Raw genomic sequence first — 57671 nt, 5'->3', positions numbered from 1 at the left:
AAACTGCAGTCCGCCGCCGAGCATTGGGAAATCATCGCCGCTTTTGAAAAAAACGATCCGAAATTGGCGGCTGAAGTGATGAAAAAGAATTGGCTCCGTCCGATGGAAGATATTCATAAGATTTTAAAAAACAAGGAACAATAAAACGTCAAGCACGATTTTCGACCGAGGTGTCCAGCTGCGATATACTGTTCATTAGATGTTTTTTCATCTTAACTCTTAAAACAAGGATTGATGGCATATGGATTTACAGCTAAAAGACAAACTCGTCCTCGTGACAGGTTCTACTGCAGGTATTGGAAAAGCAACGGCGGAAGCCTTTTTGGCGGAAGGGGCCGAAGTCATCGTGAACGGACGGACAGAAGAAAAAGTCCAGTCAGTCGTTGAGGAACTTTCCCGGCACGGAAACGTTCACGGCATTGCCGCTGATTTATCCGCTCCTGAAGAAAGCATGGCATTGGTCGAAAAAACCGCTAAAATCGGGGAGCTTGATGTCCTCGTCAATAATATGGGCTTCTTTGAAGTGAAGGATTTCACAGAGGTGACAGACGAAGAGTGGCTCAAATATTTTGAAGTAAACGTTTTAAGCGCAGTCAGGCTTTGCCGCGCGTTTCTGCCGGCCATGCTGAAGCGTAATAAGGGAAGGATTCTCAATTTGGCAAGCGAAGCCGGCATCAAACCGCTTCCGCAGATGATCCCTTATTCAATGACGAAAACCGCTCTGATCAGTTTATCAAGAGGTTTGGCCGAAATGACGAAAGGGACAAATGTGACGGTCAACTCCGTCCTTCCGGGACCTACCTGGACGGAAGGCGTCGCCAATTATATGGAGGGTGCAGCAGCTCAGGAGAAAACCGATTTAGACACTTTTGTCAAAGACTATTTCAAAGTGAATGAGCCGACTTCTTTGATTCAGCGCTATGCAAAACCGGAAGAAGTGGCGAGTACGATCGTCTATCTCGCTTCCGAAAAAGCTGCGGCCATCAACGGTTCCGCTCAAAGAGTGGAAGGCGGAATTATCCGCTCCATTTAACAGAAATCCTCTGCCGATCGGCAGAGGATTTTTTCCTTTTGGGTTAAGATCTCTTCTCCAGACCTCCCGTCAGCCTTTCGCGGTCATCCGGCTCAAAACCGTTAAGCCGCTTTAAACATGATGCCCGCCAATTTGCCGACAGTTCCTCCACCTCGAGAAGTTTTTTGATGCCCTCAATATTGTTCTTTTCATGATGCTTGATGCGATTTGCGTAAGAAATCGTGATGCCTTTAGGGTGGCGTGAGATTCGTTTCAGACCACGATCCTTACAGACGAACCCTTCTTTCAGCACGCGAAAGTAAAAACCCGTAAATCCGGTGTCCTGTACCTTCAGTATCATATCGGGCATACCGTACCTTACGGTTAGTTTATAGCAAGGCTGCCTTGGCTGGCTCACCTGTACAACAGCTTCACCCAGCTGAAAGATATCGCCGATATGAACGTCATCCTCCAGCAGACCCTTGATCGTTAAATTTTCGCCAAATGCTCCGTATTCCAGCTTTCTTTGCAGTTCCTTTTCCCAAAAGAGATAATGTTCATACGGATAGACACACACTGCTTTTTCCGCGCCACCATGATGAACGAGATCCCCCTGCCCGTCCCCCGCAAAATTAGTAGATGACAGGAAGATAGGGCCGCTTGCCGGCTTCTTGTATATTCCGGTAGACACAGCTTTATTTTGAAACTGAATTGCCTCTGGCTTCCCTACATTGATCGAAAGGATATCGGCATATTCCATTCATATCACCTCTTACATTCAAATGTCCTGCAGACGGCAGCGGCCGAACAGCAACGCTGCACATCTCTTTTGAGATTTAAGTATAATCGACCTCTTATCATAAAACCATTCAATCGTTATTATAAAAACAATAGGTTAAACCTATCGTTGAGTTTCGTCTGTTTTTTATAATGGAGAGGAGGAAAAAGCATTGGAGCTAAAGCAATTGGAATATTTCATGGCATTGTGCCGGGAGCTTCATTTTACCCGTGCCGCCGAAAAACTGAATATCGCTCAGCCCTCGCTGAGCCAGCAAATCCGTTTGCTTGAACATGAAATCGGAACGCCTTTGTTTAACCGTTCAGGCAAACGCACCGTAATGACGGAAGCGGGAAAGATTCTGCTTCAGCACTGTTACAATATCTTTCATGAACTGTCACAGGCGCAAGACGCAATCAGCGAGCTCCAAGGTTTAAAGAGGGGAACGCTAAAAATCGGGGCGCTGTTGACCGTGGTTAATTATTTGCTTCCCCGGACCGTGATCGAATTTCACCGCAGCTACCCCAATATTGAATTGTCTGTTTTAGGGCTGAGAACCGGAGATATTTACGAGCGGCTGCTGCAAAATGAGCTCGACTTGGGCATTGTAGCCCAGCGGGTGGAACACAGTGATCTGGAAACCGTTCCATTCCTTACCCAGCAGCTCGCCCTCGCAGTGCCTATTGACAATCCGGTTGCAAAACGGCAGTTTGTCACACTTGACGTGTTAAGGGAGATTCCATCTATCTTGCTGCCTGAGACGTATTTTTTGCGGCAGCTGATCAACGAAAAGTGCCGCACGTTTGGATTCGAACCTCGGCCAGTCATGGAAATGACAACGATGGAATCGATCATGAACATGGTTGGTAAAGGCATTGGCGCCACCATTTTGCCGAAAGGCTATCTCGATGATATTGGAAATAAATCCATTCAGACGATTCCGATTCAAATGCCGGATTTGACGACGGAAATCAGCATCGTTTACCGTAAAAACAAGCATATATGCGCTGCAAGCCGGGTGTTTATGGAACTGCTGATTTCCTCGGTCAAAAACGAAACCGCTGATGCGCCGCCGCGTTAAAAGAAAGATCCTCTGCATGTCTGCAGAGGATCTCTGTTTAGACTTCGTGTGAATCATAGCGTTTTCCGTTAATATACAGATTCGAAAAAACAGGGTCTTTCACATGTTTCAGTTCCATCGGAATATCGACGCCGTCGATCTCGGAATCAGTCACTTTCAGACCGGTGACTGGAGAATGATCGTACGCCAGCACCCTGATCCCGTATTGTCCGCCCATGCTTTCCAGCTGCTCAACATCAATGTTGCGGACGACGGGCTTGAAATCTCCGGCGTCCCCTTCTTCATATTCCATATCGATGGCGATCACTTCGCGCTTCAAGCTTTTGACCGTATTTTTGTGAAAGTAGATGTTTTCAAGAACACCGCCGCGCACCGAATTCGTTTTAATGCGGAGGGCTCTGTCCAAGTTCGGGCTGTCCATGAGGTTTCCCTCGGCGATGACATTCTTCACGCCGCCGGAAATTTCGCTTCCGATCGTGACCCCTCCATGCCCGTCTTTCATTTCGTTATGTTCAATGACAATGTTCTCCGATGGCATGTTGATCCTTCGGCCGTCGGCGTTTCTTCCCGATTTGACGGCGATGCAGTCATCTCCATTATCAAAATGGCAGCCCTTGATCACCACGTTTTTGCACGATTCCGGGTTGACTCCGTCGGTATTCGGACCGTGTCCGATGACCTTGATTCCGTCCACTGTCACATTCTCGCAAAGCACGGGATGAACTTGCCACATCGGCGAATTCAAAACGGTGACACCTTGAATCAAAATATCTTTGCAGCGATACGGCTGAATGAAGTTCGGCCGCAAATAATGCCCTTTTCCAAACTGCCGCTCAGTGACCGGGACACCGCGCTCAGCCATTTCAAACAAAGCATTTCGGTCTTTTTCCTGTGAAGACTGGCCGTTCGTTCCCCTTTTCCACGGCCACCAATGTTCGTCATCACCTTGGCCGTCAAGCGTGCCCTTTCCGGTTATTGCAATATTTTCGGCTTCGTAAGCATAGATGAGCGGTGAATAATTATAGAGCTCGACGCCTTCGAACCTCGTCAGCACAACGGGGAGATAATCTTCCGGGTTCTGACTGAATTTGATCACCGCTCCTTGTGCAAGATGAAGCTCCACATTGCTTTTCAGTCTGAGTGCACCGGAAAGAAACACGCCTTCAGGAACTGCTACTCTTCCACCGCCTGCTTTGTGGGCTTGATCAATCGCCTTTTGTATCGCTCCCGTCGCATCCTTTTTTCCGCTTCCGTCAGCCCCAAACGCTGTAACATCAAATGATCGATCAGGAAATACCGGAACCTTCAGCGTCTTTAGAATCTCGTCTTTTATTTTCTGCAGACTCACGTTACCGCCCCCTTTACAATGTAACGCCTGTTTTAAATATCGCAAGCTCCCTGAAATCGTTTATCTCATTGTTCAGCTGCCTGCCGCCCGCGACTTCGATCAAATATGCTGTCAACTCTTTCAAAACGTCATCTTCTGACCGGTTTTCGAGCACCCTTCCCGCATTAAAATCGATCCAGTGGCGCTTCGCCTCATAAATCGCTGTATTTGTCGAAATTTTCATCGTCGGCACAAAGGTGCCAAAAGGCGTGCCCCGCCCTGTCGTAAATAAAACGATTTGACACCCTGCAGCGGCCAGTGCGGATGAAGCAACAAGGTCATTTCCCGGAGCGCTCAGCAGGTTCAACCCGTTCTTTTTCAAAACGTCCCCGTATTCCAGAACATCCGTCACCTTTGAAGTGCCGGCTTTTTGCGTACAGCCGAGCGACTTATCCTCCAATGTCGTAATGCCGCCTGCTTTGTTGCCCGGAGACGGGTTTTCATAGACGGGCTGCCTGTGATCGATAAAGTACTGTTTAAAATCGTTGATTAAGCGGACGATTTTATGAAACACTTCCTCATTTTCAGCCCGCTCCATCAAAAGCGTTTCCGCTCCAAACATTTCAGGCACTTCTGTCAAAACCGCCGTTCCCCCTTGGGCGATCAGAAAATCGGAGAGCCGGCCGAGCAGCGGATTCGCGGTAATGCCGGAAAATCCATCAGATCCGCCGCACTTCAAACCGATCTTCAGTTCAGAAATCGGAACATCTTCACGCCGGTCACCTTTTGCATGCTCATAAATTTCTTTTAACAGTTTGACGCCTTCCGTGACTTCGTCTGATACTTCTTGAGAAAGCAGGAACTTGACCCGGCTGTGATCATAATCGCCGAGCGCTTCGCGGAATTCATGGATGCTGTTGTTTTCACAGCCAAGTCCCAGCACAAGGACACCGCCTGCATTCGGGTGTTTGACGGCATTCGCCAACATCGTTCTCGTGTTGATATGATCATCGCCAAGCTGTGAACAGCCGTACTGATGCTTTAATACGTGAACGCTTTCAAAAGGGACGATAGAGCCGACCTCAGCTTTAAATTCCTTGATGATCAGCTCTGCAATGCCATTTACACAGCCGACAGTCGGTACGATCCATAGCTCGTTTCTGATTCCCGTTTTTCCGTCTTTTCGTTTAAAGCCTTTAAATGTGAGCGGTTCTTTTTGATAGCGGTTTTCCGTAAATTTCGGCTTGTAGCTGTATTCTTCGACACCGCCCAAATTCGTTTTCACATTTTTTGTATGCACCCACTCCCCCGTCTGAATCATGTCAGTGGCGTGCCCGATCGGAAAGCCGTATTTGATGACGTCTTCATTTTCAGCGATGTCTTTTAAAGCAAACTTATGGCCTTTCAAAATCGTTTCCTTGATCACGATGGCCCGTTCTCCTGCAGTGACCGTTTCACCGGTTTGCAATTCTCTTAACGCAATGCCGACATTATCTTGAGAATTGATCATCAAGCAGTCTTTCATCACATGTCCCCCAGCTCAGCCATTTGGCTGTTCATCATTTTTTTCAGCGCCTTCCTCATTCCCGTTTGTTTCATGTCCCTTAAATATTCAGCCGTCTTGTCCGTCAACCCGGAAATGTCGTTCAGGTTTTGCCCCCATACTTTTTCAAACCCGAGAACATGGAACGCGATGTTTGAAACGTCTGTCTCTTCTGTCCAGAGCCGTTTGAAAAAAGCCAGCACCTCATCGTCGTCAGACAGCGGAATGGCCTCATCTTCCCGTTTTCCTTGGTAAAAATAAATTAAAGCGCTTAAAGCAAATACGGTTCGAGCAGGAAGTTTGCCAGTTCGTTCCGCATATTCCATTAAGACGGGCAAATTTCTGACTTTGAATTTTGCAAAGGAATTTAAGGAAATATCGATCAGCTTGTGACGGATAAACGGGTTTTTAAAGCGGTCGAGAATCTCTTCCACATAGGCGTCAAGCTCACTGCCGGGCATATCGATCGTCTCGAGCACTTCACGCTGAATCAGCTCTTTCACAAATGATCCGATAAGTTCGTCTTCAGCCGCTTCACGAACCGTCTCAAGGCCTGCCAAATAAGCGATCGGCGTCATCGCGGTATGGGCGCCGTTTAAGATTCTCACTTTTCTCAGCCGGTACGGCGTCACATCTTTGACAAACTCGACATTCAGACCGGCCTCATGAAGCGGAAGCTCGTCTGGAAGCCATTTCGGCCCTTCAATCACGAACAAATGATACGGCTCCGCCGTCACCATCAGAGAATCGCGATAGCCGGCCGCGTCTTCAAGCCGGTGTGCATTTTCTTGCGGGAATCCCGGTACGATCCTGTCTACAAGCGTATTGCAAAACACATTTGACTCCTCAAGCCAATCGATGAACCCCTGTTCAAGCGCCCATTCGTTCGTATAGCGCAGCACAATCTCTTTCAGTTTTTTCCCGTTATCTTCAAGCAGCTCACACGGGAGGATCACCAGGCCTTTTTCCCTGCTTCCCTGAAAAGTCAGGTAGCGTCTGTATAACAGCGCAGTCAGCTTCCCCGGATAGCTCTTCTGCGGACGGTCGGACAGCCGGTCTTCCTCGATATATATGATGCCGGCCTCTGTCGTATTTGAAAAGACAAAGCGCAAATCCGGCAGATCGGCCAGCTTCATAAATTCATCATAGTGTTCATAGCTGCTGACGACTCTGCTGATTGTTGTAATGACAGCAGAATCGCGAACCTCCCGTCCTTCCCTGAAGCCTTCAAGATAAAGCGTGTAAAGCCCATCCTGTTCTTGAAAGGCCGTTACTGAGCCGCGGCGCGGAGGCACAACGACGGCGCTGCCGTTAAAATCGGTTTCTTCATTCAATCTATGAATCTGCCAGTCAATAAACCCCCTCATAAAGTTACCTTCCCCGATTTGCAAAATCCGTTCGGGACGGCTCGGCTTAGACCTTATCCGTTTGGACAGCCTCTCCATTTCAATTCCCTCCTCATTTTTGCACACGTTCACATTTTACAGCGCATCAAAAATGATGCTATAGATGCTTAACTGAATTGCGAATGATCAGCTCCGTGCCGATGAGCGTCTGCCTGCCTTCTGCCTGCGGATTTTCGATCAGTGACAACAGGCTTTCCGCACCAAGCATGCTGATTTTTTCCGTCGGTTTTTTTACCGTCGTCAATGACGGTGTCGTATACGCCGAAAATCCGCTATCGTCAAAGCCGATGATCGACATATCGTCAGGACAGCGTTTCCCGTTTGCATAAAGGGCGTTCATCGCGCCGATCGCCATATCATCATTGGCGCAAAACAGGGCAGTCGGAGGGTTCTTCAGCTTCAGCAGCGTTTCAGCCGCACGAAAGCCGCTTTGCATCGTATAATCACCTTGAACGAGGTATTCGCCGGGCATGTCAAGATTTGAGTCGCGAAGCGCTCGAAGAAAGCCTCCTTTTCTTTCTTGAGACGATTTAAAACTTTCTTTCCCCTGCACCATGGCGATCCGTCTGTGGCCGTTTTTGATCAAGTATGAAGCAGCGAGGAAAGCGCCCTCGTGTTCATTCGCCAAAATATTGACGACGGAGTGCCCTTCGATTTTTCTGTTCAGCACGACGACCGGAATATTCTGTTTGAGGACGTGCTCAATAAAAGCCTGATCCTGTTCGCTTTGGCTGATTAAAATCATGCCGTCATAGCGGTTGCGGTGAATGGATGACAAATCATGATAATCGTCAATCCCCCTGACAACCATATTATAGTTTTCATCGATCACCTTGTTGACGCCGCGCAGGATGTCTGCAAAGAAACTTGAAGACGTCCCGTCTGTCAGGCTTGTTAAAAACAGACCGATCGTAAAAGACTTTTGCGTAACAAGGCTTTTCGCATTAAAATTCGGTTTATAATTCATTTCGGCTGCGATGTCGAGTATTTTCTTTTTCGTGTTCTCTTTTATCAGCGGACTATTGTTCAGCGCTCTGGATACTGTGGTGTGCGATACATTCGCCAGCCTGGCGATATCTTTAATCGTTACTGACATTGTTTTTTTACCCGCCTTTTCTTGCTGTTGTTACCATCAGTTTACCATATCAAAAGCGCTTTTTAGAAAATGAAATTCCGCTATGGTCTCGCTTCGATTTCCGCGATCATTTCGGCATGCTTCTGATCTGTCAGACGGTACAGGTAGCCGAGAACGAGAATGGCCGCCGTCAGCGCCGCTGCAGGATACAAAAGGAGTATCGCTTTAATGCCGAGCAGCGTCCCCGCTTTTTGGGTCGCATTCGGCACATAGCCGATAATGCTGAGACCGATCCCCGACAGGAAGCCGGAGAGCGACTGAGCCAGCTTTCTCGAAAAGTTAAACAGCGAGTATACCGTTCCTTCTTTCCGTTCCCCTGTTCTCCACTCGCCATAATCGATTGCGTCTGATACAAATGCCCAGGTGATACCGTTCGGAATGCTGATGCCGATAAAGGCGATGCTGGCGAGAATCGTAAAAACAAAGACATTGCCCGGTACGAAAAAATTGATCAGATCCGCACAGACGGAAACCGCGAGCCCCAAAATAGCGGTATGCTTTTTCCCGAACAGCTTCACGAGCTTCGGCAGCATGATGACGCCGATAAAGGATGAGCCGATGATGATAAAGTTCATGTAGGCCATCAGTTCGGCGTTGCCGAGGTTATACTGTGCGAAATAAATCAGCATCGCAGATTTAAGGTTATAGGCTGAAATCGTAAAAATGGTCATGAATATAAGCGTAAGGAGCGGTTTATTCGTAAAAAACGTCTTTGATATTGCTTTGAATGTCACTTTTTCCTGTTTGTACTTCTCATCTTTTACGACAATCCGTTCCTGGCAGTTTCTATAGCAAATGTAGAAAAACAACACACCGAGAAAAGACATCAGCCCCATGACGACCGGATAGGCAACCGCAGGGTTGTCAAACCTGACGATCATCGGAATGACAACAATGCTCGTCACAAACAGGGCGCCCAGCGAGCCGGCCTGTCGAAAGGAAGCAAGCGAAGTCCGCTCCACCGAATTTTGCGTCATGGCCGCCCCGAGCGAGCCGTAAGGGATGTTGACAAAGGAATAGCCGAGGCCCCAAAGCATGTATGACGCATAAGCGTATATGAGTTTGCCCGTCGGTGACAGATTCGGCGAGATGAAGGTCAATATCGTCAAAATCGCGAGCACAAAGCTTCCGTATAGCAAATACGGCCTGAATTTGCCTTTCGGCCCGATATTCTTCCTGTAGTCGATCGATGTTCCCACAATCGGATCGACAAAAGCGGCAAAAAGTTTGCTCACAAGAAAAATGCCGCCGGCCGCTGCCGCCGGAATACCGGCAACATCCGTAAAAAACTTCAAAAGATAGAGCTGTCCAAGGTCAAACATAAATCCGTTCCCAAAATCTCCAAAACCGTAAGAAACCTTTTCTTTTAAACTTAATTTCTCTTGAGTGACGGTGACTGTTTCGGTTTGTTTGTTCGTCGATATTTCCATGAAAAAGCAGCTCCTCTGCTAGCCATTTTGTGACTCTATGCTTTCAAACGATCTTTCACTTCAAACTGGAAATAGTGTTTTGCATTTTCGTAGCAGATCCCTTTGACGATCCGTCCCAGAAGCTCGATATCATCCGGCGCTTCTCCTTTTTCAACCCATGTGCCGATGACATCGCAGAGCAGGCGCCTGAAATATTCATGTCTTGTGTAGGAAAGAAAGCTGCGCGAATCAGTCAGCATACCGATAAAACGGCTCAATAGTCCGATGTTGGCGAGCGATTTCATTTGTTCGAGCATGCCGTCTTTCGTATCGTTGAACCACCAGGCGGTGCCATGCTGGATTTTCCCCGGTATCCGGCCGTCCTGGAAGCTTCCGCAAAGGCTTGAAATCACGACGTTGTCTCGCGGATTTAAAGAATACAAGATCGTTTTTGGCAGCGCGTCTTTTCGGTCAAGAGAATCGAGAAAGCTGCACAAAGGCTTTGCGATGTCCTGATCATTAATCGCATCATATCCCGTATCAGGCCCGAGCTTCCGGTACATTTTGCTGCTGTTGTTTCGGAGGGCGTTAATATGAAGCTGCATCGCCCAGCCCTTCTCCGCATAGCATGTTCCCAAATAGTGCAGGGTAAAGGATTTAAATTTGCACTCTTCCTCAGGCGAGGCGGCTTCTCCGTTCATCACCTTTGCAAAAATCGGACGCACTTCGCTTTCATCTGTTTCCGTGTACATCATTTGATTGATGGCATGATCCGATATCCGTCCGCCTAGTTCATGGAAAAAGTCAATTCTGTTTTTAAGCGCTTTCAAAAAATCGTCATAATTTCCTATCTTCATAGCGCTTGCTGCTTCAAGCTTGCTCACCCAGGCGGCAAAGCCTTCTTGATTGATTTCCAGCGCCTTGTCTGGCCTAAATCCGGGTAAAACGCTTACATTAAAGTCTTCATCTTTCAGCTTCATATGATATTCAAGACTGTCTGCCGGATCATCCGTCGTGACAACCGTTTCAACGTTTGATTTTTCAATCAAGTCTCTGGCGCCGAACCCTTCTCCGGTCAGCTGTTTGTTCACCCGCTCCCAAATATGCGGCGCGCTCTTTTCATCAAGCCGTTCATCGATGCCGAAAAACCTTCTCAGTTCCAAATGGGTCCAATGATAAAGCGGGTTTCCGATCGTCATCGGAACCGTTCTTGCCCAGGCGCTGAATTTCTCTTCGTCTGACGCATCTCCTGTAATAAACTCTTCGGATATTCCATTGGCCCGCATTGCTCTCCACTTGTAATGATCCCCGTACAGCCATACTTCGGTCAGGTTTTTAAACGTTTTGTTTTCGTAAATTTCCTTTGGGTTCAAGTGGCAGTGGTAGTCGATGATCGGCATCCCTTTAGCATACTGGTGGTACAACACTTTCGACGTTTCATTCGTTAAAAGAAAATCGTCATTCAAAAACGGCTTCATAAAATCCCCACCTTTCCTTATTTAATGTTAACGTGAACATTTCTTTTTGCAATACAATGTGAACGTTAACATTTAATCTTATTTTATACGAACCTCGCCTTCTTTTCCATTATTTTCTCAACATAAAAGAAGCCTAAAGGCAATAACCTTTGGCTTCTTCTTTTTCATACCGCTTATTTGGCGGTTTTAGGGTTTTTCTTAAATTCCATCGTAATTTCCGTCCCGCGGCCTGTCCGGCTGTCAACGGCGATGCAGCCGTCGTGAAGGTGGACAAGTTCCAAAGAAATCGCAAGGCCGAGACCGCTTCCTTCTGTCGCATCTTTTGTATGCGTTCCTCTGTAGTAGCGGTTAAATAAATTTGAGACGGTTTCCGAGTCCATGCCTCTTCCGTTGTCTTGAATTTTAAGAATAATATATTGCTTGGTTTCTTCAAGGATCACCTTGATGTCAGTGCCTTTTTTGTTATGCTTGACGGCGTTGGCAAGGAGGTTTTCCAGGACTCTTCTGAACCAGCCTCTGTCTATCGCAAACTCGGTATCTTCTTGCGTATATTCAAAAGAAACGTTGTACCCTTCCGAAAACGAATGGCGCTTAAACTCTTCAACGAAGCTTTTTAAAAACGGCACAAGCCTCACTGTCTGGCGTTTAATCGGCAAGGCGTCGTTTTTCAGCCTGTACGTCAAGTTCAGGTCTTCGATGAGCTGTGACATGTAGTCCGATTTTTCTTTCATTGCCTGGCCGATTTCACGGATTTCTTCTTTTGACCACTCATAGTTTGGAGACTCCAGCATCATGCTGTAGCCGTAAATCGTGCTGAGCGGCGTTTTTAAATCATGGGAGAGCCCCGCGATCCATTCCTCCCGAGTCGTTTGGATTTTCTTGCGGCTTTGTTCGTCTTTTTTCAGCGTTTCCGTCAGCTGCTCCATCGATTCAAACACTTCTGTGAACAACCGGTACGGCTGTTTTCGCTTCCCTTTTTTGTTCCGGCTTTGCGGGCGGCCTTTCCGATTTCTCGGCTCTTCAAATCGCCCTTTTGAAAGGTTGACGATCCATTTAATCGTATGGATGATCGGCATGCCGAATCTGAAAGAATACCAAATCGTCATGGAAGACATCAATACGATCAGAACGCCGATCACGAGCAGAACGATTTTTAAAGCGAGCCCGATCATCGTCCTGTTGAACTCATGATCCGGATTATAAATCGGGTTCGGGGTAGCGGCAATCAGCCATTCTGTCGCGCTTAAACGCCTGTATGAAAACTCGTGCTCGTAGTTCCATGGCTTCGATCCGTATTTTAAAAGTTCCAGCTCAGTGATGCCCTGGCTGTAATCTATGTCCTGATAGAGCGAGTTCAACATTTTCCCTTTTTCGCTGAACAGATAAACCGATCCTTTGTTTTTCTTAATGAAATCAAGCGTGCTTTTTTTATAGGAAGAAAGGTCCGCCATATCCTTCTCTTCCTTTTCCAAATAGGACAGGATCGTATCGCTTTTCGACTCCCATCCGAATAGAATCACGTAGTCTTCACCATTGAAATTGGCAGACCAGAAGTTGACTTGATATTTTTTGATTCTTTTTTTGTCAAAGACTGATACGAGGTCTTCCCTGTGGTACTCCCTCTGAATTTCCGAAGGAAGGCGGTAGGAATAAACGGTTTTCTCCTTACCGTCTAATATTTGAAGCCAGCCTCCCTGTTTGTCGATAGCCGATTTCAAGATATCTTCAATCTGCCAATTATTATTGTCATCCACACTGACCCAGCTTTCAAAAGTGTCTGATGTGGCTTTTGCCAAGCCTGTATCCGCTTCGCTCTCGCTTAACCGGAGAGCGAAAAAGATGAAGGATAACAGCAGAGTGGCGAGGACAAGACCGAGAATCAGGAAAATCTGGCTGACAAAATGGAGAACGAGCTTTCCTCTCAGCTTCATCCTTCGCTCTCTTTTCTTGCAGGATTGGGAACGAACTTATAGCCAAGACCGCGAATCGTGACGATATATTCGGGGCTGCTCGGGTCTTTTTCGATTTTCTCCCTCAGTTTTCTGATATGTACCATAACGGTGTTGCTGTCTCCGTAAGATGGAACGCCCCACACTTTTTCATAAATTTGGTCCTTGGAAAGCACTCTGTTCGGATGATCGCAAAAATATTGCAGAAGCTGGAGAAGCTGTGCGGAGCAGCTGACCGTTTCTCCGTCCACGATCAGCTCCGCAAAATCGGGATGAAATGTAAACCGTTCATATTCGTAGGCTGAAGATACCGAAGCAGCTGCGACTTCTTTATGTATATACGTTCTTTTTAAATGCGCTTTAATCCTGGCAATTAACTCCAGAGGATTAAAAGGTTTTGTAATATAATCATCGGCTCCGTAGGCAAAACCTGACAGTTTATCGAGGTCCGATGTCTTCGCCGTTAAAAAGAAGATCGGGGCGTTGGTGTGCCGTCTGATTTCAGGGGATACATCAAATCCTGTCTGTCCCGGCATCATGACATCGAGAAGTATTAAGTGCACGGTATCCTTTTTCACGATGTCGAGCGCTTCTTCTGCGCTGCTCGCGGTCAGCACTTCTGAAAATCCTTCCTTCGTGAGGACGCGCTTGACCATTTGAACAATGGCGTCTTCGTCATCCACAATCAAAATTGTCGCATTTTCCAAAATCCTTCTTTCCTTTCTGTCTATATCATGTTTTGATATCCTCATCTTACCATCTATTATATCTTTATCGGCACCCGTTTTCTGATTTTAAAGTAAAAATAAACTTTTTTAGAAATGATTTTTTACTTTACGAAATCATGGAATAAAAAAACAGACATCGTCTGATGTCTGTCAGCCGGTTGCCAGCCTCTGATCCTCTTCTTTTTTCAATAGATCATAAGTCAGGCACACCGGTTTTCCTGTGCGCGGGTCTAAAATAATTTCCGCATCAATCTGAAACACTTTTTTCAATACCTCTGATGTCATGACTTCATGTGGAGCGCCCTCTTTGACAATTGCACCGGAGTTCAGCGCCACCATGTGATGGGCAAAGCGGGCGGCATGGTTGAGGTCGTGAATGACCATCAAAATCGTTCGGCCTTCTTCTTTGTTGAGCTTTTCCAGCAGTTGCAGAATTTCAAGCTGGTGCGCCAAGTCCAAATAGGTTGTCGGTTCGTCGAGCAGCAAGAGCTCCGTTTCCTGGGCAAGAGCCATCGCAATCCAGACGCGCTGGCGCTGTCCCCCGGAAAGGGCTTCGATCGGCCGGTCATAAAAAGGCAGCATTCCTGTCACTTCGAGAGACCATTCAACCATGCGGCGGTCATCGGCCGAGAGCCTGCCCATTCCCTTTTGATGAGGAAAACGGCCGTAAGAAACGAGCTCATATACGGTCAGACCGCCTGGCGCCTCAGGGGTCTGCGGAAGAATCGCCATCTGTTTGGCTATATCTTTCGTCGACATTTGGTGGATCGCTTTGCCGTTTAAATAAACGGCGCCCGTTCTAGAACGCTGTATGCGTGCCATCGTTTTTAATATGGTTGACTTGCCGCACCCGTTCGGACCGATCATGGTCGTTACTTTTCCTTTTGGTATGTGGAGGTTTAAGCTTTCGACTATCATCTGTTCTCCGTAGCCGATCCCCAGGTTGTTTGTTGAAAGAGACACCTTGCACCCTTCCCTTCTTTAATTTGTTTTCATGAGCAAATAGATAAAGTACGGCGCGCCTAAAGCGGCAATGACTAACCCTACGGGAATTTCCGAAGGCGCCAGTATCATCCTTCCGATTAAATCCGCCAGCAAAAAGAGCAATGCTCCGGTCAACGCGGAAGCCGGGATTAAAAGCTGATGCTTCGGCCCGACAAGCCTTCTGGCAATATGCGGAGCCACAAGACCGAGAAACGTAATATTCCCTCCAGCCGCTACACACGCGCCGCTCAGCGCGGCTGCCGACAGAAGCAGTATGCGCCGCTCCTTTTCAACTGCCGTTCCAAGCCCTGTTGCGAGCTGATCACCGAGATTCAGCACGTTTAAATAGCGCGCTTTGTAGAGAATAAAAGGAAGCAGCACGACAATCCAGGGCAGCACGGCCGAGACAAAGCTCCAGTTTGAACTCCATATATTTCCTGACAGCCAAACAGCCGCCTGCATAAAGTCATTCGGGTCCATTTTCAGCTGCAGCATTAAGATGGCCGCCGAAAACGCCGCATTCACTCCGATGCTGACCAGAACGAGGCGAATGGGATTCAAGCCTTTTTTCCACGCCAGCAAATAGATGGAAACGACTGCAAAGCAGGCTCCCAAAAATGCAAAAATCGGCAGGGAAAAAACGAATCCTTTTTGCAGATTTCCAACATTCCCCTGAAAATAAAAGATGAACAGCACAACGGCAAAACCTGCTCCCGTATTGATGCCCAATATCCCCGGATCGGCCAGGTCATTCCGCGATATCCCCTGCCAGACGGCTCCGGAGACAGCAACTCCCGCACCGATCAGCATGGCGAGGACCATGCGCGGCAAACGGAATTCAAATAATACAAGTTCATCCTGCGGCGTTCCGAAACCGAACAGTGTTTTCAATGTATCAAGCGGGGCGATGCGGATTTCTCCCATGTTCATGCTTAGTAAAAACACGGCGACCGTCAGCACGGCCATGACGAGCATCACCGCAGCCGCCCGTCTGCTGTTTTTCTTGAGCATTACAGTCCACTCCTTTCCCTGCGGGCCAGATAGAGAAAGAATGGTACGCCGACAAGCGCCGTGACTGCTCCGACAGGTGTTTCGAACGGCGGATTGACCAGCCTTGCCGCAATATCCGCATAGATCAGCAGGACGGCGCCAAGCACCGCTGAGCATGGAATGATCCAGCGGTAATCAACCCCGACCAGAAAGCGGGTAATATGCGGAATGATCAATCCGATAAAACCGATTGCCCCGGCAACGGACACAGCGGCACCCGTCAGCAGAACAACCGACACGATTCCGATCGCTTTCACCGTCTTCGTATATTGCCCGAGCCCTTTCGCCAGCTCCTCTCCCAAGCTTAGAACCGTAATGGAACGGGCGATGACAAAAACGACGGCCAAACCGAGAGCTGCCGCCGGAACCAACAACTGAATGCTGAGCCATTTCGTGCCAGCGACACCTCCGGCATACCAAAAACTGACGTCGCGCGCCACATCAAAATGGATCGCAATGCTCGTAGAAAGAGCGCTCAGAAATGTGCCGACAGCCGTACCGGCCAAAGCCAGCTTTACAGGCGTAAGACCGCCTTTTGAAAACATTCCGATCGCAAAAACGAGTCCCGCTCCAAGACCCGCGCCGGCAAACGACCAGATCATCAGCCCGACCGATGAGGTTCCCGGAAAAAAAGCAAACGCGACAGCAATTGCGAAAGCTGACCCGTGCGTGACGCTCATAATTTCCGGCGATGCGAGAGGGTTTCTCGTCATCCCCTGCATCACGGCTCCGGAAACCGCCAAGCAGGCGCCCACAAGAGCCGCACTTACCGTCCTTGGCAGTCTGAGTTCCTGAATAATTTGATGGGCCGTATTTTTCGCATCAAAATGAAAAATGGCGTCCCAAACCGTTCCAAGCTTTATATCAGCCGCACCGAGCGCAATCGATAATGCGGCGCCAAACAGCAGTAGCATGATTCCGCCGGCCAGGACAAAAACAGCTCCAAGCGGACGGCTGATCGGTTTCTGTTCTTCATCAGGGCCATCCGCGCTGTTGATACGATGTATGTTTTTGCAAGAGCTCACTCGATGCCATTCCTTTCGATCTTTTTAACCGATAACGATTATCATTTTCATTTTATAGTATAACAGGCCTAAGCGGAAATTTTAATCAAAAATTTCGGCGGGAATCAAAAAGCCAGCCGATCTTCTGCTAAAAGACCCGGCTGGCAAAGAACTTTATCACACTTGATTATTTTTGAACTTTTTGTAGACGAACGGGTAGATCGCAAGACCGACGAAAAACAGCCCGATTCCCAAGATAAAGGTGGTTAAGTCAGACGTACCTGAAACGATGACCCATAAAGAATACACCAGAGCAGCCAAAGCGATGATGCCGTCCCCTGTTCTTGAACCTTTCAGTTCACCGTATGTCTCCCCTTTGAGGATGAGCTTCAAGCTGAAAACAGCCGCTACAAGATAAGGCACAAGGTAAGCGAGCGTCGCCGACGTTGTTAAAAACGTAAAGGCCTCGCTGATCGTTCCCGAAACCGTTGAGAAAATAAAGATCTGCGACATCACGTTTGTGACGATCAATGAATTAACCGGGCTTCCCTTTTTGTTCGTTTTCGCAAAGAAAGCAGGAAAATCACCGGCCTTTGCCGCCTGATACGGAACCTCTGCGCCGATTAAAATCCAGCCGAGCATCGATCCAAACAAAGAAACGATTGCCAAGACCGCCATAATTACGCTGCCAAAGCTGCCGATGATCACGTGCAGCACATCAACGAACGGTTTATCCGAGGCCTGGAGCTGATCGTGCGGGATGACGCCCATCGTTATTAAAGTGATGACCATATAAATGCCGAGCGCAATTAACAATCCGGTAATCGTCGCGCGTTTGACATCGCGCTGGGATGATGCGCGCCCTGATAAGATTACCGCAGACTCGATGCCGACAAACGCCCACAGCGTTGAAATCGCCGCATTGTGAACCTGTCCGCCCAGCCCAATACTTTTGCCTTCTGATTCGATTGGAAAATAAAATGATTCGAATAAAGCCGTCTGAAAAACGAACAAACCTGCAACAATAAACAGGACAAACCCAAGCACTTTTGAAAAAGTTGCTAAAAAGTTCAGTTTGCCCGCTCCATTTATGCTGGAGACTAAGATGAAATGCGTCCCCCATAACAAGATTGTACATACGATAAATGTCAAGAGCTGGCCGAGTGTAACGGGGTGGCCGCCGAGTTCAATCAGCTCGCGTCCGTCAGTTAAGATCGGCAGGAAAGTCGTCAAATAGCCTGCAAGGCTTGTAATGATGGCCACGTTGCTGATCCAGCTTGCCACCCAATACCCCCATACCATTGTAAAACCTGCCGCATTCCCTTTTTTAGGGTCTGAGAATAAAGCTCTTGCATAGCTTTGCGGACCTGCTTTAAGATCCGGGCGGCGAATGGATAAATGACCGAATACAAGGGCGATCATCAGCACCCCCGCACCCGTCACCAGCCATGCCGCCGTTACGCCGAACGGGCTTGCCGTCTGGGCGAGTGTGCTGGGGAGCATAAAAATCCCTGAGCCGACCATATTGCCGACAACAAAAGCGGTAAGAAGCCAGAAGCCCCATTTTTTTGTCTGTTCCATAAGATATAACCTCCGAGCATTTTATAAAAAATATGCCGGACCAGACCGTGAGATCATTCAAAATAAAAAAAGCATGAACAAAAGTCCATGCTTTGGTTAAACATACACTCTTGATCTCCGGATAGCCCTCCGCGGGAAAACCCGCGGCAGTCCTGCACTTATTCAATGCAGACCCAGCATAAAGAATGAATGGCTTCCTTATGCTTCGGCGCTGATGCCTTTTGCATATGATCATCGGCCCCATCAGCCTCACACATGCGACTCATCATCCGCGCAACCTCTACCTCACTAAGAGTTAAGAGTGAGGATTTATCACATATTCTGAAAAGAGGTTACCAGAGAAATTTTAATCTGTCAAAGGGAAGTGATGGAAAAACGGACAGCCGCGCCAAAAGGCCGCCTGTTTCGGCAGCCTTCTGCAGAATGGAAGACGGCGCTTCCATCTGTCATTTATCGGTTGTTTTTCTTTTTGTTGACCGCCTCTTGCAAAGGGTCTCCTTTCAGCGCTTGTCCTGCATCTTCAAGCGCCCCCCGAACGGCGTTTTGGTCCTTTTCCTTATTTCCTCTATCTTTATTGAAGAAAATACCCAAATGAATCACCTCTTTAAAAATGTGGTACAATTTTAATTTGGCTTATCACTTTAAAATTATGCAGAACCTTGAATGTGTTTTTTAACTGAAAACACCATATTCTAGATGTAAACATGCTGATTGCCTCAGGAAAATGCGTTTTTTGCCTGACAAGTTGCCACCATCTGTCTTGAAGGCCGCCAGAACTCTTGATATAGTTTTCATTAGGAAATTGTTATAGGTCTTAAAGGAGAAGCGATATGACAGGAAAAACACACATCATGGGAGGGGTCGCTTCTTGCACGGCTGCTGCTTATTTTTACGGATATGATCCAGTGTTCATGACAGCTTCGGGCGTTATCGGAGCATTGATTCCGGATATTTGCCATACAAAGAGCAAGATCGGCAGAAGGCTACCGATTTTATCAGCAGTGGTCAGTTCTGTCTTCGGGCACAGGACGTTTACACACAGCCTGCTCTTTTTGCTCATCACGGCATTTGCGGCACATTTATATTTTACAGATCAGAGCATTTTTGTCGGATTGATGGCCGGAATGGCGAGCCATCTGCTCCTTGATGCCGGGACTGTAAACGGCATCAAACTTTTCTTTCCGTCCGCCATTAAGGTTCGGCTGCCCCTTTATATTAAAACCGGCGGGAAGGCGGAACAAGGCGTTCTGACTGTGCTCACCGTTGTTTCGTGCTATTTTATTGCGAACTTGATCGCCTGACGAAAGGGACGGTTTGACCGATTGCTGTATTATGCTTTGTTCAGTCGTTTTATCTTGGTGTTGTTTACCTGCGGGGATTATATGTGAGGAGCTATTTATATGAAAGAACAATTTTTTAAAAAGCAGTGGTTTTTATGCCTATCCATATTTTTTATGTGGATGAAAACGTACTTCATCTACAAGCTGGGCTTTAATTTACAAATCGACAACGCACTTCAGGAATTGATCCTGTTTATCAACCCGCTTAGCTTTCTCATCCCTGTACTCGGCATCAGCCTCTTTTTTCGCGAAAAAACGCAGCGCCTCTATTTAATCGGGGCTAATGTCGTCCTGACGGGCATCTTGATTGCAAACAGTATTTTCTATGGTTTCTACATCGATTTCATCACTGTTCCCGTCCTGTTCCAGGCAAAAAACCTCGGGGGGCTTGGGAGCAGTTTTCAGGAGCTGTTCAATCCGGTTTTCATCGCGCTTTTTCTGGATTTGGTTCTTTTGGTCTGGCTGGCAAAAACGCGCACTAGAACCGGCAAAAAGCTTTCCGCTAAAGCCGTTAAGATCTACTACGCGGCAGCCGCCGGCACGGTACTGTTTAATCTCGCCCTGTCGGAGCTGGATCAGCCGAAGTTTTTAAGCTACTCCTACGACAGGGAAGTGCTTGTAAAAAACATCGGCTTATATCAGTTTCATCTGTTGGACGGCATTTCACAGACCTTTAATTTGACACAAAAAGCTGTCGCTGATGAAAACAGCCTGGCAACGATCGAGAACTACACAAACGCTGACTACAGCAAACCGAACCAAGATATGTTCGGGATTGCCGAAGGACGAAACGTCATCTTTGTAACGCTTGAATCCACTCAGACATTTGTCATTAATGAAAAGGTGAACGGGCAGGAAATCACACCGTTCTTAAACAAATTCATTCAAAAAAGCTATTATTTCGACCATTTTTATCAGCAGACCGAACAGGGAAAAACGTCCGATTCGGAATTCATTGTCGCCAATTCGCTCTATCCGTCTCTGAGCGGCTCGGTGTTTTTTACGAAGAGCGAAAATGCGTACAATTCGATGTATAAAACACTGGCAAACCACGATTACAGAACATCGGTTTTCCACGCCAACCATAAAAAATTCTGGAACAGGGACGTCATGTACAAAGCCCTTGGCATCGACAGCTTTTATGACGTCTCCCATTTTCATGTGACACCTGAAAATTCAACGGGCTGGGGGCTGAAGGATAAGGAGTTTTTAACGCAATCGGCCGACTTGATGAAAGACTTGCCGCAGCCCTTTTACAGCAACCTGATCACATTGACGAACCACTTTCCGTTTCAAATTGATGATAAGGATAAGCTGATCGATGAATACGACTCGGACAGTGAGATTTTAAACCGGTATGTCACGACGGTACGCTATGAAGACGAATCATTGAAGCATTTCATTGCAAAATTGAAGAAAAACGGCCTTTACGACAATTCCGTGATCGTCTTCATGGGAGATCACTACGGCATATCAGAAGCGCACAACGATGCGCTGGCTCAATTTTTGGGCAAAGACGAAATCACCCCTTACGATACCGTTCAGCTGCAGCGTGTGCCGCTGATTATCCACATTCCGGGGGTAACGGATCAAGACCCGAAAACGATATCTGAAACAGGCGGCCAAATTGATGTCAAACCGACATTGCTCCATTTGCTCGGAATTGATACAAAAGGCATGATTCAATTCGGTAATGACCTGTTTTCGAACGAAAGAATGCCTTTCGCTGTGTTAAGAAACGGCAGCTTTATAACAGATGATTATATCTACACGAAAAATACGTGCTACAGCAAAAAAACCGGGGACATGATCAACGACAGTGAGGACAAATGCGGTCCGCTCATAGAGAAGGCGAATCAAGAGCTTTCCCTTTCCGATAAGATTATTAACGGTGATTTGCTGAGATTTTATAAAAAATAATCCGTCCCCTTTAAGCCGGATTCCCCCGGCTTAAAGGGGCTGTTTAAATTGAGGGACAGCTGGGTATTATATACCGAATGTTAAAAATGAACTTGCGGTTTTGCAGTTCCTTCGTTACCCTAAATAAAAAGAGAAGTTATTTCGAGTACCGATTATTTCATAAAGTGTTATAAAAAATGATAAATAAGAAGGTTTTAATATGAGTGAAACACAGCATAAGACAAATCAATTGCCGATTGTTGCCGTCTTGATTATGGGGACTTTTATCGCCATTTTGAATCAGACGCTATTGACGACGGCTTTGCCTCCGATCATGAGGGACTTAAACATTACGCCGGGGCTTGCCCAATGGCTGACGACCGTTTTTATGCTCGTGAATGGGATCATGATTCCAGTTACGGCTTTTTTAATTGAAAAATTCACGACGAGAAAGCTGTTCATGGCGGCAATGTCTTTATTTACGGCTGGGACTCTGATCTGCGCCTTGTCATTCAGCTTTCCGGCACTGATTGCAGGACGCGTCGTCCAGGCGGCCGGCGCGGGCATTATGATGCCATTGATGCAGACGGTGCTTTTATTGATTTTCCCAAAAGAAAAGCGCGGATCAGCGATGGGAATGGTCGGGCTTGTAATTGCCTTCGCTCCCGCTGTCGGACCGACCCTGTCAGGCTGGATCGTCGACCGCTACCCTTGGGAAGTATTGTTTTATCTGTTGCTTCCGTTTGCCGTTATCGACATGATTGCCGCACACTTTATTTTAAAAAATGTCACCGAACAGACGTCACCTAAGATGGATGTTACTTCCATCATCTTGTCTTCACTTGGCTTCGGCGGCATTTTGTACGCCTTCAGCAGCGCCGGTGTTGCGGGCTGGACGGGTGCGGACGTGCTGGCTGGCTTCGCGGTCGGCAGCGTTACGCTGTTTTGGTTCATTTGGAGGCAGCTCCATTTGGAAGAACCGATTTTGGAATTCAGGGTATTTAAATATCCGATGTTTACACTTGCGACGATTATCGGGATGGTCGTCTTTATGTCGATGATCGGAGCGGCGACGATCGTGCCGATGTATATGCAGGATATGCGCCATTTCACGGCGATGGAATCGGGAATGATGCTGTTTCCGGGAGCTGTCGTGATGGGGCTGATGTCTCCGATTACCGGAAGAATTTTTGACAAAATCGGCGCGCGGATCTTGAGCATCACCGGTTTGACGGCGATCTTCGTGACCACATTGCTCTTGACCCATCTGACAAAGACGACGCCTTTTGCGTATTTGTCTGTCGTCTATGCGATTCGGATGGTCGGCATGGGGATGGTGCTCATGCCTGTTACAACAGCCGGCTTGAACCAGCTCCCGCGCCATTTGATTCCTCACGGAACGGCCATGAACAATACGATGAGACAGATGTCCGGATCGATCGGGACGGCTGTTCTCATCACCATCATGGCACAGCGTGCGCTGGCCGATCCTGCCGGTCCGTCTTCGGATACAGCGATGATTCACGGCGTCAATCTGGCGTTTATGACCGCGGCCGCATTGTCGGGAATCGGATTGGTTCTCTCATTCTTTATTAAGCAGCACCGCCGCGGACGGCTCGACGGCAGCAGAAGGAAACAAGCGAAAGGCCGCTTGGCCATTCATGAAAAATAATAAATCCCGGGTTTTTATGAACCCGGGATTTTCTTATGCTTATTCGAATCCGTGAACCATTGTGTCAGGATCGGGACCGACGCGCTCATCTTTGTTAAGAGCGTTGATTTTTTCGATATCTTCCGCTGTTAATTCAAAGTCAAATATGTCGGCATTTTCAATAATGCGGTGTTCTTTGATTGACTTCGGAATGGTAATGACTTCATTTTGCAAATCCCAGCGCAGGATGACTTGAGCGACGGATTTGTTGTATTTTTTAGCGATGTCAGTCAGCACTTGATCATCGAGGAGTTTTCCCTGCATGAGCGGGGACCATGCTTCCACCTGAATGCCCTGCTTTTTGCAGTAGTCCCTGAGCTCAGCCTGAGTCAGCCGCGGATGGAACTCAACCTGATTGACCATAGGTTTAATTTCCGCATCTTCCAATAAGCTTTCCAAATGGTGCACATTGAAGTTGCTGACGCCGATCGCTTTTACTCTGCCGTCTTTGTACAGCTTTTCAAGCGCGCGCCACGTATCTTTATATTTGTCTTTTCCAGGCCAATGAATCAAATATAAATCAAGGTAGTCAAGACCGAGTTTTCGAAGGGTTTCATCAAAAGCCGCCAATGTTTTTTCATATCCCTGATCGCTGTTCCAAACCTTTGACGTGATGAAAAGCTCTTCGCGGGGAACGCCTGCTTCTTTAATCCCTTTGCCGACGCCTTCTTCGTTTTGATAGATAGCGGCTGTGTCAATGCTCCGGTATCCGTTTTTAATGGCTGCTTTCACAGATTCTACAACTTGGCTGCCTTCTTCCACTTTGAAAACTCCAAGTCCGAACCATGGCATTTTCACACCGTTATGTAATGTCACAGTATCCTTTAAACTGCTTACCATTTTGAACGACCACCTTTCTTTTTTTCATGCTTTTAAACGCACCGCTGTTATTATCTCACACTGGGTGGATTTTACAAAACAACTTGCTCAACCGGCTTCATAAGCCAAAGCGAGCGCACCGGTGATTCCCTGATCGTCGCCGAGACCCGGCGGTACGATGTATCCTTCAAGATCAGGCAGGTCAACATATCCGTTCATATATTCGGCAAGCTTTTTGCGAATCAGCGGGAACAGCTGCTGCTGCTTCATGACACCGCCGCCCATGATGATTTTTTCAGGGCACAGGATCAAGATATATTGCATGAGAGCCTGCGCTAAGTAGTCGGCTTCAATCTCCCAAACTTCCTCGTTTTCAGCCAAATCATTGCCCTTTTTCCCCCAGCGCTTTTCAAGCGCCGGACCCGATGCCATTCCTTCAAGGCAGTCCTTGTGATACGGACAGATTCCTTCAAACGTATCGTGCGGATGCCGTCTAATGAGAAGGTGACCCATTTCAGGATGGAGCGTGCTCTGCACAAGCCGGCCGCCGACAATCGCTCCTGCTCCGATTCCTGTACCGACTGTAATATACAAGCAGCTTTCCAATCCTTGCGCCGCTCCTTTTGTCAGTTCGCCAAGCGCGGCAGCGTTTACATCAGTCGTAAACGAAACCGGTATGCCGAGCCTTTTTTTCAACTCGGGAATAAACGGGTACCCCTTCCAGGCTAATTTCGGCGTATTGGTTATGTATCCGTAATCCTCTTTATCTTTTGCAACGGATATAGGTCCAAAAGAGCCCACTCCCATTGATGTGAGCTGATACTTGCTGAAGAAATCAGTCAGTTTTCCAATAGTCTCTTCAGGAGTCTCCGTCGGGATCGTCAGCCTGTCAATGATTTCTCCTTTTTCTGTTCCAACTGCACAAACAAACTTTGTGCCTCCTGCTTCTATTGCACCGTAATGTTTCATCCTCTCGGCTCCTTTTCATCTGTTTGAATTGCTTTAATTGAATCATAAATCAGACGATGAAAGAAAGCAATCGCACTGAACAATGATTCACCAGAGCATGGGAGCTTTTGATGCTGACGGAAGAAAGCTTCCCGAAAATGTGACAGTTTTCAAACAGCTGCAGCAGTTGTTCTTTCGCTTAAAGAGGCTTCTGCCCGCTTAATTTCAACTGTGAAAAAGAGGATTTTTTCAGGCCCGCTCGAAGCTTTAATGAGGAGGGATATCATGAAGCATCCATTCCACACTTACCGTTCTTTATTTCCGATATTGTCTGGTCATGTTCACCTTGCCGCATGCTCCGGCAGCGCGTTGGCTCTGCCTGTTGCCAAAGCGGTTGATGAGTATCAGAACGGCCTTTTAACAGCCGGTGCAGACTGGAAAGCGCATCTCGACAAGATGGATGAAGCCAAGGAAAAATTCGCCCGGCTGATCGGTGCCGAAAAAGAAGAGATAGCCGTTTTGCCGTCAGTATCTGACGCAGTGGCGGCTGTCGCTGCTTCATTGCCGCAGCCACCACACCGAAGGCAGATCGCCTTCACGGATATCGATTTTCCTGCCGTCGGCCAAATTTGGCTTGCGCAAGACCGCTTCAAAGATCACCTCATCATCATTCAGAGCGAAGACGGGATGATTGACTTGGAACAATACGAAAAAGACGTTACCGATCAGACGCTCTTGACTTGTGTACCCCATGCCGGCTATCAGAACGGGTTTAAACAAGATGTAAAACAGATTGCCGAGATTGTTCATCAAAAAGGATCGCTTTTATTTGTCGACGCCTATCAAACCGCCGGACACATTCCGATTCATGTCAAAGACATGGATATCGACATCCTTGCGGCGGGGACGCGCAAGTACATGCTCGGCATTCCCGGAACGGCTTTTTTGTATATGAAACGCGAACTTTGCGGACAATTTGAGCCGAAGACGGCCGGCTGGTTCGGCAGGAACAAACCATTTGCCTTAGATTCATGCTTTGCGGAAGGTGCGAAACGCTTCGAGTCGGGGACACCGTCATTTATCAGCATTTACGCGGCAGACGCGGCACTGAGGCTGCTGCTTGAAGCAGAGCCCGACAGGATCGAGCACTACCTGCGGGAGCTCGCGGCATTCTCTTTGCAATACGGGGCGGAAAAAGGCCTGAAGATCATAGGCCCCGAGACCGTACATAACAGAACAAGCCTGATCTCGGTGTATGCCGAAGAGGCTGGCCGTATGGAAGCTCTCTTGCGTGAAAAGCATATCATCGTCTCAGCGCGAAACAACGTCATCAGAATAGCCCCGCATTTTTACAATACAAAGGAGGAAATCGGGTTTGTGATGGATGAGATGGCGGCGCTCTTTGGTTAACCCTGCTTCAAAATAGACAGAATACGATTTTTTCCTTAAACTATAAAAAACAATTTTCACCAAGGAATGAGAAAAATTGGAGCTTTATATTGACGGAGAAATAGAAGAGCAGAGGAAGCCACCGTGCCGAAGCGTCTTGTTTGCTATTTTGGCTGTTTTGCTTGTGTCAGGCATTCCCATCGGATATATCGTGTATACGCATTTTTACTCGATGAATCATCTGCCGAAAGGAAATTGGATTCAGTCTTCCGCTTCGCCGAATCAAGCATACAACCTGAATTTGTATAGCGTGAATAAAGGCGGGGGAACGAACTCCCCTTCCGTCAGAGGGGAATTGACAACGGTTGCCACCGGTGAACGAAAAAACATCTATTGGGGATACGAAGAAGAACATGTCAAAATCGAATGGCAGGACAAATACCATGTGTCCATCAACAACAACGTGCTGGATGTCAGAACTGATATATATGATGGAAGAAGAGAGTGACAGCGTCACTCTCAGCCTTTGAAAAAAGTTTGTATGACCGCTCGTATAAGCCGCTGCATCTCCATGAAATGGACAACAAAACTGTGGTTTATTTACTGAAAAAACGTAATATACGTTCATTTACGTATTGAGGCTTTTCCATTGATAAAACGTGACCTGCCTGTTTTATGATTTCCGCTTTAATACCTGGAACTAATGTTGAGGCGCGATGTAAGGCTGATTGCGGGTCATAGATGACTTCATGTTCACCCAGCAATAATAGAATAGGGACTTTTACTGATTTTAATTCGTCGTCAGTGAAAACATACGGAAATCCGTCAGCGTTAGGCCTTGGCTGTCTTAATCCATCCTGCCACATTACGCCTGCATGAAACTGCTCTGCAAAAACCGGGTGTAACACATTACGATCTGTCATCATCCAATTTAAGAAATTCTCTACTCCATCAGGCTCTGTGAGGCTAAGAGCGTATTGATAAAAATCGTGATGAAACGGCAAAAATGTTTCCGCGGGACTAAGGATCGCTGCGCTCTCTACTCTCTCTGGCGCACGTAAAGCGAAATTCATCGTATGAAGCCCGCCAAGCGAAAGACCAACCATGTGCGACTTCTCTATCCCCAAAGCGTCGAACACTTCGAGAAGCCAATCAGCGTAACCCGCCCTCGTACCGCATAAATCTGCAGGGATGCTTTTGTTCTTATCACCTATGATATCAATTGCGTATGTTCGGTATTTGCTGCTCCAATCCTCGATATTGGGGTACCACATAGTGGAACTGAATAATGCGCCGTGAAGCAATACAAGCGGCGGGGCATCTTCAGGTCCGCTTGCAATAATATGCGTTTGGCCGAAACGGGTAGATACGTAGAAAGTTTTGTAATGAACTGGCCAAAGACCAAGGCTTTCCTTATAAGCCCGAAAATAGCGAATGCCGCTGTCACTTAAATCAGGGGTAATCGGTGAATGGTTTGACATGAAATATTTCCCTCCCAATAAATCCTCTTCAAATGAATATGCCGTTTCGTGCAGGGGAGTTTGTCATTATATATAACAGACTCTATATATAATATATTACAGAATAAATTAATCATCAAATTCCAATTTTAAAAAGCTTTATATTATGATACAGAACTATAAAATTTAATATAACAGATTTTAATTAACGATTTCGATTTCGTAATCTCCTGCATGTAAAATGAAAATAGAAAATATGTTATATATCCTCAAGAAAAAGAGAAGCGATTTGATGAATAAAAGCTTTTATATTATTTAGCCAGACCACTTTCCTCTATATACGCTGGAAATCATTTCATTTTTGTTTAAGATGACAAACTCTTTAACCTGCCAGAATATGAAGAAGATTGCCACAGACTCAGCCTAGTGTAGAAAAGTTTGTAAATAAAAAAACTTATGGAAACAATGGTTTCTCCAAAAAAGAGAGTGACACCGTCACTCTCTTTTCGTATACATATCATTTGAAACACCGTTTAAAAAATGCGTTTCCTTTCCAAGGGAAAAGAGATGGAGCTCATGCATCGCCCTCGTGCACGCCGTATAAAACAGAGTCCGCTCTCTCTCTTTTTTGTATTGTTTTTCAGAAGCGTCATAAATGACGACGGCATCAAATTCGATCCCTTTCGCCAAATAGACGGGAATGACGATCACGCCTTTTTGAAACGTTCTCGTTTCTTTATCGATCAGTTTAAGCTCTGTATGCTGCTGAAGATGCCGGAACGCATCCCTGCATTCCCGGACTGTTTTACAGATGACTGCAATCGTCTCAAGTCCTTCTTTTTGAAGGGCGGTTATAAGGGAAGCCATCTGTTTATGGTGTGCATGAAGGTCGGCCAATATTGTCAAAGTCGGTTTTTTGCCGTTCCTGTTAAAGGCTTCGATCTCTTCGCCTCCCTCGATGATGCGCTTTGTCAATTCAACAATTTCTTTCGTCGACCTGTAGCTGCGCTTCAAGGTGATGATCTCCGTTTTTTCGCCTTCAAACACGCCTCCCGACAGGAGCGTCTTATCGTGATACGCATGGGCAAGAATCGCCTGGTTTAAGTCTCCCAGCATTGTGATGCTGCACGCGGGAAACAGGCTCTTCAAAAAAGCAAGCTGAAAAGGCGTGTAATCCTGGGCTTCATCAATGAATAAATGGCGGATTGCCCTGTTTTTTCTCCCGCCTGTTAGCTGGTTTTTCATATATAAAAAAGGGACGGCATCTTCATAAGGCAGCTTCTCAAAACGAAAGCTTTTCCGGGTGAATGTGCAAGTGCTTTGCCAGTCATCAGGACGGGTTTGCGGGGTATAGCGCCCGGAAAAAAGCTGAAGGTACGTTCCTTTAAAATCAATAAAGCCGAACGCTTTTACCGCTTGCTTGAGCGGTTTGAACTCCCTTTCGGCAATGATAGCGGCAAGGAGGTTTTGTTCCCTTTCATAATCGTCAAACGTATTCTCCGTAAATCGCTGTTCTTCCTGAAGACGTTTATAGGCCTTTAAATATTCCTCTTTATCCAGCAGCTCGCTTTCCTCGATGACCCAGTCTTTTTTTCTTTCTTGGCGTTCGTATTTGTTCAGCAGCTGTAACAGCCATTTCCCCGTTTTTTCAATCCGGTTGGACAGCGTATCTGCATGATCAAGGGCCGCGAAAAATTCCCGCACCTGATCGCTTGTAATGATCCTTTTTCCGCGAAAGGCGATATGTTTAAACACCAGATCCAGACGCCCTTTTGCCAAACATTTGACATAATCATCGATAATGCCTTTGAAGGCCAGACCTGATTTCAATTCGATTGATTTCATCCGGATGCGCTGCTCCTCATCGTCTGAAGCCGTTAAACAATATTCGAGCTGATCGAACGGAGTCTCGCACGAAACCTGCTTTCCAAGGCGGCGCGCCACAAATTCCTGGAATGTCGTCTGCTGGATGTTTTCCTCTCCGAGCTCAGGCAGAACATTGGCGACATAGCTGTTAAAAAGCAGGTTTGGAGAGAATAGCAGCATCTGGCTCGACTCGATCTGCCCGCGACCGCGGTACAGCAAATACGCAGCCCGCTGCAATGCCGCCGACGTTTTTCCGCTGCCAGCCGCTCCCCGAACAATTAAAAAGCGGCTTCTTTCGTTCCGAATAATCTGATTCTGCTCTTTTTGAATTGTGGCGACGATGCTTTTCATCTGAATATCTGCCTGCTGCCCCAGGACTTCCTGAAGAACTTCATCTCCAATCGCCATATCCGTATTAAACATCGCTTTCAGCCGGCCGTTTTTGAAGAGAAATTGCCTTTTCAGCTCAATCGTTCCCCTGGCCGTCTCGTCCGGAACTTCGTATTGAGCCGCACCGGGACCATAGTTGTAAAACAGACTGGAAATCGGTGCTCTCCAATCATAAATCAAGAACCGCTCTTCTTTTTCGTCCATTAAAGAGGCGAGTCCGATGTAGACGGATTCAGCGTTTTCTTCGCCGTCCTCCAAAAAATCTACACGGCCGAAATAAGGCGATTCTTTCACTTTTAACAAGTTTTTCAACTCGTTGTAAAACTGCTTATGACTCCTTTCCCTTTCAGCCAAAAACTCAGCCTGCTGTTTAATGCTAAAAAATGTTTCAACCGCTTCGTTTTCATCGGCCAAGTTTACGGTGACATCGCTCCAGAAATGTTTCCGTAAATCGATGATATCCTCCTTCAATCCGCCGGTCTTTCCCTTTAGAGAATGAAGCTTCTGATCCAATTCCTTTAAAACAAGCCGGATTCGTTTTTCCTCTTCCAGCCATTCCTGACCGTTTTCCTGCACGCTGACCACTCCCTAAAAAGATTTGACATCAAAAAAGATTCATGATAAAATAAAGATGGATAATACTATAATATTTGAAATTTTATGTTAAAATACACTTCATCTTATCATATAACCTTTGGTCAAATCAATATAAAAAGCCGATTTTTCAATCAACGAAAAATCGGCTTTTTTCTATTCAGCTGTGGGACCGCAGCGAACGATTCGGCAGCTTCCAGTTAAACATGTACGAACATACGCGGCATGCGACCAGCAAAGCAAACAGGATATACAGCGTGAGCGGCTTCTCCGCCCAGCCCATGCCGATAATGAATCCGCCCAAAGCGGCCCAAACGGCGTAGATCTCGGTTTTCAGCACGAGCGGCTTTCTTCCGGCCAAAAGATCCCGGATCATTCCGCCGCCGCTTCCTGTTAAGACCGCCGCAACGATCACCGCGCTGACCGGATGGTTCATGTGAACGGCATAAAGCGCTCCTTGTATCGCAAATGCGGCAAGACCGATCGCGTCTGAAAAGCTCCCCCAGATGCTCCAGTGCTTTAACAGGAGCTTCGGAAACAAAAAAACGATCGTGATCGAAACAAGAGCGATTAGAAACAGGCTCCCCTGCTCCCACAAGGCGGACACCGGAACTCCGATGAGCAGGTTTCTGATCGCCCCTCCGCCGAACGCCGTCACAATCCCCAATATATAAACTCCTAAAATATCATATTCTTCTTCCATTGCAACGATCGCTCCGCTGATCGCAAAAGCGACGGTGCCGATGATGCTCAACACTTCCCAAGCCATCTAAGGTGTCCTCCATACTAAACTTCAATCTTTTTGATTTTATAACTTCTCCAACCTTTAAATCAACCCTCTCTGAATCAAAATATCTTATAATATAAAAAGACGTTTTTAAAGGGGTGGAAACATGGAACAGGAGATCATCATCGAAAAAGCGAAAGCCGGGTGGGCTCAGGAATTTGCAGCTGAAAAACAGCGGCTCACGGATGTCCTCGGAAAAAAAGTTCTCGCTATCGAACATATCGGCAGCACCTCTGTTCCCGGTCTTGCGGCAAAACCGGTGCTCGATCTGATGGCCGGCGTCAACAGTCTCAGCGAAGCTTCAGCCTGGATCGAACCGCTTGAGCAGCTCGGTTATGAGCACGTATTTCACGAAGCCTTCCCTGCCAGGCGCTTTTTTCGAAAGGGAATGTGGAGGGCGGGCACACACCATCTGCACGTATATGTTTTTCAAAGCGAAGAATGGAAAAACCAGCTGAGATTCCGAAATTATTTAAGAAAGCACTCCGCCGAGCGGCAAGAATATGAAACATTGAAAAAAACCTTGGCGCGGCGCTTTCCATATGACCGCACCTCGTACACAGAAGGAAAAGAATCATTCATTAAAGACGTGATTGAGAAAGCAAAACATTTGGAAAGGAGTGGCCCGGTATGCTGAAAAAGACAAAACATAAATTGCTTACAATAGCCATCGCCTTCATTATGGCGGTCTTGTTATACTACTATGTCCAAGTCACGAAGTGAAAGCGGGCATTATACGCGCAAGGCCATTCGGACCGTTTTGAGGATATGCCCTTCAAATTCTTCATCATATTCGGAGACATCCTCAAAACCCTTCGCCTTGTAAAAGTTTTTTCCGGTACGGTTTTCTGTTTCAACCTCTACAAAGATCTTTTTTACTCCCTCCAAATGTTTTAGCCCCTCTTCCAATAATGCGGTTCCGATGCCTTTTCCTTGGTATTCCGGGGCTAAATAAATGGCAGCGAGATAGGCCTCCCCTCCTTCTCTTACAAATGAGTAGTTAACAAAGCCGACGATTTTTCCGTCCGCTTCTGAAACGAGCATTAACGAGTGTTCCAAACGCTGCTGCATTATCTCATCATTGTACGCTTTCTCTAAGAATTTCTCTTGAATATCGAAAGGGATTATCCCTTCATAAGTGTGATTCCAGCTTGTTTTGGCAATCTGCTGCACTTGTCGGATGTCTTTCTTTTTCATTTTACGAATCTTAAATTCCATCCTCATCATCCTTATCCATTTAATAATTTCCAAATATTATAGCATTCATTTTGTTGAACATGTAAAAAAAAAAGAGCATTGTCAGACAATGCTCTTTTTACTCGTCTTTCCCCTTGAGAAAGCACATAAAAATGATAATCAAAATAAATGCGATAAGGGCGAGAAACGGAATCGTGATGAAACCGAACCAATTGATATACTGCCCTGAGCAAGGCACTCCTGTGACACACGGTTTAATACCGTTGAATCCGGGAATTTTTTGTTCCATGTAATGCATCAGGGAAATGCCTGCGCCGATCACCGCCATCGGCAGCACGTATTTTTTCACGCGGGCATCGCCCTGAAATGTCGCAATTCCAAGGATCAGCACGAGCGGATACATCATAATCCGCTGATACCAGCACAGTTCGCAAGGAATGAATTTACGGATTTCGCTGAAGTACAGGCTGCCTAGTGTCGCCGTTAATGAGACGATCCAGGCGCCGTACAGAAAAAGCAGTTTATTTTTCATCAGACTGGCCTTTCAGCTCTTTGGCGATCGTTTCTTTGATTTTGTCATAATCAAACGGTTTGTCGATTTTTACGTCGTTGACAAAGATCGTCGGCGTCGAGTCTACACTGTATTTGCTGATGAGCGAATTGTCCGTTTTTAATTGCTCAGAGAACGTTTTGTCATTTAAGCTGCTGATGAGCTTATCGCGTTTGATTTTCGTATTCGCTTCCGTGATGTCTGCCAATTTTGCCGGCGTCGCCCACTCGTTTTCCATCGTGTCATTGTCAGGCTGCGCTTTGTACAGTGCTTCATGGAATTTCCAGAATGAAGCCGGATCTTCCTTCCATACTTGCTCGGAAGCGAGGGCGCTCAATTCAGAGCCTCTGCCGTGCTGTTCATTGACGAAGTTAATATATGAAAAATTAACTTGATCTTTATCGATGTAATCCTTTTTCAAATCCGGAAAGACGGTCTCAGTCCACTGTTTGCAGCTTGGACATTTGTAATCTCCGAATTCTGTGATCGTTACAGTCGCATCTTTGTTGCCAAGAAGCGGCTGCCCTTCAGTTGAAGGCTTGTCATCAAAGGTTTGCGAAGCATTTTGGGTTTGATTGTTGAGTACGACAAGTGCGCCAATCAGAAAAACGACCACGACTGTCATAATCACTGCAAATTTCATCGGTGACTGCTGTTTCTTCTTCACTTAGACACCTCATTATTCTTATTTTTTAGTATGCCAGTTTGATAACCTCTTTCATTTTAACAAGACAAGCCGCATTCGTGAAGATGCTAAAAAAGGAATTTCCAGTTCATTAGGTGGTAAAAAAGTTACATTTCTTTCACTTTTAAAACCCTCATCGCATTTAAAACGGCTAAAAGGGTAACACCGACGTCTGAAAAGACGGCTTCCCACATCGTTGCGATGCCGAAAGCACCCAAGATGAGAAAAACACTTTTAACGCCGAGCGCAAAGATAATATTCTGCCAGACAATCGCCCTCGTCCGCTTGGCAATGCTGATGGCTTCCGCAATTTTTGAAGGCTGGTCCGTCATGATCACAATATCAGCCGCTTCGACTGCCGCATCAGAGCCAAGGCCTCCCATGGCAACCCCGATATCCGCTCTCGCCAAGACCGGCGTATCGTTGATGCCGTCTCCTGCGAAAAGCAGCTTTTCTTTTGGAAGCTTTTGCTTGTCAAATGCTTCAATGCGGTCCACCTTGTGCTGTGGAAGAAGCTCCGCATGCACTTCATCAATGGACAGTTCCGCGCCGACCGCCTCGCCGGTTTCTTTCGCGTCACCCGTCAGCATCACCGTTTTTTTAATCCCCGCTTTTTTCAAAGCAGAGATCGCACGCTTGGCATCCTCTTTGATTTCGTCTGCGATAACAATCGAGCCGATAAACGTATCGCCGGCGGCTACATAAACAACGGTACCGATTTCGCTTTCCTCTTGATACTGTATGCCGAATTTCTTCATGAGCTTGGCATTGCCGGCCAAAATGACGGCTCCGTCTACAACCGCTCTGACGCCGAAGCCGGCCGTCTCGCTGTAATCTTTGATGCGATCCGCTTGGACTTCCTTCCCGTATGCTTCACGGATCGACTCGGCGATCGGGTGGCCTGAGAAATGTTCGGCAAGCGCCGCATATTCAAGCAGTTCCTCTTCTTTGACACGGCCTGCCGGCGACAGCTTAACAACGGCAAATTCGCCTTTTGTTAATGTGCCTGTTTTGTCAAAAACGGCATATTTGACATCATTGAGCGCTTCTAAATAATTGCCGCCTTTTACGAGTATACCTGCTTTTGACGCCGCTCCGATGCCGCCGAAAAAGCCGAGCGGAATGGAAACGACAAGTGCGCACGGACAAGAAATGACCAAAAAGACGAGGGCCCGGTACACCCAATCCGACAGCGCGGCTCCGGAAATGATCAGCGGCGGGACAAAAGCGAGAAGAAGCGCGACTATGACAACAAAAGGCGTGTAGTACTTGGCGAATTTGGTGATAAAGTTCTCTGTTTTCGCTTTTCTGCTGCTGGCATTCTGGACGAGGTCAAGAATCTTTGAAACGGTTGATTCACTGTATTCTTTGTCCACTTTCACTTCAAGCACGCCGTTTTTGTTGACAAATCCGCTCAGCACCTCTTCGCCGGGTGCGGCTTCTCGTGGAACGGATTCCCCGGTTAATGCGGACGTATCGACAAGCGATTTGCCCGCTCGCACTTTGCCGTCAAGCGGGACTTTCTCTCCTGGCTTGACGATGATGATATCGCCCGCTTTAACCTCATCGGGAGATACTTTGACCGTACCGCCTTCCGTTTGAAGATTGGCATAATCGGGACGGATGTCCATCAAATCGCTGATCGATTTCCTGGAGCGGCTGACCGCGGCTCCCTGGAACAGCTCGCCTACTTGATAGAACAGCATAACCGCCACGCCCTCGGGATACTGCTGAATGATAAATGCACCCAGAGTGGCGATCGTCATTAAAAAGTGCTCATCAAAAACCCGGCCGCGAAAGATGTTTTTGACGGCTCTTAATACGACATCACCGCCGATGATGAGGTAAGCAAGGAAAAAGAGAATCCACTCAGCTGCGGTACCGCCGGGAAGCAGAAAGCCTGCTGCGCCGAGAACGGTGCCTGCAGCCAGTCTTGCGATCGTTTTTTTAAACCGGCCATCACCTTCGGATGGAGCCTGTTTTGTCCCTTCCTTCAACTTCACGTTGACGTGCGGTTCGATCTCGGTTACTTTTTTCTTTATTTTTGAAGAAATGTCTTCGCCGCTGTTTTGGTCGACTTTGACAGTCAGCGTGCTTGTTGCAAAATTGACTGAACACGCTTCAATCCCTTTCATACCGGCTATCTCATGCTCAATTTTTTGTGCGCAATTGCCGCAGTCGAGACCGTTTAACATGTATTCCTGCTTCACCTTTTCCATCTCTCTCACCTTTCTTTTTCAGCGCCGGGCTTTATTTTATATATGAGCATATACGCATATATTATTTATCCTTATTATATGCTTCATTCGAAAAATGTGTCAATCGATCTTTGTTATCATACGCACCGGACTGTTTCCGCGTTTTACCCTGCTTTCGCGCCTGCGAAACTCTGCTGGCATATTAGAAGCGATGCCCAAATATACTTAGTTTAGCTATTAAACTAACAAGCTTTTTTTCATAAGGAGTGAGCGTTTTTGAAAAAATCGTGTCTGATGATCATCTGCCTCGCCCTTCTTCTCGTTTTTTCCGCAGGCTGCAAAAGTGGCACCAACGCCGGCGCAAAGCATGCGGAAGAAATCAAAGTCTGGGATTATTTCACCGGCAGACAGCAGGAACTTTATCATGAACTTGTCGACCAGTACAATCGGTCTCAGGATCGGTACAAAGTCGTAACAGAGTACATTCCTTTTAATGAAGTGAAAAAGCAGCTGTCTGTCGGAGCAGCCGGCAATGCCATGCCTGACGCCGTTTTCCTTGACAATGTCGACAATGCCTCATTCGCCGCCATGGGCGTGCTCGAAGATTTAACAGAGAAAGTCGAGCAATGGGGGCAGGCTGACCGGTATTATGAGGGGCCGCTCTCATCAGCCGTATATGAAGAGAAGTACTACGGCATCCCTTTCGCAAGCAATGCGCTTGCTTTGTTTTACAACAAAGACCTCTTGAAGGATGCAGGGATTTCCAAGCCGCCTGAAACGTGGAGCGAGCTGAAAAAAGCAGCGAAAAAAACGAGCAAAGGCCAAACGAAAGGATTTGCCCTGTCAGCCGTCAAATCAGAGGAAAGCGCTTTTCAATTTTATCCGTTCCTTTTGTCTTCCGGAGCAGATTTAAAACAGCTGCATTCAAAAGAAGCAGCCTCTTCCCTGCAGTTTTTAACGGATCTGGTCAAAGAAGGCGCAATGAGCAAGGAAGTGTTAAACGCCACCCAGGATGATCTGGCCAGACAGTTTGCAGCAGGTCAGCTCGCTATGATGATCAACGGCTCCTGGAATATTGAACGGCTGAAAGAAGCCGGTCACTTACATTACGGGATTACCTTCATCCCGAAGGATCAAACATTCGCTTCCGCCCTTGGCGGGGAAAATATGGCAGTCGTTAAAGGAAAAAACACCGACGGCGCCTGGGATTTCATCACTTGGCTGATCGATCCGGAGCGGCTCGAAACACTGACAGCGGAAACAGGTGTATTCCCGCCGCGTAAGGATTTGCTCGAATCATCAAGTCATTGGAAAACAGATGACAATTTAAAAGCCTTTATTCCAATCATGGAGATTGCATCAGCCCGCGGCCCTTCGAAAAACTGGCCGAAAATTTCGGAAGCTTTACAGACGGCCCTGCAGGAAGCATTGAGCGAAAGCAAAACGCCGAAAGAAGCGCTGGATGAGGCCGCACAAAAAATCAACGCCTTAAACTAGCTTTAAGCGCACGAAGGAGTTTTGACATGATCAAAGCCATCATTCGTAAATGGGAAGGGTGCTTCTATTTGTTCCCGGCCGTTCTTTTTATGCTTGCCCTTATCGGTTATCCTCTCATCTACAACATAATTCTCAGCTTTCAAAACGTGTCGCTTGCAAATATAGCATCAAAGGATATCAGCTTTATAGGAATCGACAATTATCAGCGGCTTGCCCAGGATAAAGTATTTTGGGCATCTTTAAAAAACACGCTGCTCTACACGGCTGGAAGCGTCGTTTTTCAGTTTGCAATCGGCTTTTTGCTCGCTTTGTTTTTCAGCATGAAATTTCGGCTTGCCCCGTTTCTCAGGGGATTGATGATGGTGAGCTGGCTCATTCCGCTGACGGTTACGGCGCTTTTATTCAAGTTTATGATGGCTTCAAATGAAGGCGTGTTCAATCAGCTGCTCATATCATGGGGAATGATCGACAATCCAATCCCCTGGCTGTCAGATCCGAAGATTGCCATCTGGTCCGTTATTATCGCCAACATCTGGGTCGGCATTCCCTTTAATATGCTGCTCATATCCGCCGGTCTCAGCTCCCTTCCGGAAGACGTCTATGAAAGCGCAAGCCTTGACGGCGCCAATGCTTTTCAGAAATTCATTCATCTGACCCTACCCTTATTGCGGCCGGTGATCACCGTCGTCATGATGCTCGGCTTCATTTATACGTTCAAAGTGTTCGACCTTGTGTTTGTGATGACTGGAGGCGGCCCCGTGCACGCCACTGAAGTCCTGTCAACCGTCAGCTACCGCTACTCCTTTGACGAATTTCAATTCAGCATGGGCGCAGCAAGCGCCAATGTCCTGTTTTTCATTCTTCTTTTGGTCAGTCTTGTCTATTTGCGGCTGATCAAAAAAGATGAGGTGATGTCATGAAAACGAAGCAAAAGGAATGGCTCTTTAACATTATTGGCGTCCTCGTTACGGCCGGCTTTTTATTCCCCGTTTATTGGATGATCGCCACAGCTTTCAAAAGCGAGGCAGAATTGTTTAAAACACCACCTTTATTGTGGCCCGAGACATTCCGGACGGCCGGCTTCGAAGCTGTGTTCACTTCAGGCATCGCCGGATACTTTTTGAACAGCCTGCTGATTTCCGGGGCGGCTGCCGCCATCGTTCTCATATTGGCCGTTCCTTCCGCCTACGGCTTGGCGCGCTTTCGGATCAAGGGCAAAAAAATGTTCATTTTACTGTTTCTCATCACGCAAATGCTGCCTGCCACCGTTGTTTTGACTCCGCTGTTTATCGCCTTTAATCAGCTGAACATATTAAACACGTATATCGGACCGATTTTGACGGGAGCAACGCTCGGCGTTCCTTTTTCGGTATTAATGCTCAGAACTTTTTTTCTCGGGATTCCCAAGGACCTTGAGGATGCGGCCAAAATCGACGGCTGCAGCCGTTTTACCGCATTCATCCGCATTATTTTGCCTATCAGCGTACCCGGGATTGCCGTCAGCGGAGCGGTTTCCTTCTTTTTCGCATGGGGAGATTTGATTTACAGCATGACATTCAACCGAAATCAGGAGCTGTGGCCGCTGACGGCCGGCATTTACAATGTGATCAGCCAATACGGAATCCAGTGGAATGATCTGATGGCATTTGCCGTTTTATCGGTTTTGCCTGTCATCATCATTTTTATACTGCTTCAAAAGCAGCTTGTTAAAGGTCTGATCAGCGGATCCATCAAGTAAAAATAGAAAGGGTGTTTTCGATCATGAAATTTTCAGACGGCTACTGGCTGACGCGCGAAGGATATCACATCAACACGCCAAAAGAAGCCTACGACCGAATGATTGATCAGCAATCATTGACTGTATACGGGCCTGTCAAAGCGGTTCAAAAGCGCGGGGACACGCTGGACACCCGCATGCTCACCGTCAGATTTTCGAGTCCTCTTGAAGACGTGATCCGTGTGCAAGTGTCCCATTTTCAAGGGGAAACGCCTCGCAAGCCCGAGTTTCAGCTGGATATGACAGACGTTGAGCCGGTTATCTCCGAACAAGATGATGCGCTGACCTTCCAAAGCGGCAGCCTGTGCGTTGAGGTGAGCAAAAGCGGTTGGCGCTACCAATTTTCACGTGATGGACAGAGCCTGACCGCAAGCGAATCGAATAGCCTCGCCTATATCACGAGCAATGACGGGCGCACCTTTATGAGGGAACAGCTAAACATCGGTGTCGGCGAATTGATCTACGGTCTCGGCGAGCGTTTTACGGCATTCGTGAAAAACGGCCAAACCGTAGACATCTGGAATCAGGACGGCGGCACAAGCACGGAGCAGGCGTATAAAAATGTGCCGTTCTATTTGTCAAACAAAGGGTACGGTGTTTTTGTCAATCATCCCGAGCTCGTTTCGTATGAAATCGGTTCTGAAGTCGTATCCAAAGCGCAGTTTTCGGTCGAAGGGGAAACGCTTGACTATTTTATCATTAGCGGTGCTGAACCGAAGGATGTTTTGAAACGCTATGCGTCGTTAACGGGAAAACCGGCGCTTCCCCCGGCCTGGTCTTTCGGCCTCTGGCTGTCCACATCGTTTACAACCGACTATTCTGAGGAAACCGTGACACGTTTCATCGACGGGATGACCGAACGCGGCATCCCGCTCAGCGTGTTTCATTTTGACTGCTTCTGGATGAAAGAATTTGAATGGTGCAATTTCGAATGGGATGAACGATATTTTAAGCAGCCTGAAGCTATGCTCAGCCGCCTGAAAGATAAGGGGTTGAAAATATGCGTCTGGATCAACCCTTACATCGCCCAAAAATCGAAGCTTTTTCAGGAAGGAAAAGAAAACGGCTACTTTTTAAAAAACAGCCGGGGGGATGTGTGGCAGTGGGACCGGTGGCAGGCCGGCATGGCAATCGTCGACTTCACCAATCGAAAAGCGCGTGACTGGTATTGTTCAAAACTTGAAAGCCTGCTCGACATGGGCGTCGACTGTTTCAAGACCGATTTCGGAGAACGGATTCCGAGAGACGCGGTTTACTTTGACGGATCAGACCCCGACAGAATGCACAATTATTATTCTTTTTTATACAACAAAACCGTATTTGACCTGTTGAAGCAAAAGCGCGGCGAACGGGAAGCGGTCGTGTTTGCAAGGTCGGCGACGGCCGGAGGCCAGCAATTTCCCGTACACTGGGGCGGGGATTGTTTTGCCAGCTATGATTCAATGGCTGAAAGCCTTCGCGGCGGCCTGTCGCTTTCCCTTTCAGGCTTCGGCTTCTGGAGCCACGATATCGGCGGATTTGAAAGCACGGCAACAGCCGATTTGTATAAGCGCTGGACCGCATTCGGCCTCTTGTCGACGCACAGCCGCCTGCACGGGAGCGAATCATATCGCGTTCCGTGGCTGTTTGACGAAGAAGCGGCCGATGTCATGCGGTATTTTGTCAAACTGAAGCACAGGCTGATGCCTTATTTGTACGCCGCCGCGCATGAAGCGCATGATGAAGGCATTCCGATGATGCGGGCGATGCTCCTCGAATTTCCCGGGGACAACACTTGCCACTGGCTTGACAGACAGTACATGCTCGGCGGAAGGCTCCTCGTCGCTCCCGTTTTTCAGGAAAACGGCGCTGTCCGTTATTATTTGCCAAAAGGCACCTGGACACACCTTTTGACGGGAAAAGAGACGGAAGGCGGAGAATGGAAAGAAGAACAGTACGGGTATATGGGGCTTCCCCTGTTTGTCAGGGAAAACACGCTGCTGCCGCTCGGGCAGGAATCCGGGCGACCTGATTATGACTATCTCGACGATGTGACGTTCTGCCTTTACCAATTAAAAGACGGCTGCACAGCCGAACAGACGATTTACAATGAAAAGTGCGAAGCAATGACAGTCAGAGCTTCGCGGCATGAAAATACGATTACCGTGAAAACAGCAGGCGTCCAAAAGAAATGGAAGCTGCTCATCCGCGGTCTTTCTGTCACTTCAGTCATAAACGGCGCAGCGGAAGCGCTTCAGGAAGGAACAGCGATTCAGCCAAAAGAAAAGGACCGGGATGTCTTCATTTTTTTCTAAAAAGGAGTGATCAGGATGCTGAAAACGATCCGCACCATCATGTTGGCGGCAATGTGCACGATCCTTTCCGCCGCCGCTTTCGATCCGCCTCAGCCCGCGGCCGCTAAAACCCGGGCTGATCAATATGAATATCCCTTTCAAGATCCGGGTCTCCCTGTTCAAAAAAGGGTCAGCGACTTGCTTTCACGCCTGACCCTTGAGGAAAAAGTGTCGCTGATGCATCAATATCAGCCTGCCATTCCCCGGCTCGGCATTCCCGCTTTTAAAACGGGCACAGAAGCGCTTCACGGCGTTGCCTGGCTCGGGGAAGCGACCGTTTTCCCGCAGGCTGTCGGGCTTGCGCACACATGGGACCGCTCGTTAATCAAACAAATCGGCTCAGCGGTCGGCGATGAAGTCCGCGGCTTCCACCACCTTGATCCCGCGGCAAACGGCGTCAATGTCTGGGCGCCGGTCGTCGATCTGCTGCGGGACCCAAGGTGGGGAAGAAATGAAGAAGGCTATTCCGAAGACCCTTTTTTAACCGGGGAAATAGCAACCGCCTATGCTTCCGGTTTAAGGGGTGAGCATCCCTTCTATTTGAAAACAGTTCCTACCTTAAAACATTTTCTTGCCTATAACAACGAAACAGACCGGGGATTCAGCTCCTCAAGCATTGATCCCAGGAACATGAACGAGTATTATTTGAAGCCCTTCAAAACAGCAATTTCCGCAAAAGCCGCGTACAGCCTGATGCCGGCCTACAATTCTGTCAACGATAAACCGGCCATTTTGAGCCCGCTGCTCAACAGCACAGTCAAACGAAAATGGGCCTCAGACGATTTCTTCATCGTCAGCGATGCCTTTGATCCTTCAGGAATCGTCACTGACCACAAGTATTATGACAGCCACGAAACAGCGCATGCCCACGCCGTAAAAGCCGGCATTGACAACTTTACAGATCAGGGAGAAAATCTCGAGCTGACGAAAACCGCCTTAACCGGTGCCTTAAAAAAAGGCCTTATGTCTGAGAAAGACCTCGATCAAGCCTTGGCCAACACATTCAGCATCCGTTTTCGCACGGGCGAATTCGATCCGGACGAACTCAATCCGTACAGCCGCCTGACAGATGACGTCATCAACAGTCCAAAGCACAGGCAGCTTGCGAAAAAAGCGGCTGAAAAAGCCATCGTTTTACTGAAAAACGACCGGAATCTGCTGCCCTTCAATGCCCGGAAAAATGAAAACATCGCAGTTATCGGACCATTTGGAAATGCGCTTTACGAAGATTGGTACAGCGGAACGATGCCTTATCGGAAAACCGCGCTTGACGGAATCGCGGACAAAATCGGCAAAGACCGCGTCTCCTTTGCCGAAGGGCTGGAACAAAGCGGGTTCAAATCCGCGCTGACAGGAAAGTTTGTAACCGCAGGCCGGGACGGCAAACAACCGCTCACAGCATCAGCTGACAAGCTTGAGAAAAGCGCGGCATTCGATGCGGCGGATTGGGGAGAAAGCATTTTCACCCTCCGCGCCCAAGCGAACGGTCTCTATGTCTCGCTTCAGGATGACGGCAAGCTGATCGCTGATCAGAAACAGCCGAACGGCTGGACCGTCAAAGAAACTTTCCAGTTTGAACAACAGCCTGACGGGACATTCGCCATCAAAAATACGGCAAACGGCAAATATCTCACCGCCGGAAAAGACGGGACATTAACAGCCGCTGCCGAAAAACCGGCGACAGCAGCGGAAAAGTTTTCAAAGGCGATCATCAAGAGCGGTACGGATGAAGCGGTTCGACTGGCAAAAGCCGCGGACAAAGCCGTCGTGTTCGTCGGCAACAATCCTTACATCAACGGCCGGGAAACCGAAGACCGAAAAGATATTACACTCCCTCCGGCCCAGGAAAATCTGCTGAAAGCTGTTTCTAAAGCCAATCCCAATACGGTGCTTGTCGTAACGAGCAGCTATCCGTTCGCTCTCAACTGGGCTAAAGCGCACATTCCTGCGATCATATACTCCGCTCACGGAGGCCAGGAGGCGGGAAGCGCATTGGCGGACATTCTCTTTGGAGATGAAAATCCCGGCGGACGGCTGACGCAAACTTGGCACACGTCAGTCAAAGAACTGCCGGATATGATGAATTACGATATCATCAAAGGGAAAAGAACCTATAAATATTTCGATGGCAAGCCGCTGTATCCGTTCGGCCATGGGTTATCCTATACAGCGTTCCGCTACAGCGGTTTAAGCGTTTCCTCTGACAGCATCAAAAAAGACGGCTCCGTCACGATCCGCGTCAACGTCACCAACACAGGCGGAAGAAAAGGAGATGAAGTCGTTCAGCTCTATACTTCTCCCCTGTTTAAAACGCGGGTTAAACAGCCGAATCTGGACTTGAAAAACTTTCAGCGGGTGGAGCTGGCACCGAAAGAAACGAAAACCGTGACATTCAAGCTGAAACAGACAGACCTTGCCTTCTGGGATGTAACGAGCGAAACGTTTGCCGTTGAAAGAGGCGCATACAAAATATCGGTCGGGAGCTCGGCGGCGGACATCCGCAAGACAAAGCGGGTTTTCGTCCAAGGTGAAACGATTCGAGAACGGAACTTGCGGCGGCAGACAAACGCTGAAAACTACGACGACTACAAAGGCGTGCTCATCACCGAAAAATCCAAATACGGCGGCGATGCGGTAAAAAGCAGTACAGCAAACGCGTGGATTGCCTTCCATGATGTCCGCATCAAAGGCGAAAAAAGGATAAAAGCAAAGGTTGCAAGCAGAGGCGGCGGCGAAATTGGCATCATCCTCGATCATCCTCAAAAAGGAAAGCAAATCGGTTCGTTAAAAGTGCCTGACACATCCGGATTGCAAAACTGGAAAACGATAAAAGCTTCCGTCCGAAAATCGGCAGGCACCCATCGCATCTACTTTGTCTTCAAAGGGAAAGTCGCAATCGATACGTTTCAATTTGAACGATAAACCGGCACAGAAGAAATTTTTTTAAAGCCATGCAGCTTGATCTGCATGGCTTTTACCGTTTTTCAGCAATTTTAGCGCTTTACAACTTAGGAATGATATATTAGAATTCAATCAAAAGTTGCATTAGGTAAAAAAAATGTCATAAGGCAATAAAATATTACCGCAACAAAAATATTGTATCAGGTTAACTTTCATATAGACATAGAAAGGGGTTAATGAACCTATGAAACCCGCGATTACTGTAAAAGATTTATATGTTTCTTATCACGGCGCAGAAGCGCTCCGCAATATCAATTTCTCGCTTGATCAAGGAATGATGGCGGGCGTTATCGGACCGAACGGCGCAGGAAAATCAACGCTGTTAAAAGCCATGCTCCAATTGATTCCAAAGGATAAAGGCGACGTCCGTCTGCTCGGAAAACCGCTCAAAGATGTACGCAAACAAATCGCCTATGTTCCGCAGCGGAATGATATGGATTGGACGTTCCCGATCAATGTCCTCGACACCGTCATCCTCGGCACGTATCCTGAACTCGGCCTTTTCAGACGCCCGAAAAAACGCGATAAAGACTGGGCATATCACTGTCTAGAAAAAGTCGGGATGGAAGCATACGGCAAGCGCCAGATCGGTGAACTGTCAGGCGGGCAGCAGCAGCGCGTTTTTCTCGCCCGGGCGCTCGCCCAAAAAGCAGAGCTGTTCTGTCTTGACGAACCGTTCGTCGGAATTGATGTGACGAGCGAAGAAATGATCGTCAGCATCTTAAAGGAACTTCGTGATGAAGGAAAGACCGTTCTTGTCGTCCATCACGATTTGAGCAAAGCGGACAGCTACTTCAATGAATTAATTTTGCTGAACAAAGAGCTGATTCAAAAAGGCCCTGTCTCAGACATCCTCAATCCCGACGTGATGATGAAAGCCTACGAATCTCAGCTTCCGTTCCTGCAATCGAAAAGAGGTGCGATCTGATGGAATTTATCCATGGTTTGATGGAATATTCGTTTCTGCAAAAATCGCTGTTCACATCGATTATGGTGGGCATCATTTGCGGCGTCATCGGCTGCTTTATCATTCTCAGGGGAATGGCGCTGATGGGAGATGCGATTTCACACGCGGTCCTTCCCGGCGTCGCCATCTCTTATATGCTCGGCGTCAATTTTTTCTTCGGGGCCGTCTTTACGGGCATCCTGACGGCTCTCGGAATCGGCTATGTCAGCCAAAACAGCCGGATTAAAAACGATTCGGCCATCGGTATCGTCTTCACGGCCTTTTTCGCCGTCGGAATCATTTTGATTACGCTTGTCAAAAGCTCAAGCGATCTGTACCACATCTTATTCGGAAATGTGCTGGCCGTTCGTTCATCCGACATGTGGATCACGCTCGTCATCGGAGTCATTATTCTTACCGCCGTCTTTTTGTTTTACAAAGAGCTGCTCATCACCTCTTTCGACCCGACGATGGCGGCCGTCTACGGCTTGCCGAACCGGCTGATTCACTACTTTTTAATGACGCTTTTAACGATGGTCACGGTCGCATCGCTTCAGACCGTCGGCATTATCCTCGTCGTCGCGATGCTGATCACGCCTGCCGCAACCGCTTATTTATTAACGGACCGGCTGTGGGTGATGATCTATTTGTCCGCTTTCCTCGGCGCTTTGTCTGCGGTCGTCGGTCTTGGATTAAGCTATACGTACAACCTCTCCTCAGGAGCGGCGATCGTGCTCGTGGCTACGATTTTGTTCGGACTTTCCTTTACATTTTCACCGAAACAAGGCGTGCTTTGGAAAGCTTTGAAATCAAGAAGAAAACGGGCAGCACTTCAATCATAACCACAATATAAAGGGGGAAAACAAAACATGAAATGGAAGCAAACATTAGCCATTGCGGCGGCATTGATTCTTGTTCTTGCCGCCGCCGGCTGCTCATCGAAAAGCAGCAGTGAAGAAAACGGAAAGCTGAAGGTCGTCACCACCTACTCCATTCTCTATGACATCGTCAAACAAGTCGGAGGAGATCACATCGATTTATACAGCATTGTACCTGTCGGAACAGACCCGCACGAATACGATCCGCTGCCTAAAGACGTGCAAAAAACGACGGACGCCGATATCGTCTTTTACAACGGCCTCAATTTGGAGACGGGAAACGGCTGGTTTAACAAGCTGCTGGAAACAGCTGAAAAAGACGGCGATGACGCCCCTGTCTACAAACTGAGCAAAGGGGTCAAGCCAAAGCATCTCACCGCCAAAGGTAAAGAAACGGAAGAAGATCCCCATGCATGGCTTGATATAGAAAACGGGATTCAATATGCCAAAAACGCGAGAGATGCGCTGATCAAAAATGATCCCGACCATAAAGAAGACTACGAGAAAAACGCGGAAGCCTATATCGGCAAGCTGCAAAAGCTTCATAATGAAGCGGTGAACCGCTTTAAAGATATACCGAAAGAGCGCCGCGTCCTTGTGACGAGCGAAGGGGCCTTTAAATATTTCGCATCGGCCTACGGCGTCGACGCGCAGTATATTTGGGAAATCAATACCGAAAATGAAGGAACTCCCGGTCAGATGAAAAAAATCGTCGACACGGTGAAAAAAAAGGACGTCCCGGCCTTATTCGTGGAGACAAGCGTTGACCCGCGAAGCATGGAAAGCCTGTCAGCGGAAACGGGCGTGCCGATTAAAGCAAAAGTCTTCACCGATTCGATCGGAAAGCCCGGTGAAGCGGGAGATTCCTATTATAAGATGATGAAAGAAAACCTTGACCGGATCCATCAAGGCCTCGCCGAATAACCGACGAACTGCTGTACACGATGTGCAGCAGTTTTTCGTATGTTTTCCCGCTTTTAAAGCAGGGTACAACGAAGGGAAAACGCAGAAAAAGGAGTGTATGTCGTGGAATCTGTCTATGAGGAATGCATCAAAGCCTGCCGGGAATGCCTTGAAGCCTGCAATCACTGCTTTGACAAATGTCTGATGGAAGAAGACGCAGGGATGATGGCCGAATGCATCCGGCTTGACCGGGAATGCGCGGAGATGTGCGGATTCGCACTTCAAGCAATGACGCGCAACAGCCCGTATGCCGAAGACATTTGCCAGCTTTGCGCAAAGGTTTGCGAAGCTTGCGGCAATGAATGCAGCCTGCACAAGCATGACCACTGCCAGCTTTGCGCTGAAAGCTGCTTTGCATGTGCGGAAGCATGCAGAAAAATCGCTTCTTAACTTGAAATATCCGGCTCTCGGGCCGGATATTGTTATGTCGGGAACGTTTATTTTTTCTCCTCCCCCCTTGCTAAACTGATACAATATGACTATAAAAGGGGGTTTTAATATGAAAGACAGCGTGTTTCAAATGACTTCTGACACATATCAGTCGCTCAGCGATTCAGAACGGCATTTGCTCGAGTACATTTATCAGCACTTAGATCTCATCGCCACTTTATCGATTGTAAAATTAAGCGAGGATGCAAATGTTTCAACAGCCACGATTGTCAGGTTAATGAAAAAGCTCGGTTATGACGGCTACACTTCTTTTAAGTACGCATTAAAAGAAAAACACCACCTCGGGCACGCTCCGCTGATGGATGATATCGACAGCCAAATTAAACAGGCCGTGCTAAAGAATGAAAGAGAAGTTCTGGATACGATTAAAATGCTTGATATCGGGTTGATCGAAGATGCCATTCAAAAAATCAGCAATGCCGAAAAAGTTTACATTTTCGCAAGAGGATTGTCTGAAATGATTGGGACCGAGATGACGATCAAGCTTCAGCTGCTCGGCAAAAACTGCGAGATGCACAGCGACCCGAATATTATCAGAGGCAAGTCAAAAACACTGGCCAAAAAAGACATCGGCCTTTTTGTTTCCCTGAACGGCGAGACAGAAGAGCTTGTTGAAGCCGCTCAAAATTTCAAATTACAAGCCATTTCCACCATTACATTAACAACAAGGATCGATTCGCGTCTTGCGAAATTATCAGAGATCGTACTGGTCGGGTTTAAAGGTGAACAATCATTTTTTCCCGATTATGAAGTCCGCTCTCGCCTCCCTCTGCAAGTCCTCTCCCGCATCATGCTGGACTCATACGTCATCCGCACCGCTCATAGCTGAAAACCTTTACACAACCTGTAAACATCCCCCCTTTTATCTGTGACATAATGTCTGTGAAGCCACAGATAAAGGGGGGATACAGCATGATTTATACATGCACGATGAATACCGCGGTCGACTTATTCGTTGAAACCGACGAGCTGCTACCCGATGTCGTCAACCGCACTAAAGATGAAGATTATCAGCCAAACGGAAAAGGTGTCAATATTTCTTTTATGCTCAAGCGCCTCGGCCTTAACAATACCGCGCTTGGATTTACAGGCGGATTTACCGGGCGTTTTATTGAAAATGAACTGCTCAATGAAAAAATCGTCACAGACTTTGTCGAAGTCGAAGGCATCTCACGAATTAATATTTTTATTAACGCCACCCGGGAATTCAAAATCGTAAACAAAGGTCCGCTTATATCTGATAGCCGAAAACAGGAGCTGATCAACAAAATCCGTCAAATTCCGTCCGGCCGCTTTTTATTTGTTTCTGGCAGTCTTCCGAGAGGAGTCCCCGATGACATCTACCTTTCGCTTTCCGAGATTGCCGCCGAAAACAAACTGAAATTGATCTTGGATATCAGTTCTCCCGTCCTATTAGATTGTCTTTCATACCATCCTTACCTGATTAAACCGAATGAACAGGAGCTTGCCGCTTTTTTCAGCCGGAAGAAAGCGCTGTCTGAAGAAGACATCATCCATTACGGAAAGGAGCTTCTCGACCGCGGCGCTGAAAGGGTTCTCATCTCCCGCGGCAAAGACGGCGCCCTTTATTTGGACCGCCAAAGAACCTTAAAAGCGACCGCCGCCAAAGGCAAAGTTGTCAATACCGCGTGTGCCGGCGATGCCATGCTTGCCGTATTCGTCGGAAAACAGGAGCTCGGCTGTTCTGTTCTTGAAGCACTCAGACACGCCTCTGCCGCCGGATCTTTGACGGCTTTCTCGAAAGGACTCGGAGATGTGTCAAAACTCGATCAAACCGCTTCACAAATTCAAATCACTCATTTATAAAGGGGGTTTTCTTATGAAAAAGTTCAAAATCATCGCGGCAACCGGCTGTCCAACAGGAATTGCCCATACATTTATGGCTGAAGAAGCCTTAAAACAGGCCGCCGCCAAACTTGGTGTAGAAATCAAAGTCGAAACACACGGACAAATCGGTGTTCAAAACGAACTATCGCCAGAGGACATTAAACAAGCCGACGGAGTCATTGTCGCAGCTGACAAGGATGTAGGCGCCGAGCGTTTTGCAGGCAAACGCGTCCTTGACGTCCCGGTTGCGCGGGGCATCCGTGATGCCGAATCTTTAATTCGGGCGCTGATGAACGGCGAAGCGCCGATTTACCGCGGACAAACAACGGCAAAAACAGAGGATGAACCCCAAACAGGCGAAGCCGCTTCCATCGGCCGTAAAATATATAAACATTTGATGAACGGGGTTTCCCACATGCTCCCATTTGTCGTCGGCGGAGGGGTTTTGATAGCACTATCCTTTTTATTCGGTATCCATTCAGCAGATCCTGAACATCCAAGCTACAACGCTTTTGCCGAATTGCTGAATAAAACGGGCGCCTTCGGCTTCCAGCTGATGGTTCCGATTTTATCCGCCTATATCGCCGATTCAATGGCCAAACGCCCCGGCCTGATTGTCGGTTTTATCGGCGGCATGATCGCCAGCACGGGTGGAGCGGGTTTTCTGGGCGGCATCGTATCCGGTTTTTTGGCGGGACTGATCATTTATGGTCTCTCGTATGCACTTAAAAAAATGCCTCAGTCCCTTGAAGGGCTAAAAGCAATTTTTCTTTATCCGGTTATCGGCATTTTTCTGATCGGTGCGGTCATGTTTTTCCTCGTCGAGCCGATGACGGCCATCAATGAAGGGATGAAGGACTTTTTAGCCGATTTTCAAGGGGCGAACCCCGTCATTCTCGGCTTGATCATCGGCTGTATGAGCGCATTTGACATGGGCGGTCCGGTCAATAAAGCCGCTTATGTCACCGGCACTGCTCTTCTCGCTGAAGGGAACCAATATTTCATGGCAGGCGTTTCCGCCGCGTGCATCACACCGCCGCTCGTCATTGCGTTTGCCACTTTGCTTTTCCGCAAATATTTCAGCCAGCAGGACCGAAACGCAGGGCTTGTCAATTTTATTCTCGGCGCCACTCATATTACCGAAGGTGCTATCCCGTTCGCCGCAAAAAAACCGATCCCTGTCATTCCGATTTTGATGATCGGCTCTTCGGTATCGGCGATATTAACATACTCATTTGCAGTTCAAGTACCTGCCCCGCACGGCGGATTCCTTGTACTTCCCGTTGTCACAGGAGCCTTTCAATGGGTGTTGTCGATTATCATCGGATCGCTTATCGGCGCCTTCTTATACGGCTTTTATCAAAAACGGACATATGAAAAACAGAAAGGCTGATCAAACATGGGCACAGCAGCTTTAATCAAAAAAGAGCACATCTATCTTCAAGAAACGTTATCTTCCCAAGCGGAAACGTTTGACCGGGTGGCTCAGATCGCATATGAATCGGGAGCCGCCCAAACAAAACAAGCGGTCATCCACGGATTGGCACAAAGAGAGGCTGAAAGTACGACCGGCTTCATTGAAGGCTTTGCCATTCCCCATGCAAAACTGAAGGACATCACAGAAGCATCTGTCATCATCATTCAAAACCAGACGGGAATCGAATGGAACGCGCTTGATCAAAACCCTGTCACATTTATCATTGCTTTATTGATACCAGATGCCGAGGCAGGCAGCACACATCTCAATCTATTATCATCGGTGTCTCGCATGCTTGTTCACGAAGATGCGAGGCAGCAGCTGCTTGAAGCCTCGAGTCCTGATGACATTCTGAACACCTTTTCGAGCTATATATCCTAATTTTGATCAGAAAGAAGGAATCGATATGCTGACAAATACGAAGAAAATGCTGCTGGACGCACAGACAAACGGCTATGCGGTGCCGGCCTTTAACATTCACAACCTGGAAACCGTGCAAGCCGTGACAGAAGCGGCTGAAGCCTTAAGGTCCCCCGTGATTCTTGCGGCTACTCCCGGAACCTTCAGCTATGCAGGCCGCGACTATATTCAAGCAATTGCAGAAACAGCCGCAGCGCGCTGCTCAATCCCGGTCGCCCTCCATCTCGATCATCATGAAGAGATTGATGATATTCGCGAGTCTTTATCATTAGGGACAAAATCTGTGATGATTGATGCTTCGCACCGTCCATTTGCCGAAAATACCGCAATTGTAGCGAGCGTCGTACAATATGCCCGGCAAAAAGATGCCACTGTAGAAGCCGAGCTCGGAAGACTCGGCGGACAGGAAGATGATTTAATCGTGGATGAAGCTGACGCTTATTACACCGATCCGGATGCAGCAAAAGAGTTCGTCGAGAAAACCGGAATCGATTCGCTGGCGGTGGCAATCGGTACAGCCCACGGGCTTTACTCAAAAGAACCCAATATCGATTTTGACCGGCTGGCCGCGATTCAAAAACGGGTTTCAGTTCCGCTCGTCCTGCACGGCGCCTCAGGAATTCCGCAAGAAGATGTAAGAAAGTGCATCAAGCTCGGCTGTGCAAAAGTAAATATCGCGACTGAATTAAAAATTCCTTTTTCAGATAAACTGCGCCGTTATCTGCATGAACACACCGATGCAAGCGATCCAAGAAAATATATGACCCCCGCCAAAGAAGCCATGAAAGAAATCGTTCAGGAAAAGATTTTGATGTGTATGAGCAATAACAGATACTAATACAAAAAGCCGGATGTTCTTTAACATCCGGCTTTTTATCAAATCATTTGGCATGCTCTTCTAAAGCATGACCGTCATGAGGCTTTTCATCGGGTATCGGTTCCTGAGCGGCCAATATGCTGTATACGAGCATGACAATTCCTACATAAACAACCGCCGAAACCGTCCAAACGAGCACTGTCTTATCCTTCAAGACGGATTCCTCCAATCAAGCTTCACCTTTTGCAGCCTGAGTGCATTCAGAACGACCGAGACCGAACTGAACGCCATTGCGGCACCTGCGATCCACGGAGCCAAAAGCCCGACGGCCGCGAACGGAATGCCGATGCTGTTGTAGGCAAACGCCCAGAAAAGGTTTTGTTTAATATTTTTGATCGTCAGCCTGCTCATGAGGATCGCATCGGCGATGCTGTTTAAATCACCGCGGATCAAGGTGATGTCGGCGGCTTCCATGGCGACGTCAGTCCCCGTTCCGATCGCCATTCCGATATCGGCTGCCGCCAGTGCCGGCGCATCATTGATGCCGTCGCCGACCATCGCAACTTTTTTGCCTTTTGCCTGGATTTTCTTCACTTCATCTGCTTTTCCTTCAGGCAGAACTTCTGCGATGACATGCTGAATGCCGGCTTCAGCAGCAATCGCTTCTGCCGTCCGCCGGTTGTCCCCGGTGATCATGACGACATCGAGCCCCATATCATGCAGCCTTTTCACCGCTCTTTTCGACGTGTCTTTTATCGTATCGGCGACGGCGATCATCCCGGCAAACCGACCGTCGATGGCGGCAAGCATTGCCGTCTTTCCTTGTGTTTCGAGCTCTTCCATTTCGCTGCGCGCCTCTTGAATGTCAATATTACGGCTTTCCATCAGCCGTCTTGTGCCGATCAAAATCCGTTTTTCATTGACTGCGGCTTCGATACCATAGCCGGGTATCGCTTCAAAGCTGTCTGCTGAGGCCGGTTCTATCTCTCTCTTTTTAACGCCTTCGACAATGGCTTCTGCAAGCGGATGTTCAGAGCTTTTTTCCGCAGCACCGATAAGCTTGAGAAACGATGTTTCATCGATCCATGGTTCAGGGCGCACATCTGTGAGCTGAGGCTTTCCATTTGTGACCGTCCCCGTCTTGTCAAGCACGATCGTCTCCAAGCGGTGAGCCGTCTCCAAATGTTCGCCGCCTTTGAATAAAATTCCGAATTCAGCCGCACGGCCCGATCCGGCCATGATCGATGTCGGTGTTGCCAAACCGAGCGCGCACGGACATGCGATCACAAGCACCGCAATCAGCTTTTCCAGCGCCGTGCCGAATTCGCCGGGGCTAACCGCCAAATACCAGACGAAAAATGTGATGACCGCGATCGCCACGACAATCGGTACAAAAACCCCGGAAATCCGGTCTGCGAGCCGCTGAATCGGCGCTTTTGAACCTTGCGCCTCTTCCACGACTTTGATAATCTGCGCCAGCGCAGTATCTTTGCCTACTTTTTCTGCTCTTACTTTTAAAAATCCATTTTTATTGATTGTAGCACCGATAACCGGATCTCCAACCGTCTTGTCAACAGGGATGCTTTCACCGGTGATCATCGATTCATCCAGCGCAGAACGCCCTTCGACAATCTCTCCGTCTGCCGGTACTTTTTCACCGGGCTTCACGTACATGATGTCGCCTGCCAAAACGTTTTCAATCGGCACGGTCATCTCTTCGCCGTTCCTGACGACGGTCGCTGTCTTTGCCTGCAGCCCCATCAGCTTTTTGATCGCTTCGGATGAGCGCCCTTTCGCTTTCGCTTCAAACAGCTTTCCTAAAATGATCAAAGTTAAGAGGATGGCGCTTGTTTCATAATAAAGGCCGTCCGGATGCCGGTTCGTGCCGAGGCTTTCAATGCTTAAATACAAGCTGTAGAAATAGGCGGCAGACGTACCGAGAGCGACCAGCACATCCATGTTGGCGCTTTTGTTCCGCAGCGCTTTATAAGCCCCTGTGTAAAACTGTTTCCCGACGATAAATTGAACCGGTGTCGCCAAGGCGAACTGAACCCAGGGATCCATGAACATCCCCGGCAGCCATATAAATGACGTGAATTTGAAATGGCTGACCATTGCCCAGAGCAGCGGAAAAGATAAAATGGCTGAAAAAATAAATTTGCCGGTTTGACGCTGAATGTCTTTTTCTCTTTGTTCCGCCGCTCCATCCGCAGTTCGGTCTTTTTTCAGCTCGAGCTTGTAGCCGAGCTTTTCAACGGCTTCGATCATTTCCTCCGGCGAAACCGCACCGGCATGATAGTCGACTGCCGCAGTCTCTATGGCAAAGTTGACGGCGGCGTTTTTGACGCCCGGCAGCTTGTTGAGGCGCTTTTCCACCCGGTTGGCGCAAGCCGCACACGTCATGCCGGAAATTGCGAATTCGGCTTTTTCCGCTGGAACTTGATAGCCGAGCGATTCGACTTTCTCAGCCAGCTGTCCGACTTCGATTTGCCCCGGATCATAAACGATTTTTGATTTTTCCAGCGCCAAGTTCACATTTGCATCCTGAACGCCGTCAAGCCTTTTCAACCCTTTCTCGATCCGCGCCGCACAGGCGGCGCAGGTCATGCCAGAGATTTGGAGGGTGGCTTCTTTTTGTCCGTCCATATCCTTCACTCCTTATATACCCCTTATAGGTATACATTAGCCTGCGACATCATACCCCTGATCTTCGATCGTATCGATGATTTCTTTCAGCGATACTTTGCCTGAATCAAACGACACTTCGACCTTGCCTTCGCTTAAATTCACTTTAACGGACTCTACTCCGCCAAGCTTTCCGACGTTTCCTTCTACTGCCTGAACACAGTGGTTGCAAGACATGCCTTCGACTTTCAGTGTTTTTTGTTCCATATTGAAAACCTCCTATGGTTTGATGATATTGATCGGTTTTATATTACCTTACCCCTGTAGGGTATTTCAAGAAAACGATTTTCTCTTTTTTCGTTCACGACTTTGAAAAACGCTTAAACACATCAAGCAGCTCCTCGATGGCTTCTTCGCCTTCACCGCTTTTAATCGCGTTTGCGACGCAATGGTGGGTATGATCTTCAAGCAGGCTGAAAGCCACCTTTTGCATCGCGGCTTGCACAGCTGAGATTTGAACGAGAATATCGACGCAGTAGCGGTCATTTTCAATCATGTTTTGAATGCCTCTGACCTGCCCTTCAATCCGCTTTAAGCGGTTTGTGATTTGTTCTTTTCCTTTAGAACTTTTGGGATTTAATGTGTGTTCATGATGATCTGCTGACATCGGAGCACCTCTCTTTCCATTATATTTTGTCCAAGTTACCCGTTTGTACCATTATAAAATGCGAAGCGGAACATGTCTAAAAAAAGAGACAACCCCAAACTGCTGCGGGGTCGTCCCTGCATATTATTTGTTTAACGCTTTAAAAAACTCTCTCATAAACTCCGGCAGATTGGACCAGTCATGGCCTGAGACCAGATTGGCGTCCACATGAAGCTTCTCCTCAACATAAGTCGCGCCCGCGGCTTCGACTTCCGGTTTGCAGGCGATGTAAGCCGTCAGCTCCCGCCCTTTCAGATGTTCTCTCAGGCTTGTGAAAATCAGGCTCGCATGACAAATCGCGCCGACCGGTTTATTTTCCTCAAAGAAATGAGCAACGATTTTCAGCAGGGAGTCGTACATCCGGATAAATTCCGGTGCGCGTCCGCCCGGAATGATGATGCCGTCGTATTCGGACGGATCAATCTCATCAAATGAAGCATGCGCGTCAATTAAATAGCCTGGCTTCTCGGTGTATGTATCCCAATCCAGAAAGTCATGAACAACCGTATGAATCTTTTTCTTTTTCGGTGCGGCGATCGTCGTTTCATAGCCCTCTTCAAGACAGCGGTAATAAGGATAATACACTTCCAGCGCTTCAACTGCGTCGCCCGTTACGATCAAAATCTTTTTCGCCATCAAAAACATCTCCTTTCCTTTTTTACTCTTCTATTTTATCCCATTTGCGCCTGATTTTAAAATCAAGTGCTTGAGGAGCTTGATTTCAGCTGACGATCGTGATGTTCTCTGTTATGTCTTGCAAGAGGGCAAGGTTTTCTTTATCAATCCCTGAATCTGTGATGACCCTGTATCCGTCATGAAGGCGGTCGATTTGCGAAAAAGCACGGGTTCCGAATTTGCTGCTGTCCGCCATCAAAATCGTTTCGTCCGCAATCTCGATCATCCGTTTTTTCAACAACGCCTGCATTTCGTTTGAATCGCTCAAGCCGCTCGCAGGGTCGACGCCTTTGCAAGACAGAAATGTTTTGTTGACGTGATACATATCAAGGGAGCGCTCAGCCAAAGGGCCGACATATGACATCGATTGCGGCAGCAGCATCCCGCCGGTTGAAATGACCGTCACCTTTTCTTTTTTGCTGAGTTCAATCGCGACTCTGACTGAATTGGTGATGACGGTCAGCGGGATGTTTTCAAGCGCTTTTGCCATGTACCACGCCGTCGTGCTGGCATCAAGAATAATCCGTTCCCCGCTTTTCACATGCTTGACGGCTTCAAATGCAATCATCTTTTTTTCGTTTACGTTTGTAATTTCGCGCTCGCGAAAATGCACCTCTGCTTCTTCAGTCTGCACGCTGACCGCGCCGCCATGGCTTCTTTTCAGCTTGTTTTCCTTCTCAAGCTTTTCCAAGTCGCGCCTGATCGTTTCTTCCGTGACGGAAAAAAGCTCGCTCAGTTCTGTGACGCGTACGCTCGAGCGCAGATTGACAAGCTCGACGATTTTTTGGTGTCTTTCAGCTACAAGCATCCGTTTACTTCCTTCCTTTTTTGGTAAAAGTCACTGTTACTTTCATGATAGCGCATCAGCGCCGATACAGGAAATGTTTTCAGCGGGAAGCGGCGCCGAGAATCTGACTTGTATAGCGGCGGTATGCCGCCTCCCACGCTTCTGTATCTTCCGGTACATACGTTTTTTGAGGGAAGGAAGCTTTGATCGCTT

The 57671-nt window shown here is 47.7% G+C and carries 53 protein-coding genes and 1 riboswitch (2 of these 54 running past the window's edge); of the genes, 23 read left to right on the top strand and 30 right to left on the bottom strand.

From position 1 onward, the window contains the following. Both KI350_RS06955 and KI350_RS06950 read left to right on the top strand, forming a co-directional pair. On the top strand, positions 1 to 144 hold the 3' portion of the coding sequence (locus tag KI350_RS06955) for a GntR family transcriptional regulator (RefSeq protein ID WP_025809869.1). The gene continues 537 nt to the left of window position 1, outside the view; the window shows 144 of its 681 coding nt (coding positions 538-681); its start codon lies beyond the left edge, outside the window; the stop codon is at positions 142 to 144. A gap of 97 nt (positions 145 to 241) precedes the next feature. Next, on the top strand, positions 242 to 1033 hold the full coding sequence (locus KI350_RS06950) for an SDR family NAD(P)-dependent oxidoreductase (protein WP_020452913.1): 792 nt from the start codon (positions 242 to 244) through the stop codon (positions 1031 to 1033). A gap of 43 nt (positions 1034 to 1076) precedes the next feature. Here the strand turns inward: KI350_RS06950 and KI350_RS06945 are convergent, their stop codons facing one another. Further along, on the bottom strand, positions 1077 to 1772 hold the full coding sequence (locus tag KI350_RS06945; protein ID WP_025809872.1) for an MOSC domain-containing protein: 696 nt from the start codon (positions 1770 to 1772) through the stop codon (positions 1077 to 1079). Between the two features lie 190 nt (positions 1773 to 1962). Here KI350_RS06945 and KI350_RS06940 point away from each other — a divergent pair, with 190 nt between their 5' ends. Then, the gene (locus tag KI350_RS06940; RefSeq protein ID WP_043054465.1) at positions 1963 to 2871 is read left to right on the top strand and encodes a LysR family transcriptional regulator; all 909 of its coding nucleotides are present in this window, start codon (positions 1963 to 1965) and stop codon (positions 2869 to 2871) included. Positions 2872 to 2908: 37 nt separating this feature from the next. Here the strand turns inward: KI350_RS06940 and KI350_RS06935 are convergent, their stop codons facing one another. From KI350_RS06935 to sspJ, 13 genes are all read right to left on the bottom strand, one after another. Further along, positions 2909 to 4219, bottom strand: coding sequence for a glycoside hydrolase family 28 protein (locus tag KI350_RS06935; protein ID WP_023856253.1), 1311 nt, complete (start codon positions 4217 to 4219; stop codon positions 2909 to 2911). A 13-nt stretch (positions 4220 to 4232) separates the two neighbouring features. Continuing rightward, positions 4233 to 5723, bottom strand: coding sequence for a UxaA family hydrolase (locus KI350_RS06930; protein ID WP_025809876.1), 1491 nt, complete (start codon positions 5721 to 5723; stop codon positions 4233 to 4235). Next, the gene (locus KI350_RS06925) at positions 5723 to 7186 is read right to left on the bottom strand and encodes a tagaturonate reductase (RefSeq protein ID WP_025809878.1); all 1464 of its coding nucleotides are present in this window, start codon (positions 7184 to 7186) and stop codon (positions 5723 to 5725) included. The genes KI350_RS06930 and KI350_RS06925 overlap by 1 nt, the downstream gene beginning before the upstream one ends. Positions 7187 to 7244: 58 nt before the next feature. Further along, complete coding sequence (locus KI350_RS06920) at positions 7245 to 8243, bottom strand: LacI family DNA-binding transcriptional regulator (protein ID WP_020452919.1); 999 nt, start codon at positions 8241 to 8243, stop codon at positions 7245 to 7247. Positions 8244 to 8323: 80 nt separating this feature from the next. Continuing rightward, on the bottom strand, positions 8324 to 9706 hold the full coding sequence (locus tag KI350_RS06915) for a glycoside-pentoside-hexuronide (GPH):cation symporter (protein ID WP_373367302.1): 1383 nt from the start codon (positions 9704 to 9706) through the stop codon (positions 8324 to 8326). Between the two features lie 41 nt (positions 9707 to 9747). Next, a complete protein-coding gene (gene uxaC / locus KI350_RS06910) occupies positions 9748 to 11169 on the bottom strand; it encodes a glucuronate isomerase (protein WP_020452921.1) in 1422 nt (473 codons plus the stop codon). 173 nt (positions 11170 to 11342) lie between these two features. Further along, the gene (locus tag KI350_RS06905) at positions 11343 to 13100 is read right to left on the bottom strand and encodes a sensor histidine kinase (RefSeq protein WP_020452922.1); all 1758 of its coding nucleotides are present in this window, start codon (positions 13098 to 13100) and stop codon (positions 11343 to 11345) included. Next, a complete protein-coding gene (locus KI350_RS06900) occupies positions 13097 to 13825 on the bottom strand; it encodes a response regulator transcription factor (protein ID WP_020452923.1) in 729 nt (242 codons plus the stop codon). Before KI350_RS06900 ends, KI350_RS06905 begins: the two co-directional genes overlap by 4 nt. A 171-nt stretch (positions 13826 to 13996) precedes the next feature. Then, the gene (locus KI350_RS06895; protein WP_043054605.1) at positions 13997 to 14764 is read right to left on the bottom strand and encodes an ABC transporter ATP-binding protein; all 768 of its coding nucleotides are present in this window, start codon (positions 14762 to 14764) and stop codon (positions 13997 to 13999) included. Between the two features lie 63 nt (positions 14765 to 14827). Continuing rightward, positions 14828 to 15841 (bottom strand): FecCD family ABC transporter permease, encoded by a 1014-nt coding sequence (locus KI350_RS06890; RefSeq protein ID WP_212930449.1) that lies wholly within the window; start codon positions 15839 to 15841, stop codon positions 14828 to 14830. Next, positions 15841 to 16905, bottom strand: coding sequence for a FecCD family ABC transporter permease (locus KI350_RS06885; protein WP_023856260.1), 1065 nt, complete (start codon positions 16903 to 16905; stop codon positions 15841 to 15843). Before KI350_RS06885 ends, KI350_RS06890 begins: the two co-directional genes overlap by 1 nt. Positions 16906 to 17061: 156 nt before the next feature. Further along, a complete protein-coding gene (locus tag KI350_RS06880; RefSeq protein WP_020452927.1) occupies positions 17062 to 18465 on the bottom strand; it encodes an amino acid permease in 1404 nt (467 codons plus the stop codon). 114 nt (positions 18466 to 18579) lie between these two features. After that, a riboswitch (Lysine riboswitch) is annotated at positions 18580 to 18756 on the bottom strand. Positions 18757 to 18915: 159 nt separating this feature from the next. Continuing rightward, positions 18916 to 19056 (bottom strand): small acid-soluble spore protein SspJ, encoded by a 141-nt coding sequence (gene sspJ, locus KI350_RS06875; RefSeq protein ID WP_003185183.1) that lies wholly within the window; start codon positions 19054 to 19056, stop codon positions 18916 to 18918. A gap of 239 nt (positions 19057 to 19295) precedes the next feature. Between sspJ and KI350_RS06870 the strand changes: the two genes are divergently transcribed. From KI350_RS06870 to KI350_RS06860, 3 genes are all read left to right on the top strand, one after another. After that, positions 19296 to 19766: a metal-dependent hydrolase gene (locus KI350_RS06870; protein ID WP_023856262.1), complete on the top strand. Its 471-nt coding sequence runs from the start codon at positions 19296 to 19298 to the stop codon at positions 19764 to 19766. Positions 19767 to 19865: 99 nt separating this feature from the next. Continuing rightward, the gene (locus tag KI350_RS06865; RefSeq protein ID WP_065643738.1) at positions 19866 to 21725 is read left to right on the top strand and encodes an LTA synthase family protein; all 1860 of its coding nucleotides are present in this window, start codon (positions 19866 to 19868) and stop codon (positions 21723 to 21725) included. Between the two features lie 199 nt (positions 21726 to 21924). Beyond that, positions 21925 to 23376: an MDR family MFS transporter gene (locus KI350_RS06860; protein WP_065643739.1), complete on the top strand. Its 1452-nt coding sequence runs from the start codon at positions 21925 to 21927 to the stop codon at positions 23374 to 23376. 39 nt (positions 23377 to 23415) lie between these two features. Here the strand turns inward: KI350_RS06860 and KI350_RS06855 are convergent, their stop codons facing one another. Next, positions 23416 to 24255 (bottom strand): aldo/keto reductase, encoded by an 840-nt coding sequence (locus KI350_RS06855; RefSeq protein ID WP_020452931.1) that lies wholly within the window; start codon positions 24253 to 24255, stop codon positions 23416 to 23418. A gap of 87 nt (positions 24256 to 24342) precedes the next feature. Continuing rightward, complete coding sequence (locus KI350_RS06850) at positions 24343 to 25203, bottom strand: ROK family protein (RefSeq protein ID WP_020452932.1); 861 nt, start codon at positions 25201 to 25203, stop codon at positions 24343 to 24345. A gap of 264 nt (positions 25204 to 25467) precedes the next feature. Here KI350_RS06850 and KI350_RS06845 point away from each other — a divergent pair, with 264 nt between their 5' ends. Then, positions 25468 to 26592: an aminotransferase class V-fold PLP-dependent enzyme gene (locus KI350_RS06845; RefSeq protein WP_065643740.1), complete on the top strand. Its 1125-nt coding sequence runs from the start codon at positions 25468 to 25470 to the stop codon at positions 26590 to 26592. Between the two features lie 76 nt (positions 26593 to 26668). Then, on the top strand, positions 26669 to 27079 hold the full coding sequence (locus KI350_RS06840; RefSeq protein WP_065643741.1) for a DUF5412 domain-containing protein: 411 nt from the start codon (positions 26669 to 26671) through the stop codon (positions 27077 to 27079). A gap of 88 nt (positions 27080 to 27167) precedes the next feature. Here the strand turns inward: KI350_RS06840 and KI350_RS06835 are convergent, their stop codons facing one another. From KI350_RS06835 to KI350_RS06825, 3 genes are all read right to left on the bottom strand, one after another. Then, positions 27168 to 28052, bottom strand: coding sequence for a carboxylesterase (locus KI350_RS06835; protein WP_020452935.1), 885 nt, complete (start codon positions 28050 to 28052; stop codon positions 27168 to 27170). Positions 28053 to 28526: 474 nt separating this feature from the next. Next, the gene (gene helD, locus KI350_RS06830; RefSeq protein WP_065644326.1) at positions 28527 to 30863 is read right to left on the bottom strand and encodes an RNA polymerase recycling motor HelD; all 2337 of its coding nucleotides are present in this window, start codon (positions 30861 to 30863) and stop codon (positions 28527 to 28529) included. Between the two features lie 178 nt (positions 30864 to 31041). After that, positions 31042 to 31650: a trimeric intracellular cation channel family protein gene (locus tag KI350_RS06825; protein WP_003185205.1), complete on the bottom strand. Its 609-nt coding sequence runs from the start codon at positions 31648 to 31650 to the stop codon at positions 31042 to 31044. A 124-nt stretch (positions 31651 to 31774) separates the two neighbouring features. Between KI350_RS06825 and KI350_RS06820 the strand changes: the two genes are divergently transcribed. Further along, positions 31775 to 32305: a GrpB family protein gene (locus KI350_RS06820; protein WP_020452937.1), complete on the top strand. Its 531-nt coding sequence runs from the start codon at positions 31775 to 31777 to the stop codon at positions 32303 to 32305. 95 nt (positions 32306 to 32400) lie between these two features. Here the strand turns inward: KI350_RS06820 and KI350_RS06815 are convergent, their stop codons facing one another. The 4 genes from KI350_RS06815 to KI350_RS06800 all read right to left on the bottom strand — a co-directional run bounded on the left by KI350_RS06815 (position 32401) and on the right by KI350_RS06800 (position 36319). After that, positions 32401 to 32886, bottom strand: coding sequence for a GNAT family N-acetyltransferase (locus KI350_RS06815; RefSeq protein ID WP_020452938.1), 486 nt, complete (start codon positions 32884 to 32886; stop codon positions 32401 to 32403). A 97-nt stretch (positions 32887 to 32983) separates the two neighbouring features. Then, on the bottom strand, positions 32984 to 33397 hold the full coding sequence (locus KI350_RS06810; RefSeq protein WP_003185211.1) for a disulfide oxidoreductase: 414 nt from the start codon (positions 33395 to 33397) through the stop codon (positions 32984 to 32986). Further along, a complete protein-coding gene (locus tag KI350_RS06805) occupies positions 33387 to 34082 on the bottom strand; it encodes a thioredoxin domain-containing protein (RefSeq protein WP_020452939.1) in 696 nt (231 codons plus the stop codon). Before KI350_RS06805 ends, KI350_RS06810 begins: the two co-directional genes overlap by 11 nt. Before the next feature lie 125 nt (positions 34083 to 34207). Further along, the gene (locus KI350_RS06800) at positions 34208 to 36319 is read right to left on the bottom strand and encodes a heavy metal translocating P-type ATPase (RefSeq protein WP_065644325.1); all 2112 of its coding nucleotides are present in this window, start codon (positions 36317 to 36319) and stop codon (positions 34208 to 34210) included. 255 nt (positions 36320 to 36574) lie between these two features. Between KI350_RS06800 and KI350_RS06795 the strand changes: the two genes are divergently transcribed. From KI350_RS06795 to KI350_RS06730, 14 genes are all read left to right on the top strand, one after another. Continuing rightward, positions 36575 to 37795 carry an ABC transporter substrate-binding protein gene (locus KI350_RS06795; RefSeq protein WP_025809903.1) on the top strand — a complete coding sequence of 407 codons (1221 nt, stop codon included), beginning with the start codon at positions 36575 to 36577 and terminating at the stop codon, positions 37793 to 37795. A gap of 26 nt (positions 37796 to 37821) precedes the next feature. Further along, on the top strand, positions 37822 to 38715 hold the full coding sequence (locus tag KI350_RS06790; protein ID WP_025809905.1) for a carbohydrate ABC transporter permease: 894 nt from the start codon (positions 37822 to 37824) through the stop codon (positions 38713 to 38715). Further along, on the top strand, positions 38712 to 39533 hold the full coding sequence (locus KI350_RS06785; protein WP_023856275.1) for a carbohydrate ABC transporter permease: 822 nt from the start codon (positions 38712 to 38714) through the stop codon (positions 39531 to 39533). Before KI350_RS06790 ends, KI350_RS06785 begins: the two co-directional genes overlap by 4 nt. A 23-nt stretch (positions 39534 to 39556) precedes the next feature. Continuing rightward, positions 39557 to 41866: an alpha-xylosidase gene (yicI, locus tag KI350_RS06780; RefSeq protein WP_065644324.1), complete on the top strand. Its 2310-nt coding sequence runs from the start codon at positions 39557 to 39559 to the stop codon at positions 41864 to 41866. Positions 41867 to 41881: 15 nt separating this feature from the next. After that, entirely contained in the window at positions 41882 to 44827 is a 2946-nt protein-coding gene (locus tag KI350_RS06775; RefSeq protein WP_065644323.1) for a glycoside hydrolase family 3 C-terminal domain-containing protein, read from the top strand. Between the two features lie 223 nt (positions 44828 to 45050). Beyond that, a complete protein-coding gene (locus KI350_RS06770) occupies positions 45051 to 45794 on the top strand; it encodes a metal ABC transporter ATP-binding protein (RefSeq protein WP_065644322.1) in 744 nt (247 codons plus the stop codon). Then, the gene (locus KI350_RS06765) at positions 45794 to 46654 is read left to right on the top strand and encodes a metal ABC transporter permease (RefSeq protein ID WP_065644321.1); all 861 of its coding nucleotides are present in this window, start codon (positions 45794 to 45796) and stop codon (positions 46652 to 46654) included. Before KI350_RS06770 ends, KI350_RS06765 begins: the two co-directional genes overlap by 1 nt. Positions 46655 to 46681: 27 nt before the next feature. After that, a complete protein-coding gene (locus KI350_RS06760; RefSeq protein WP_065644320.1) occupies positions 46682 to 47614 on the top strand; it encodes a metal ABC transporter substrate-binding protein in 933 nt (310 codons plus the stop codon). Positions 47615 to 47716: 102 nt separating this feature from the next. Further along, a complete protein-coding gene (locus tag KI350_RS06755) occupies positions 47717 to 48043 on the top strand; it encodes a four-helix bundle copper-binding protein (RefSeq protein ID WP_065644319.1) in 327 nt (108 codons plus the stop codon). Between the two features lie 109 nt (positions 48044 to 48152). Further along, complete coding sequence (locus tag KI350_RS06750; RefSeq protein WP_065644318.1) at positions 48153 to 48932, top strand: MurR/RpiR family transcriptional regulator; 780 nt, start codon at positions 48153 to 48155, stop codon at positions 48930 to 48932. Between the two features lie 83 nt (positions 48933 to 49015). Further along, complete coding sequence (gene pfkB, locus KI350_RS06745) at positions 49016 to 49930, top strand: 1-phosphofructokinase (RefSeq protein ID WP_065644317.1); 915 nt, start codon at positions 49016 to 49018, stop codon at positions 49928 to 49930. 13 nt (positions 49931 to 49943) lie between these two features. Continuing rightward, on the top strand, positions 49944 to 51344 hold the full coding sequence (locus KI350_RS06740) for a PTS fructose transporter subunit IIC (protein ID WP_065644316.1): 1401 nt from the start codon (positions 49944 to 49946) through the stop codon (positions 51342 to 51344). 6 nt (positions 51345 to 51350) lie between these two features. Next, positions 51351 to 51809 carry a PTS sugar transporter subunit IIA gene (locus tag KI350_RS06735; protein ID WP_065644315.1) on the top strand — a complete coding sequence of 153 codons (459 nt, stop codon included), beginning with the start codon at positions 51351 to 51353 and terminating at the stop codon, positions 51807 to 51809. A gap of 25 nt (positions 51810 to 51834) precedes the next feature. Beyond that, positions 51835 to 52686 carry a tagatose bisphosphate family class II aldolase gene (locus KI350_RS06730; protein ID WP_065644314.1) on the top strand — a complete coding sequence of 284 codons (852 nt, stop codon included), beginning with the start codon at positions 51835 to 51837 and terminating at the stop codon, positions 52684 to 52686. 43 nt (positions 52687 to 52729) lie between these two features. On the opposite strand, the gene KI350_RS06725 is transcribed toward KI350_RS06730, so the two are convergent. From KI350_RS06725 to KI350_RS06695, 7 genes are all read right to left on the bottom strand, one after another. Then, positions 52730 to 52879 carry a hypothetical protein gene (locus KI350_RS06725; protein ID WP_023856286.1) on the bottom strand — a complete coding sequence of 50 codons (150 nt, stop codon included), beginning with the start codon at positions 52877 to 52879 and terminating at the stop codon, positions 52730 to 52732. Further along, positions 52876 to 55311 carry a heavy metal translocating P-type ATPase gene (locus KI350_RS06720; RefSeq protein WP_065644313.1) on the bottom strand — a complete coding sequence of 812 codons (2436 nt, stop codon included), beginning with the start codon at positions 55309 to 55311 and terminating at the stop codon, positions 52876 to 52878. The genes KI350_RS06725 and KI350_RS06720 overlap by 4 nt, the downstream gene beginning before the upstream one ends. A gap of 36 nt (positions 55312 to 55347) precedes the next feature. Continuing rightward, entirely contained in the window at positions 55348 to 55557 is a 210-nt protein-coding gene (gene copZ / locus KI350_RS06715) for a copper chaperone CopZ (RefSeq protein WP_020452955.1), read from the bottom strand. Positions 55558 to 55651: 94 nt separating this feature from the next. Then, positions 55652 to 55957 carry a copper-sensing transcriptional repressor CsoR gene (csoR, locus tag KI350_RS06710; RefSeq protein WP_020452956.1) on the bottom strand — a complete coding sequence of 102 codons (306 nt, stop codon included), beginning with the start codon at positions 55955 to 55957 and terminating at the stop codon, positions 55652 to 55654. Between the two features lie 123 nt (positions 55958 to 56080). Beyond that, positions 56081 to 56632, bottom strand: a complete 552-nt coding sequence (locus tag KI350_RS06705; RefSeq protein ID WP_003185255.1) for a DJ-1/PfpI family protein — start codon at positions 56630 to 56632, stop codon at positions 56081 to 56083. Between the two features lie 85 nt (positions 56633 to 56717). Beyond that, positions 56718 to 57479, bottom strand: a complete 762-nt coding sequence (locus KI350_RS06700; protein ID WP_065644312.1) for a DeoR/GlpR family DNA-binding transcription regulator — start codon at positions 57477 to 57479, stop codon at positions 56718 to 56720. Between the two features lie 79 nt (positions 57480 to 57558). Next, positions 57559 to 57671, bottom strand: partial view of a rhamnulokinase gene (locus tag KI350_RS06695; protein WP_065644311.1) — the 3' end only. 1369 nt of this gene lie beyond the right edge of the window; 113 of the gene's 1482 nt are visible here — the last part of the coding sequence; its start codon lies beyond the right edge, outside the window; its stop codon occupies positions 57559 to 57561.

The organism is Bacillus sp. J41TS8, from assembly GCF_018333035.1.
Lineage (GTDB): Bacteria > Bacillota > Bacilli > Bacillales > Bacillaceae > Bacillus > Bacillus paralicheniformis.
The sequence above is the reverse complement of the archived record's forward strand: the minus strand, read 5'-3'. Positions and strand labels throughout refer to the sequence as shown.

Excerpts from the sequence above, each read along its gene's own strand:
- KI350_RS06760 (WP_065644320.1), top strand. The coding sequence starts at position 46,682 with ATGAAATGGAAGCAAACATTAGCCATTGCGGCGGCATTGATTCTTGTT.
- KI350_RS06785 (WP_023856275.1), top strand. The coding sequence starts at position 38,712 with ATGAAAACGAAGCAAAAGGAATGGCTCTTTAACATTATTGGCGTCCTC.
- KI350_RS06720 (WP_065644313.1), bottom strand. The coding sequence starts at position 55,311 with ATGGACGGACAAAAAGAAGCCACCCTCCAAATCTCTGGCATGACCTGC.
- KI350_RS06865 (WP_065643738.1), top strand. The coding sequence starts at position 19,866 with ATGAAAGAACAATTTTTTAAAAAGCAGTGGTTTTTATGCCTATCCATA.
- KI350_RS06835 (WP_020452935.1), bottom strand. The coding sequence starts at position 28,052 with ATGTCAAACCATTCACCGATTACCCCTGATTTAAGTGACAGCGGCATT.
- pfkB (WP_065644317.1), top strand. The coding sequence starts at position 49,016 with ATGATTTATACATGCACGATGAATACCGCGGTCGACTTATTCGTTGAA.
- KI350_RS06850 (WP_020452932.1), bottom strand. The coding sequence starts at position 25,203 with ATGAAACATTACGGTGCAATAGAAGCAGGAGGCACAAAGTTTGTTTGT.
- KI350_RS06950 (WP_020452913.1), top strand. The coding sequence starts at position 242 with ATGGATTTACAGCTAAAAGACAAACTCGTCCTCGTGACAGGTTCTACT.
- KI350_RS06930 (WP_025809876.1), bottom strand. The coding sequence starts at position 5,723 with ATGAAAGACTGCTTGATGATCAATTCTCAAGATAATGTCGGCATTGCG.
- uxaC (WP_020452921.1), bottom strand. The coding sequence starts at position 11,169 with ATGAAGCCGTTTTTGAATGACGATTTTCTTTTAACGAATGAAACGTCG.
- KI350_RS06740 (WP_065644316.1), top strand. The coding sequence starts at position 49,944 with ATGAAAAAGTTCAAAATCATCGCGGCAACCGGCTGTCCAACAGGAATT.
- copZ (WP_020452955.1), bottom strand. The coding sequence starts at position 55,557 with ATGGAACAAAAAACACTGAAAGTCGAAGGCATGTCTTGCAACCACTGT.
- KI350_RS06765 (WP_065644321.1), top strand. The coding sequence starts at position 45,794 with ATGGAATTTATCCATGGTTTGATGGAATATTCGTTTCTGCAAAAATCG.
- csoR (WP_020452956.1), bottom strand. The coding sequence starts at position 55,957 with ATGTCAGCAGATCATCATGAACACACATTAAATCCCAAAAGTTCTAAA.
- KI350_RS06845 (WP_065643740.1), top strand. The coding sequence starts at position 25,468 with ATGAAGCATCCATTCCACACTTACCGTTCTTTATTTCCGATATTGTCT.
- KI350_RS06770 (WP_065644322.1), top strand. The coding sequence starts at position 45,051 with ATGAAACCCGCGATTACTGTAAAAGATTTATATGTTTCTTATCACGGC.
- KI350_RS06820 (WP_020452937.1), top strand. The coding sequence starts at position 31,775 with ATGGAACAGGAGATCATCATCGAAAAAGCGAAAGCCGGGTGGGCTCAG.
- KI350_RS06705 (WP_003185255.1), bottom strand. The coding sequence starts at position 56,632 with ATGGCGAAAAAGATTTTGATCGTAACGGGCGACGCAGTTGAAGCGCTG.
- KI350_RS06855 (WP_020452931.1), bottom strand. The coding sequence starts at position 24,255 with ATGGTAAGCAGTTTAAAGGATACTGTGACATTACATAACGGTGTGAAA.
- KI350_RS06895 (WP_043054605.1), bottom strand. The coding sequence starts at position 14,764 with ATGATAGTCGAAAGCTTAAACCTCCACATACCAAAAGGAAAAGTAACG.
- KI350_RS06825 (WP_003185205.1), bottom strand. The coding sequence starts at position 31,650 with ATGGCTTGGGAAGTGTTGAGCATCATCGGCACCGTCGCTTTTGCGATC.
- KI350_RS06945 (WP_025809872.1), bottom strand. The coding sequence starts at position 1,772 with ATGGAATATGCCGATATCCTTTCGATCAATGTAGGGAAGCCAGAGGCA.
- yicI (WP_065644324.1), top strand. The coding sequence starts at position 39,557 with ATGAAATTTTCAGACGGCTACTGGCTGACGCGCGAAGGATATCACATC.
- KI350_RS06810 (WP_003185211.1), bottom strand. The coding sequence starts at position 33,397 with ATGAAAAATAAACTGCTTTTTCTGTACGGCGCCTGGATCGTCTCATTA.
- KI350_RS06815 (WP_020452938.1), bottom strand. The coding sequence starts at position 32,886 with ATGGAATTTAAGATTCGTAAAATGAAAAAGAAAGACATCCGACAAGTG.
- KI350_RS06790 (WP_025809905.1), top strand. The coding sequence starts at position 37,822 with ATGATCAAAGCCATCATTCGTAAATGGGAAGGGTGCTTCTATTTGTTC.
- KI350_RS06800 (WP_065644325.1), bottom strand. The coding sequence starts at position 36,319 with ATGGAAAAGGTGAAGCAGGAATACATGTTAAACGGTCTCGACTGCGGC.
- KI350_RS06700 (WP_065644312.1), bottom strand. The coding sequence starts at position 57,479 with ATGCTTGTAGCTGAAAGACACCAAAAAATCGTCGAGCTTGTCAATCTG.
- KI350_RS06905 (WP_020452922.1), bottom strand. The coding sequence starts at position 13,100 with ATGAAGCTGAGAGGAAAGCTCGTTCTCCATTTTGTCAGCCAGATTTTC.
- KI350_RS06735 (WP_065644315.1), top strand. The coding sequence starts at position 51,351 with ATGGGCACAGCAGCTTTAATCAAAAAAGAGCACATCTATCTTCAAGAA.
- KI350_RS06880 (WP_020452927.1), bottom strand. The coding sequence starts at position 18,465 with ATGGAACAGACAAAAAAATGGGGCTTCTGGCTTCTTACCGCTTTTGTT.
- KI350_RS06925 (WP_025809878.1), bottom strand. The coding sequence starts at position 7,186 with ATGGAGAGGCTGTCCAAACGGATAAGGTCTAAGCCGAGCCGTCCCGAA.
- KI350_RS06860 (WP_065643739.1), top strand. The coding sequence starts at position 21,925 with ATGAGTGAAACACAGCATAAGACAAATCAATTGCCGATTGTTGCCGTC.
- KI350_RS06870 (WP_023856262.1), top strand. The coding sequence starts at position 19,296 with ATGACAGGAAAAACACACATCATGGGAGGGGTCGCTTCTTGCACGGCT.
- KI350_RS06890 (WP_212930449.1), bottom strand. The coding sequence starts at position 15,841 with ATGCTCAAGAAAAACAGCAGACGGGCGGCTGCGGTGATGCTCGTCATG.
- KI350_RS06730 (WP_065644314.1), top strand. The coding sequence starts at position 51,835 with ATGCTGACAAATACGAAGAAAATGCTGCTGGACGCACAGACAAACGGC.
- KI350_RS06775 (WP_065644323.1), top strand. The coding sequence starts at position 41,882 with ATGCTGAAAACGATCCGCACCATCATGTTGGCGGCAATGTGCACGATC.
- KI350_RS06920 (WP_020452919.1), bottom strand. The coding sequence starts at position 8,243 with ATGTCAGTAACGATTAAAGATATCGCCAGGCTGGCGAATGTATCGCAC.
- KI350_RS06750 (WP_065644318.1), top strand. The coding sequence starts at position 48,153 with ATGAAAGACAGCGTGTTTCAAATGACTTCTGACACATATCAGTCGCTC.